This window comes from Geothrix limicola (assembly GCF_030268085.1).
Lineage (GTDB): Bacteria > Acidobacteriota > Holophagae > Holophagales > Holophagaceae > Geothrix > Geothrix limicola.
On sequence record NZ_BSDE01000005.1, the window covers coordinates 56,003 to 111,886 of the forward strand.

Consider the following 55,884-nt stretch of genomic DNA (forward strand, 5'->3'; position numbering starts at 1 on the left):
CCTGGACCCTCCGGATCCCCAAGGGGCAGACCGCCACGATCACCGAGGCCGTTCAGATCCGCGCCCCCCAAGATGGCGAGGTCGAGGGCCTGGAGGACCTGAACTGATCCATACTTGGCAGATATGCCCCTTCCCGCCCGCTTCCTCGCCCGCCTGCGACGCCTGCCCCTGCGGCTGCGCGGGCGATTGAGCGGGGGCACCGAGGGCCTGCACCCCTCCAAGGTCAAGGGCGCGGGCCTCACCTTCGTCGAGAACCGCCCCTACGTGCCGGGCGATGATCCCCGCTTCATCAACTGGCCTCTGACGGCGCGGACCGGCGAACCGATCATGAAGCGATTCGAAAGCAGCCGCGACCTGGTGCTCTGGCTGGTGGTGGATCCTTCGCCCTCCATGTTCCTCGGTGACCCCGTCTCGCCCCTGCGCTGGGCCCTCGAACTCTGCGGCGCCGCCGTCGCCACGCTGCAGGCCACGGGCGATCGCCTGGGCCTCATCGTCCCCGGTGACGGCCGCACACCGGCCCTGCGCATCGCCCCCAAGCGCGGCCGCATCCATGGCCTGCGAATCCTCGAGACGTTGGTGGAGCGGGGGCCTTCCATCCCCACCGAAGCGGCCTGGCGCGAGGCCCTCGGCCACTGGGGCGAGCACGGCAAGGGACACCGCCTCTGGCTCTTCAGCAATGGCTCGGGGCTGCGAGGCCTGGCGCCTCTCCTGAAGCCGTTGGCGACGCGGCACCGCCTCATCTGGTTCAAGCCCGAGGATTCCGCCGATCAACGCGGAGTGAACTGGCCCGATCCCGGCTTCACGCCCGCCATCGAACAACAGTGTTGGGACCTGGCCGAGGATCCCGTGGTGAAACTGAACGCGTGGTTCCGGGCGGGGGGCGCGTGAAGGGTCTCGCGTCCATTCGGCCATTGGCCCTGATCCTGGCCTCGGCAGGCGCCTTCGCAGCTCCTACCTGGAAAGCCCCGGCTCAGCTGAAGCTCGGGGAACTGCAGGTTCTGGAACTCCGCGAGGAGGATCCCTCCAAGCCCGCGCCGCCGCGGCCCACGGTGGAGGACCGCCTGGGGCCCCTGCGCCTGCGCGCCATGGAGCTGCTGCCGGACGGACGTGGGTGGCGCTTCCAGGTGCAGGCCCTGGAACCGGGTCTGGCCGTGGTTCCGCCCCTGGACCTCGGCAACGAACAGCGCAGTCCGGAGCTGAGAATCGAAGTGCCCCGCGACATCCCCTACGGCGGCCCATGGATGGGCTTCGGTGGCGGCAACGACGACCGGCTGCCCGCCCTCCCCTTCCCCTGGACCTGGGCCAGCCTGCTGCTGTTGCCGCCCCTGGCGCTGATCGCCGCCCTGATCCGCCAATGGCGGAAAGGCTCGACCAAGCGCCGGCTGCGCCATGCGACCCACGCTTTCAGGCACCGGTGGCCCCCCACGAACCGCGAACGCGGCACGCTGGATGCGGCCCACGACCTGGGACGCGATCTGCTTGCGGCGCGCTTCGGCGATGCGGCGCGCGCCTGGGGTCCCGCCGATTTCCAGGCCCGCCACCTCGTGCCCTGGGATCAGTGGGCGAAGAGCCTCGACGCCGCCCGGTTTGGACACACGGAGCCACCCTTCCCCGCGCCCGAACCCCTCGTCGCGGCGCTCGAGGCCAAGGGCAAACAGGGAGGCGCGCGATGATCGCCCTGCGCTATCCCCTGCTGCTGCTCCTGACCGTGCCCCTCGTCGTCTGGGCCTGGCGCGTCATCTACCGCTGGGGCATCCCTTCTTCGCGGCCCTCCAGCGCCCTGGCCCGCCTCAGCTCGCACTGGATTCCGGTGCTGCTGGCCCTGGCCCTGGGCTTCGCGGCAGCCGGCCCCGAATGGCGCAGGCCCCTGCGCGGCACGGCCCCCGTGGTGGATTTCGCCGTGGTGCTGGACGGCAGCAGCAGCATGCGCATCCTCGATCGCCCGGACGAGGACCGCTGGCACGCCGCGCGCCGCACCCTCGCGCAGTTCGTCCTGCGGCGCCCCGACGACCGCTTCGCGCTCATCCTCTTCAGCGCCCATCCCGTGACCCTGAGCCCGCTCACGGCCGATCACACGCGCCTGCTGCGCATGCTGGCGCGGCTGGACATCGACAGCCGCGATGATGGCACGGCCATCGGATCGGCCCTCATGACCGCCGTGCGGCGCCTGGAGGACAGCCCGGCCCGCAGCCGCGTCATCCTGCTCATCACCGACGGCGTCCAGAACCGGGGCCGGGTGACGCCGATGGAGGCCGCCGAAGAGGCCCATCAGAACGGCATTCGCATTCACGCCGTGGCCATCGGCACCAACGGCGAAAGCCTCGTGCCCCTGGAGGGGGGCGGGTTCGCGAAGCTGCGCGTGGAGGTGGATCACGCCACCCTGCAGCAGGTGGCTCACCTCACGGGCGGCGAATCCTTCAGTGCCGAGGATCCCGCGGGCCTGGAGCGCAGCCTGAGCTCCGTGGATCAGCTCGAAAAAACCCTGCTGCCCGTGGATCCCCCCAGCGAGGGGCGCCCCCTGGCGCGCTGGTTCCTGCTGGCGGCGGCCCTCCTGGCCCTGCCCCTGGCGGTGGACCTGGCCTTCAAGCGCGGGAAAGCCCGGCCCGCCTGGTTGGCGGCCTCATGAACCTGCCCTTCTCCCATCCCTGGGCCCTGATCCCAGCCGCGATCCTGGTCCTGTTCATCCTGGTGGCGGCGCTCATCGCCCATCTGCGTCCCGGCCTCGGCGTGCAGGTGGTCGGTCAGAAACCCCTTTGGCAGGGGCTGGGGCTGGCCCTGATGGCCGCGGGCCTGGGCCTGGGCCTGGCGGAGCCGCGCTGGGGCTTTCCGGAGTTTCCCCGCCTCACGGTGCACGTGGTGCTTGACGCCAGCCGCTCCATGACCGTGCCAGACGTCCAGGGCCGCAGCCGCTGGGAAGCCGCCGTGACGAGCCTGGACCGCATCTGGTCGCGCCCCCAGCCCGGCCTTCGCTGGAGCCTGGATCTGATCACCGGCGACGCCATTCCCGTGCAACCGCCGGGCGAGGATCGCACCCTGCTGCGCGAGGCCCTGCACGCCGTCAGCCCCGGCGAAGTGGGGTCGCCCGGAACGAGCCTGGGGCGCGGCCTTCCGCAGGTGGCGGCCCAGGTGGACGCGGACCTTCCCGCCGTGATCCTCCTCCTCAGCGACGGCGAGGAAACCTGGGAGGCCCCCGAAGAGGCCCTGAACCACGCCGTGGCACCGCTCAAGAAGGCCCGGCTCCCCGTGTGCGTGATGGCCTTCGGCGACGGTCAGTCCCACGGCGTTCCGCGCCGATCCGGATCCGCCGACTCCGGCGCCAATTCCGGCAATAGTCCTAGCGCCGAGCCCGCCATGAGCACCGCGCATCCCGAGTTCCTGGCCCGTCTGGCCGAGGCCACCGGCGGCCAGGTCTTCAAGGACGGCGAATCCGCCGCCGAGGGCCTCCAGGCCCTGGCCGCGGGCCGGTTGCCCCTGCCCGCCCGCCGCTCCCTCCAACCCGCCCATCCCGAAGTGGGTGCCTGGCTTGGTCTCGCGGGCCTCGTCCTGTGGCTGCTATGTGCCGGAAAGCCCCTCGCCAAATGGCGGCCGGTCCTGCTGTTGGTGGCGGCTTTGACGTCCTCCTCCCTCTCCGCCCAGCCCGAAACCCATACCGACGTCGCGCGCTGGGCTCCCCCCAGCGTGAAGGCCTGGCTGGCCCAGCGCGCCATAGAAGAGGGCGATCTGCCCGGCGCCCGTCGCTGGCGCCCCGGCGACGCCAAGCCCAGCCACGTGCTGCTGGCCGCCCTCATCGACCTGCGCACGGGCTTTCCTGAGGATACCCTGAAGGCGCTCTCCCCCTTGGTCGGTCAGGGTTCGCCTCGGCCTGTTCCCGCCTGGCGTGCCCCGGCCCTGCTGCTGGCGGCCCGCGCCCACCTGGAAGCCCGCCGCCCCGCGGAGGCTCGGGCCCTGCTGGAGCGCCTGCTGCTGGAACAGCCGGGCCAGCGGGAAGCCATCCACGATCTGCAGACCCTGGTCCAGAACGCCACGCCCCCGCCGCCACCCAATCCGAAGAAGCCCCCCCCGCCGCCTCCGCCGCGCCCGAGCATGGGGGCGCAGCAGGACGAACTGGAGGGCCTCAAGCAGCGACTCCCCAAGCCGCCGAAATCCGCGGGCGGGGTGAAGGATTTGTGAGCCGCTAGGCCCCTAGCGGGTCGCGGTTTCCAGCCAGGCGGCGAATTCGGCGCCACTGCGGAAGGCCCCCACGTTGCGGCGCACTTCCTTCCCGTTCTGATCAAGGATCACCAGGGTGGGGAAGGCGTTCAGCTGGAAGGTCTCAGAAAGCTTGGTGCCTTCGGGCAGGGGCGTGCCATCCCGCTTCTGCACCAGGGACGAGAAGGGCACCACCTTGGCGAGGGCCGCCTGGCCTTCGGGGCTCGGGAACACGTTCTTCTGCAGGAGCTGGCAGGGGCCGCACCATTCGGCCCAGAGGTCCATGAAGATGAGCTTCTTCTCCGCCTTCGCTCGCTTGAGGGCGGACTGGTAGTCGTGTTCCCAGCGGGTGGGTCCCTGGGCGGCCAGGGAGAGAGCCAGGGGCGCGGCGAAAAGAAGGGCTGCGAGACGCTTCATGAGGGAACTCCGAGGGGCGGGCAGGCCGCAACAGGTTGGATGGAACTCGTCCTGCTTCCGTTCCAAGGTCCAGGATACCCGAGGCTAATCCGTAGGATCGGCCCCCCGTAATCCCATGTGATCCGGCGAGTGCCGAACCCCCACCCTTCCAAGGAGGCCGCCCATGCGCGCCATCATGATCCCGCTGGCCTTAGCGGCCAGCCTCAGCCTTCCTCTGGCCGCGCAGACCGCGCGCTTCATCAAGGTCGACGTCGTGTCCAAGACCGTGATGCAGCACCACGCCAAGCATCACGACGTGGATGGCCCCACCGAAGTCCACATCCGCATGCCCATCAGCCTCGCCAAGGGCATCCTGGACATGGCCGGCGACGGCGAGATCAAGGTCAATGGCGAGACCAAGAAGGGCATGAAACCCGAACAGCTCCAGAAGCTGCTGTCCGACGCCAAGCCGGGCGACCTTCTCCTGGAAATCACCACGGACAAGGGCGATCACGTCCGCGTCACCATCGAGTAACCGGGAGCCCGGATCTGTGGTGAGTTCTTCAAGCCCCGCTCCGGCGGGGCTTCTTCGTGTACGCTCGAACCATGGAATCGCTGACCGAACTCCGAGTGCGCTACGCCGAAACCGACGCCATGGGCATCGTCCACCACGCGACGTATCCCGTGTGGATGGAGCTGGGCCGCAGCGACTTCCTGCGGGAACTGGGGCAAAGCTACGCGGAATGGGAGGCCCGGGGCGTGCGGTTGGTGGTCAACGAGATCCGCGTACGCTTCCGCGCCCCGGCGCGCTACGACGAGCTGGTGCAGGTGCGCACCAGCCTCCAGGAAACCGGCCGCCGTCGCGTCATCTTCGGCTACCGGATCGAACGCGACGGCACCCTCCTCGCCGAAGGGGAAAGCGTCCACCTCGTGGCGGGCTCTGACAACCGCGCCCGGGTCCTGCCCGAGGATCTGCTGGCCCTGATCCAGCGCCCTTGAATTCCTAGATCGGAACGCGCGCTTCCAGGCAGGTGGACATCAGCCCGACCAGGGCATCCATCACCCGCCGCCGGCTTTCGCTGAACGCATCGGTCTGGAAACTCTGGAAGCTCACCAGTCCGATGGGCCGCTTGCCGTGGCCGAGGGGCACCCCGTACCAGGAATGGGGGATCAGCCCCGTCGCCTGCTCCGCGGCCGTCAGCAGGCTGCCCGCCGCGTGGCCTTCCTCCATGGTCCGCATGTAGACGGACCGGTGGCCCGAGAGCACCCGCTCCGAAAGCCCCGCGCGATCCGACAGGCGCCGGGAGGGATGGTTCCGGGCCCTTCCCCCCTCGTGGTAGAGCACGAAGCGAAGGAGATCCTCCTCCCAATCCGCCGCGGCCACGAAGAAGCAGGCGAGCCCCAGGGGTTTGAAGCTGATGTCCAACAGGATCTGGGCCAGGTCCTGGATCGCTCCCCCGGGCCGCATGAGCTCCAGGGCGCCCAGCAGCAGGTCCCGATCCTCATCCAGGTGCCGGACCAGCTCCTGGGTGCCTTCCAGCCGGGACTGGACGGCCCTGCATTCGGCCTCGAGCTTCCTTAGGTGTTCATCGCGCGCTTCCAGCGCTTGGTCCTGCTTTCTGGCACGGAACAAACTCATCTGGACACCGGGGCTTTGGATGGAAGGCAAAAAGATGGTTTCCTAGAACCATGAAGATGCGGCGGACCCTATCCCTGTTCAACACCCTGACGCGGCGAGTGGACCCGGTGGTCCCCGTACAGGATGGGCAGATCTCCTTGTACACCTGTGGACCCACTGTCTACAACTACGCGCATATCGGAAACCTGCGGACCTTCCTGTTCCAGGACCTCCTCAAGCGCACCTTCCGCGCCGCCGGCTACGACGTCAAGCACTGCATGAACATCACGGACGTCGAAGACAAGATCATCCGCGATTCCCAGGGCGGCCTGCCCGCCGATGCCTCCAACGAGGCCCGCCATGCGGCCATGAAGGCGCTCACCGACAAATTCACCGCCATCTTCCTCGAGGACCTGGACACGCTGGCCATCCAGCGGGCGGACCACCTGCCCAAGGCCACGGCCTACGTCCCCCAGATGATCCGCCTCGTGCAGGATCTCGAGGCCAAGGGCCTGGCCTACGTGCGCGACGGCAGCGTCTACTACCGCATCGCCGGCCTCCCCCAGTACGGCTGCCTGGCCCACCTGGACCGCGAGGGCATGCAGGCCGGTGCCTCCGTGGACGCGGACGAATACGAGCGCGACTCAGTCACCGATTTCGTGCTGTGGAAGGCCACCAAGCCCGGCGAACCTTCCTGGGACAGTCCCTGGGGCCCCGGCCGGCCCGGCTGGCACATCGAGTGCTCGGCCATGGGCATGGAGCTGCTGGGCGAGCGCGTGGACATCCACAGCGGCGGCGTGGATCTCATCTTCCCCCACCACGAAAATGAGATCGCCCAGAGCGAAGGCTGCCTCGGCCACCGCTGGGTGAACCACTGGGTCCACGGTGAATTCCTCATGGTCGAAGGTCAGAAGATGGCCAAGAGCCTGGGGAACTTCTTCACGCTGCGCGACCTCGTCGACAAGGGCGTGGACCCCACGGCGCTGCGCTACGCCATCCAGAGCAACCACTACCGCAAGGTGCTGAACTTCAGCTTCGAGGGGCTGAGGGCCGCCGAGAATTCGCTCAAGCGCATCCGCGCCTTCCGCACGCGCATGGAAGGTGATGGCCAGGCCGGCGGCGGTCCCTGGGCCGAGGCCATCGATCCCATGGCCCGCCTGGAGGTGGCCCGCGAAACCTTCTGGGCGGCCATGGCCGACGACCTCAACACGCCCGAAGCGCTGGCGGCGATCTTCACCCTCATCAGCGACCTGAACGCGCAGGACGACCACGTGGCGCTCACGCGGGAGGAACGCGACGCTGTGCTGGCCTTCCTCGACGAGACGGATGCCATCTTCGCCGCCTGGCCCCACCTGTCGACGAGCCTGGATGCGGAGGTCGAAGCCCTCATCGAGGCCCGGAAGGCCGCCAAGGCCGCCAGGAACTGGGCCGAGGCCGATCGGGTGCGCGATCAACTGAAGGCCATGGGCATCGTGCTGGAGGACCGCAAGGACGGCAGCGTGGGCTGGCGCAAGGGATGATGCTCTCCGGGGGTTCCGCGCTGCGCGCACACCCCCGGACCCCCGCGTCCGCCTTCGGCAAAGCCGCAGTCGGATTCTCCTCCTGACCTCCAGGAGTTCTCCCTACAGCGCATGCGCTGCGAGGAGCTATGGCCGCGCTGCACGCACACCCCCGGACCCCCAAGCAGAAACCCCGGCCGAGCCGGGGTTTCTGTTCCTATCCTCCGGGGGTCCCGCGCTGCGCGCACACCCCCGGGGCCCCCAAGCAGAAACCCCGGCCGAGCCGGGGTTTCTGCTTTCATTGACATCTTTGATCGCCTTAGCGGCTCAGGCGCTTCAAGGCGATGGTGAGGAATTCCGGGGGGCCGGGCAGCAGGCCCGAATCTGCCACGGCGTTCTGGCCTTCCTTGGTCAGGAGGAAGTGGATCACTTCGTTGATGGGCACCGGCAGGGGCTGTCCGGGGGTCCGGTTGAGGTAGGCGTAGAACAGGCGCGGCATGGGGTACTTGCTGGTGGTGATGTTCTCCTGGTTCGGCATGCGCGCGTCTTCACCGTGGATGGGCACCACGGGAATCACCTTGTTGGCGAAGTACCAGGAGGACATGGATCCGAAGGCTATGCCCGCTTGGTCGGTCATGACGGCTTCGGCCAGGGAGGAGGAATCGTCACGGTCCTGGATGCCGGGGCGGAATTCCCCCTTGAGCATCGCTTTCTCCGCGAAGGTCGCCCGGGTGGTCGTCCCCTCGGCGCGGGCGTAAGCGTTGATGGGCATCTTGGCCCACTCGCCCTTGAGGCCCAGGTCGCCCCAGACGACCAGGGGGGCCTTGGCGCCCGCCAGCCGCGACTTGGAATAGATGGCATCCAGCTGCTCCATGGTGATGGAAGTCAGGGGATTGTTCTTGTTCACGAAGACGATGTTGGCGTCGAGGCAGACCGGGATGCGCATCGGCATGTAGCCGAACTTCGTCTGGAAGGCTTTGTTCTCGTCCGGAGTCAGTTCCCGGGCCGCGAGGATCAGCAGGCTCGAGCCGTCCAGCAGTTCCTTCACCGCATCCTTCGTGAGCTTGGATCGGTAGATCAGGTTGGCTTCCGGATGGCTTTTCCGGAACGCCGCGGACCATTCATCGCCGAGATCGGAAAGCTCGTCGGACCCCGAAAGGTTGATGGCCCCCTTCACCTGGTTCTGGGGCTGGTAGCCCGGGATCACCGAAGGGACCTTCGCGCGGGGCTGAGCCGACTGGGCCTGAAGAACCCCGAGACAGGACACCCCAGCCGCCAGGACCAGGCCAGAGACCAGATGTGCGCGGTTCAAGTTCATGAGGTGCCCTTTCAAAAAATGGATCCCAACCGGGTGCTGGACGGCCCAACATAATTGCCCAGCGGGTCATGATCGGACATTCCCTCCTCGGATGTCCCATCAGCGACCTGGAAAAGTGATCCCTGTCACGGTCGCGACATCGAGTCTCCCGGATCGGCCCTGGCGGGCGAAAGCCCATGGGATCCTGGCCCCAGCCTTCGGTAGACTGCTGCATCACCCGGTGCCTTCCACGCAGAAATTTCAGGATCCCGCCCATGACTCGCGTCCAGCGCCTCGCCGTCCTCGCCTTCAGCCTTGCCTGGGTGTTCCCCTCTCCCGCCCAGGAAGCCAAGGCCCGCACCCTCCCGCCCCACCACGCCAAGGCCGGTGTCCATTGCTACGACTGCCATCAGGAGGAGAAGCCCACCAAGAAGGCTGTCGCGGCGGATTCCTGCATGACCTGCCACGGCGACTACCCCGCCATGAAGGCCCTGACCAAGGATGCGAAACCCAATCCCCACGATTCCCACCTGGGCGAGATCGTGTGCACCGAGTGCCACCGCCAGCATCAGCCGCCCGTCGTGAAGTGCCTGGAATGCCACGAAGGCAAATTCAAATTCAATATCCGCTGAAGCCCGATTAGCCGAAAACCGTCCTAGACACGATCGCCTCGGACACGCGCTCCGGCAGCAGCTCTTCCATGCACTGCCGCCGCTGGCAATCCCGTTCCCGGCAGGGCGAGCAGGAGATCCCCGTGCGCAGGACCCGGCCCGCCTCCGGGGGCAATCCCGCGATCACGGGATCGCTGGCGCCGTAGAGCCCCAGGGCCGGAACCCCCAGCACCACAGCCAGGTGGAGAAGCCCGGTATCCGGAGAGACCACCCGGTCGGCCTGGCGGACGGCCGAGGCCAGCTGCCAGAAGCCCAGCCGCGGGAGGGCCGCGACACCGGTGGCCTCCGGCAACCAACTCCGCAGATCTTCTTCCTCGGGGCCGAGGGACCACCGCAGGTCGCAGCGCTGTTTCAAAAGGCCCGCCAGGGTGATCCAGTGCCGCAGGGGCCAGCGCTTGATGGCACCTCGCCTCGAAGCGCCGGGGACCAGCACCACCCGGGGTTTCGCATCCTGCTGCCAGATCTCGCCGGGATCGGGAAGCGCCACGTCCTTCAGCACGGGCCGGAAGCGCCCGAGCCCCGGGATGCCCCGGCTGCGGCCGAAGGCCTCCGCCAGGCCCAGAGCCTGGTCGTACCGCGTCTGATGGCGGAAGGCCATGGGATGGGTCTGGAGCGATCCTGCGAACTCCTTGGTCACTCCGTCGCCCCAGCGTTCGGGGAGGGCCGCCAGCTTCGGGATGAGGGCCGCCTTGAGGATGCCGTGGAAGTCCAGGCTGGCCTCGGCGCCGCGCACCAGGGCGGCCACCCGCTTGAGTTCGCTGAAGGCCGAAAAGGGCGAGGACAGGCGCTTGCGCCGCACCACCACGGGCTCCAGCCAGGGCAGTGGCTCCAGCAGGAAGGCGTGGCGATCCTCGACCACGGCCCGGAAGCGCGCCTGCGGGAAGGCCTGGCGAAGGTTGGCCCAGGCCGGCATGACCCGGAGGATGTCACCGAGGGCGGAGAGACGGAGCAGAACCAGATCCATCCCTCCATCCTATTCGTTACGCTGGTGGCATGAGCATGAAGCAGAAGCGAATGGCCACTTTGGCGAAGCCGAAGCCCGAAGGGCGCGACACAGAAGGTGCCGCGTGAATTCTTTCGCCAAAGACCAGTCCAAGAACCCGCCGCCGACGAACTGGCTGGACCGCTTGCTCCGCCGGTTTTCGAGGGTGGCCTACGGACTGGCGGTGCTCCTGATGTACACCCTCGCCTCCACGGCCCTCGGGCTGGCCCTGGCCCCGGCCCTTTGGATCTGGTCGGGCCTCCACGGCCTGGCCGCCAGCCTCCACGGACCCTGGCCCTGGATCCTGTCGGGCTTCGCGCTGGCCCTCTCCTTTTTCATCTTCGGGCTGGTGCTGCTGCTGGTGGTGCCCATCTACAACTGGGTGCTGCCCACGCGCGTGAAACCATTCAAGGGCGGCTACTACACCCTGCACGCCCTGCCCTGGTTCCTGCACAACGGCCTCTTCTACCTTGTGCGCTTCACCTTCCTGCCCTTCGTGACCCTCACGCCCTTCGGGGTCTGGTTCCTGAAGGCCATGGGCATGAAGATCGGCCGCCACGCCTTCATCAACACGGAATACATCAGCGATCCACAGCTCATCAGCATCGGGGATGACGCGGCCCTGGGTGGCAGCGTGCGCATCTTCGCCCACTACGGGGGCGGCGGCAACCTGGTCATCGCCCCGGTCACGGTGGGCAACCGGGCCACCCTGGGCCTCGCCTGCTGCGTCATGGGGGACGTCATCATCGGCGATGACGCCACCATTCTCCCGGAAAGCGTGCTGCTGCCGGGGAGCCGGGTGGGGGCGGGGGAGACCTGGGGCGGGGTCCCCGCGCGCCGGATCGAGCGTGAGGAGATGGAACGCATCAAAAACGAAATCCGGGGCATGAGCGAAACTCTGGGGTGACCCCGCCTACGGTCTCGATGCTCACCCTCGCCGGGACCCGACTCCGCTGGCTCCCTCGGAGCCCGCTGCGTCACCCGGCGGGGTTCGCGGGGCGGGGTCCCCGCGCGCCGGATCGAGCGTGAGGAGCTGGAACGCATCAAAAACGAAATCCGGGGCATGAGCGAAACCCTGGGGTGACCCCCAAGGTGGATCGCTCTGGCCGACTTGTGATGCCCAGCCCAGGGGGTAGGGCTAGCCAAGCCCAAAGGATCCCGGGACAATGGGGGTTCTTCTCTGGGGACCTCTCCCTTCTCACCATTGGTTGAAACGATGCGCACACCGGCCTTCCTTTCATGCATCCTCCTGCCCGCGGCCCTGATGGCCCAGGCCCCCTCCCTGGGCGACCGGGTGAAAGCCGAACGGCCCGTGGTCGAGAAGCTGATGGCGGACCTGAACTACCCCGAGGCCCGCAAGCATGCCGAGGCCCTGCTTCCCGCCACCCGCCCCGTCTTCGACAAGAAGGACAACACCACCCTCGTTCAGAGCGTGGCCGCCAACCTGGACATGGCCGAGGCCCTTCGCCTCGCCGCCGAGGCCGCCGATTCCGCGGGCGCCTGGGAAAAGGCCCTGGAATACGCCAAGACCGCCAAGTCTCTCGCGGGAGAGTGCTACGAGGGTGTGAAGGTGCCCTTCGAGCAGACGGTCGCCTGGTACAAGCAGTCCGGTACGCGGGCCAAGCAGGTGCTGGATGAGAATGCGGACCGTATCAAGGAATTGAAGGGCAAGAGCGTCCTCGATCCCGGTGAGCGTCAGGAACTGGATCTGGCCCTTGGCGTCGAAAAGGAAATCGTCGATAGCGCCAAGTGGGTGAAGTTCTTCCAGACCTACCTGGATGTCACCAAGCGCGAGAGTGAAGCCTACGATCCCCTCGTCAAGGTGATGGAGGACAAGATCAAGGGCGAGGCCGACCAGGTGGCGGAATACAAGGCCGGCAAGGGCGAAGTCAGCAAGTGGGTCGAAGCGGTCGTTTCCAGCCCCGCCTATCTGGAAGCCCAGGGCGACAAGGCCGGCCGGGCCCGCTGGCTCTACCGCCTCGCAACCCTGGACCCCGAGAACAAGAAGGTTCAGCACCAGTTGGATATCTTGAATGGCAAGGCGGTCGCCGCTCCCCCAGCCAAACCCGGCAAGAAGGGAAAGCAAGCCTAATCCTTTCCGGGCCTGTACCCTGAAGGTATGGCCCGTCGCTCAGCCCCCCGCATCCCCGTCCGCGCACCCTCGCGCACCCCAGACCGGCGGGCCGCATCCCCAGCCCCGAGACCCCCCTCCACGAGAAACGGGGCCCCGGGGCTGCGACTGTACGAAACCTTCGAAGCCACCTTCATCGGCCATCCCGAGGGCACGGGCGGTTTCCTGAGGCTGCTGGGTGCCCCCAAGGGGCCTCGCATGGACCTCCTCGTCGACTGGCGGGACACCCACGGCGCCATCCACGGCGACCGCGTGATGGCCGAGGTCAATGGCGAAGGCTGGGATGGGCGCCTCAAGGCCCGTGTGGTGGAGGTGAAGGGGCGCGGCGACCTGCCCCTGCCCGGCACCCTCCAGAAGCAGCCCTGGGGCTGGCGCGTGGTGCCCCTCGAGCCGCGGTTGTCCCAGATCATTTCCGTGCCTCCTACCGACCTGGCGGAGGATGGTGAGCTCGTCAGCGTGAAGCTGGACGCCGATCCCGAGGCCAAGCAGCTGCGCGGCACCGTCCTGGCGCGGCTCGGGAAGAGGACCGACCTCAAGATCGAGAACAAGCTCACGGCAGCCCTCTTCAACCTGCGCACGGAATTCCCGGATGCGGTCATGAAGGAGCTGGCCCCCTTCCCCACCCGCATTCCGGCCGAATGGATCCAGGGACGGGAGGATCTCCGCGAGACCCTCACCTGCACGGTGGACCCGCCCACCGCCAAGGATTTCGACGATGCCATCAGCCTCGAAGTGCTGCCCAAATCCGAAGGCGGCGGCTGGCTGCTGGGCGTCCATATCGCCGACGTGAGCCACTACGTCGCAGAAGGCGGCCCCCTGGACGAAGAGGCCCGCCTGCGCGGCACCTCGGTCTACTTCCCGGACGAAGCCATCCCCATGATCCCCGAGCGGCTCAGCGGCGACCTGTGCAGCCTTCGCGAGGGCGTGGACCGGCTCACCATGACCGCCTGGATGACGATCTCCCCCGAGCTGGAGGTGGTTCAGACGCGCCTTTCGGAAAGCGTGATCCGCAGCGCCAAGCGCCTCACCTACGACGAGGTGAAGGAGGCCTGCATCGACCTGTCGACGCGCAAGCGCGCCGAACTCGGCGAGGCGCTCTGCGCCCTCCTGGATGAATCGCTGGTGCTGTCCCGCCGCCTCACGCAGGTGCGCCTGGGCCGCGGCGCCATGAACCTGGATACCGAAGAGGCGGAATTCGTTTTCGACGAGGAAGGCTGCCCCGTGGACGCCCGGCGCTATCCCCGCCACGACGCCCACCGCATGATCGAGGAGTTCATGCTGCTGGCGAATGAAACCGTGGCGCGCTTCTTCACGCGAAAGAAGATCCCCACCATCTACCGCATCCATGACGAGCCCGACGCATTGAAGCTGGAGATCTTCGCCGAAGTCGCCCGCACCTTCGGACTGCTCAAGCCCAAGGAGACCCCGACTCCCGAGCACCTCAACGCCATGCTCGACAAGATCCGCGGCGGGCCGCTGGAGGCGATGATCAACACCCTGTTGCTGCGCAGCCTGAAGAAGGCCGAATACAACGTCGACAACATCGGCCATTCGGGCCTGGCGCTGCAGGATTACCTGCATTTCACGAGCCCCATCCGGCGCTATCCGGATCTCATCGTCCACCGCCTCCTGCGCCAGGTGCTTCGCGGCAGGGCCCTGCCCGAAGGCCTACACAGCCACCTCGCCGTGCTCGCCAAGGGTGCCAGCGACAGCGAACAGAAGGCCACGGAAGCCGAACGCGAGAACGACAAGTGGAAGGCCTGCCTCCTGATGAAGAGCCGCATCGGCCAGCGATTCAAGGGGCGCATCCAGGGCTATTCGGCCAAGGTCGCCTTCGTCACATTGGATTCGCCCTTCGTGGAGGTGGGTGTGCCACTCGCCGCCCTGGGCGGCAGCTTCTGGGTGGATGAGCACCGCACCAAGGCCACGGGACTGCGGGGCTCCGTCGTGCTCACCATCGGCGACGCGGTGGAAGTCGAGGTCACCGCCGTGGATGAGGATCTGCGCCGCATCAGCGCCTGGATCACCGAGGCGAAGGCGCAGGATGCCCACGGCAAGGCCTTCCAGTTCGTGCCCACCCTCGCAGCGCCGGCCACCCTTCGGGAAAGCGATCTGGAGCCGCCCCGCCGCGGCCGGGGTGAAGCGCGGACGACGCGCGCGCGAAGCGATGCCCCCCCCAAGGGCCGCCCACCCAAGAAGGCCCGCGAGGCGAGTGGAAAGGCCCGGCCGGAAAAGACCACTCGCGAAGCCCATCCCAAGCCGCCGAAGGGCAGCGTCCGCGGATCGGGCCGCAAGAAACGCTAGCCGAGCTCCCGCAGCAGGCTCTTCAGCTTCGCGAGGGCATAGGGCTTGGCCAGCAGGGTCACGCAGGGGATCCGCCGGACCAGGTCCAGGGCCTCCTCGTCGGCCCGGCCCGTCGCCAAGAACACGGGCAGGCTGGGGCGGAGCTCGCGGATGCGCACCAACGCGGCGGCACCTCCCATGCCGGGCATGTTGAGATCCAGGATGACGGCATCGAGAGCCAGGCCTTCCTCCACGACCTTGACGGCCTCCTCCCCGCTGGTGGCGAGGGTCGGCCGGTGGCCCAGCAGTTCCAGGAGCTGGCAGGTGCTCTGCTGCAGCAGTTCGTCGTCATCCACCACCAGGATGTTCCGGGCCGAAGCGGCGGCGGGGGCGGCGCTCAGCGGGGCCACCGCCTGGCCTTCCTGCAGGCTCGCCGGCAGGCAGATCCGCACGACCGTCCCCGCGCCGGGGTGGCTGTCCAGGACGAGGGTGCCCCGGTGGGCCTTCACCGCCCCATGGACGATGGAAAGGCCCAGCCCCGTGCCCTTCCCCTGGGGCTTGGTCGTGAAGAAGGGATCGAGGGCCTTCTCCAGCACTTCGGGCGACATCCCGACGCCCGTGTCGCCCACCTCCAGGCACACGGAACCCACGCCCTCGTTATGGGTACGCAAGGTGAGGGTGCCTCCTTCCGGCATGGCATCCACCGCATTGACGCACAGATTCATCAGCGCGTGACTCAGGGAGGAAGGATCCCCCTGGATGGACCGGATGTCATTCGCAAGGTCCATTTCCAGGCTCACCTTCTGCAAGGTGGTGCGCTCCAGGAGGGCGACCTGGTCCCTCACCAGGTCATTCAGGTTCACCAGGCTCTCCTCGGCCAGCCCCTTCCGGGCGAATCCCAGCAGCCCCTGCACCAGCGCCCGCCCCCGCAGGCAGGCCTTCTCGATGGTATCCAGGCTCTTGCGCAGCGGCGTCCCTTCCGGCGCCTCCATCTGCTGGATGGAAGCCAGCGACAGGATGGCCGCGAGCACATTGTTCATATCGTGGGCCACACCCCCCGCAAGACTGCCAAGGCTTTCCAGCTTCTGTGACTGGGCCATCTGCGCTTCCATCTGGCGGCGTTCCGCCTCCCGCTTCAGGGTCTCGGTGATGTCCTCCTTCACCGCCACGAAGTGCGTGATCTCACCGCCATCGTTGCGCAGCGGCGAGATCTTGGCCTGCTCCCAGTAGAGCGATCCGTCCTTGCGCCGGTTGTGGAACCGTCCTTCCCACACCCGGCCCGCCAACAGGGTCTCCCACAAGGTCCGATAGTCGCTGGCCGAGGTTTCTCCGGATTTGAAGATCCTCGGCGTCTGGCCGCCGAGCTCCTCCATCGTGTACCCCGAAGCGTGCAGGCAGGCCGAGTTCACGTATTCGATGTGTCCCGCCGTGTCCGTAATGATGACGGTGACCGGGCTCTGCTCCAGGGCTGCATAGGCCTTCCGCAGCATCTCTTCGGCGCGCTTGCGCTTGGTAATGTCCCGCGCCGCGGCGAACACCCCCAGGACCTCGCCCGCCTTGTTCCGGTAGACCGAGGCGTTGTAGAGCACCTCCGTGATCTGCCCCGAGACGTGGCGCACGGCCAACGGATAATCCAGCACATGGCCTGCGGAAAACACCTGCCGGTAGCCGGCCCGGGCCATCTCGGGATCCGTGAAGAAGCCTGCGAAATCCTGACCGATCAGGTGGTCCCGGGTGAGACCGGTGATCTTCTCCGTGGCCGTGTTCACGTCCGTGATGGTCCCTTCCGGGCTGATGGTGACCAGCGGATCGAGGCTGGTTTCGATGAGGGTCCGGGCGTAGGCCGAGGCCTCCCGCAGCGCCTCGTCGGCCCGCTTGCGCTCGGTGATGTCGCGCGTGACGGCCAGGTACGACGTGATCTGCCCGTTCTCATCCCGGAGGGGCGCGGCATGGGTATCCATCCAGCGGCGCGCACCCTTCAAGCCCACCATTTCGAATTCGCCCGTGGCGGGTTCCCCCCGGAGGGCCTTGTTCGAAATCGCCAGGAAGGCTTCCCGGTGTTCCGGCACCACCAGATCGAGCAGGGGCTGCCCCTGGACCTGATCGAGCCTTTCCGCCTCCACCATGGCCAGCCCGGCGGCATTCATATCGAGCAGGCGTCCCTCCCTGGAGACCACCTTCACGCATTCCGGTTCGCTCTCCAGGATGCTTCGAAGCCGGCTTTCGCTGGCGCGCACTCGCCGTTCGGCCTGCACCCGTTCCGTCAGATCGTTGAAAATCACGAGGACCCGGTCCCCCACCGGGGTTCCCTGGATCTCGATGGTGCGCCGCGTCCCGTTTTTGCAGGTGATGTCGTACATCTGGTCCAGGTTCAGGTCGCCATCCTCCGCCTGGGCCCGGTCGACGCCCTCGGTCCAGGATTTCAGCACCTGGGCGCGGTAGTCCGGATCCGGATAGGCCAGCTTCCACCAATGATCCAGATCGGGAATGTCCGCCTGCGTGTAGCCGAAGAGGGCCTCGAATCGAGGATTGATGAATTCGATCTTGCCAGCCGCGGTGCAGACGCCCACCGGAATGGGCGCGGCCATCACCATGCGCTGGAAGCCCAGCTCACGGTTCTGCAGCTCTGCCTGGTTTTCGACGATCTGATCCAAGAGGCGGTCGAAGGCCTTGCCGAGGCGGGAGAGTTCATCCTCCCCCTTGAAGCCCGTCCTCGCACGGAGGGCCCCCTTCTCCACCTGGGCCATGGTGTGGAGCAGGTGGTCCACCTTCCGCGTGACCAGCGCGTCCATCAGCACGAACAGGAGGAGCGCGACGAGAAACCAGGCCGCCAGGATCCACAGGGCCTCCACCATCAGCTGATGTCGCTCCTGCGCAAAGCTGCTGGAGAGATCGAACGAAATGAAGAGCAGGCCTTCCCGCTGATCCCGCAGGGTGCCCGGCACCAGGTCGAGTTCCATCGGGAAATAGCCCGCGAGCGAAGCCTCCCCGGAGGCGCCCAGGCGATCCCGGTGCTCGGCCAAGAGGCGGGAGGCCTCAGCCCCGTCGAAGCCCTCCACGGCCGAAGAGGGGCCTCCGATCCACTGCCGCTGGGTCGAGAAACGCACCCGCCCTTCGCCGTCCACCAGGGCCATGGCCCGGATCCGCGGATCCAGGGCCGCGTCGGTGAAACGCCGTTCCGCCAGTTCCCGTTCGCCGCGCGCGAGCAGGTCCGCGAGGGAATTCCGCATGGCGAAGGACTGGACTTCCAGCACCGCGGCCGTGTCCTTCATCACGCGGTCGAGTTCGCGCGCGTAGTGCAAGGAGACGAAGGCCGCGCACCCCAGAATCGCCATCGCGGACAGGAGCAGGGGAATCGCCAGGCGAAGGCGGATGCGGGAGGCCAAGGGCTACCTCGCGGGGGAAAGGAGGTGTGCGGGATCTACGGGACGTGCGAGGAGGTGCCTCTGGAACATAAGATCGGCCAGGCGCCGGGCCGGGGCCAGCAGACTGCCCTCGCGCATCCGCCGGTCCGCCGCCGCATCGGGGAAGACGAGCCCCTCCAGGGACCGGCGGAAGGCCGCAGGGTCGAGGCCTTCGCGGGGCGCCATCCTACGGATGGCTTCATCCGGGTGGGCCTGCAGGAAATCCAGAGCCTTGAACCAGGCCTCGCGGATCTGGGCGACCCATTCGGGGTGGGCCCGGGCGGCCTCTCCACGGATCACCAGCACGTCGAAGATCTCCTCCGGGATGCTGCGGCTGTCGAAGAGCACCTTCGCGCCCTCGGCCAGAAGGCGGGTCCGCGTAGGCTCGAAGGTCACCACCGCATCCACCGCGCGGCTGCGGTAGGCCCTTTCGTGGGCGCCTTCGGTGATCGGAACCAGGTTCACCTCGTCCGGACGGAGCCCCGCCTGATCCAGGGCACGGCTGAACAGGTAGGCTCCCACGCCCGTGTTCTCCACGCCGACGCGGCGGCCCTTCAGGCCTGACAAAGTACCAATCTCCGGGCGCCCCAGCAGGGCGTCGCCGCCGTGGGACACATCCATCACCAGCACCACCTGGAGGTCCACGCCGTCCTGGAGCAGGAGGAAGGTTTCATCCAACGTCAGGGCGGCGGCCGACACCCGCCCGGCCCGCAGGGCCCGAATGCAATCGCTGGAGGTGGACATTTCCTCCAGATGGAAGGTCTTGGGATCCAGCGCCCCGATCTGCCTGGCGAGGTAGAGCGGCTCGTAGCCGGGCCAGACGTTGGTCGCCACCTGGACGGGCCCGGGTCGCGGCCGCTCGCAACCCAGAGGCAGGAGCAGCGTCAGAAGAAAGAGCAGACCGCGGAACATGGTTCCTGGACTCCGGCGCGAGGCGTGCCAACTCATCGGCCGCGCAGGCATCCCAGAGAAATTCCAGCCGATATGGATTTCGACGGGACGGACCCCGGACCATGGTGGGATACCCCTCGGCATGGTGAACTGGAGCATGGCCCTCGCCCCTGCCCCCACCATCTGCCTCGGCGTCGACCCTGGGTCCCTGGCCTGCGGGTGGGCCGTGGTATCCCGGTTGGGATCACGCCTGGAGCTTCTTGCGGCAGGGGTGATCCGCAGCCCCCGCGGCGCCGATTTCGACCAGCGCATCCTGGGCATCCACGAAAAGCTGGCCGAGGCGATCGCCGCACACCGGCCCCAGTTCATGGCCGTGGAATCCCCCTTCGTGGAAAAGAATGCCGCCACCGCCCTGAAGCTCGGCCAGATCCGCGGAGGCATCCTGCTCACGGCCGGTCTGCATGGCCTGCCGGTGGGCGACTACAACCCCATGCAGGTCAAGAAAGCCGTCAGCGGCTACGGCTGGGCGGACAAAGGCCAGGTGGGGAAGATGGTGATGACCCTCCTGAACCTGAAGGAGCCCCTGGCCGCCGACGCGGCCGACGCGGCAGCCGTGGCCATCGGTCATCTTCTGGCGACCCGGCGGGTTGGACCCCAAGCATAAACGTCCTCGATGTCATGTTTTTCAAGGACTTCGCGAATTGTCATGACGATCGTGACAAAAATCCTCGTAACTCATGACATTTCTTGTGATGCCTGTCACTAGCCTAAGTCATCGGCAATGACGATGATGATGTCCAGGAAGCACACGGAGCCGCCATGCACATGGACACCGCAGCGCGACAGCACAACCCAGCCTTTTGGACCACCGCCGAGCGGCTGCATGAAGTCTTCAACCAGCTCGAGCGCCAGATGAGCTGCTCGCCCCGCGGCCTTGCCGTGCTCCGCCAGGTGCAGGCCCTGGAAGCCGAGCTCGAAGCCGAAGTCATGCACAGCAGCCGCCGCATCGCCGCCGCCTGACCGATCCCTTCCCGTGCAAGAGGCCCGGCGCTGCCGGGCCTCTTGCTGTACCGATGGCTGCACTTTCTAGGGCTTGGGCTTCGCCATCTGAAGGCTGAAGGAAGCCCAGCTTCCGTCCACATTCACCTGGGTTTCACCCTTCAGGCCCGAGCCCTCGTCTTCCACGCGAACCACCAGCGGGCCCGTCTTCGGGGCCTTCATCCGCACATTGGGTTGGGATTCTTCCCAGGACCCAGCCTTCGAGGAGGCATCGCCCCCCTGCTCACCGATCCGAATAGAGGCACCGGGTCCAGGCTGCCCGCCGGGCTGGAGGTCCACTTTCAGAGGTCCGCGGCGACTGACGCGAAGATGAACCATCAGATCCTCACCCACGCGGCGGATAACGCCCTGGACTTCGCCTTCCGCCAAGGGCACCTCGGGCTGCACGGCCTTCGCCTTCAGCACGTCCATCACGAGGGCACGGTAGTGGATCGCCTCTTCGGTGATGCGCCCCTCGTCCAGGGCCTTCTCGCCGCAATTGTAGGCGGCCACGGCCTTGGTGAGGTCACCCTGGTAGTGGTCGAGGAGGAAGCGCAGGTACTTCGCGCCCGCGGCCATGACCTGGGCGGGATCACCCAGATCCTTGGCGCCGTAGGCCCGGGCGGTCTCGGGCATGACCTGGAGCAGGCCCATGGCGCCGAGCGGGCTCTTGGCCTTGGCGTAGAAGCCGCTCTCCACCCAGGCCATGCTGCGAAGCAGCTGGGGATCGAGCCCTTCCTTCACTGCGAGGGCATCCACCTGGGCCACGAGGGCCGCGGGCGCGGGAATGGACGTCTGGGCAGGCAGGGCCGCCTGCAGGGCCAGGGCCGCGCCTGGAACCAGCAGCAGGGAAAAGAGGCTCCAGGGCGCGCCGACTCTGGGCCGGGGCGATAACAGTCGTTCGATACGGTGCAGCAAGTGTCCTCCTCGGGCCGCGTGGGCCGGGAACAGGCTTCGTTGGAAAGACGGCTGGAGATCGTCCAGCGCGTTGAGGGCCAGGGCCAGGCGCCGCGGATCGCCCAGGCTCTGAGCCGCCAGATCATCCGCCAGCTCTTCGCGTTCGGCGCGGATCCTCGCCGAGAGCCACCAGATGGCCGGATGGAAAAACAACAGGGTTTCAAGAAGTCCCTGGAGCAGGTTGAAGAGGAAGTCCTGGCGGCGCACGTGGGCCAGCTCGTGGGCCAGCAGAGCTTCCAGGTAGGCCGGAGGGAGGCTGGTGAGCAAGGTCGCCGGCAGGATCACCACGGGCTTCCAGAAGCCCATCGCCAGGGGCGTGTCGCCCCATTCGCCGAGCAGGAGCCGCACCTTCCGCCCCAGGCCCATGGCGCAGGCCAACTGCTCCAGCCTCTGCTGCCAGGCCTCCGGTGCGGTCCTCCCCTGCCGCCTCCAGCGAAGGCTGAGGGCGAAACCACCACCCAGGCGCAGGGCCATGCAGGAAGCCCCGACCGCCCAGATCATCACCAGCTGCGCCAGGTGGGGCTGCAGGGCGGCTTCCAGCCTTGGCAGCCAGGGCGCGGACGAGGCTGGCCCCGCGGGCCCACGGGGCACGGTTCCTGAAACCGGATCCGCCAGGGCCACCAACCGGGCTTCCAGCGGGACGGGACGGTGGAACTGCCAGCCCGTGAGGCCGGGCAGGACGAGGCAGAGACCCAGGACGAGGCCATGCATCCGGTGGCGGAGGCCGAGGGGCAGGAATGGACCACATCCGGCGGCCAGAAGCACCAGCAGGGCGGCCTGCCAGGCAGCGTGGACCAGGGTCCAGCCCAGGACCTGAACCAGGGCGCTCATCCCTTCTCCTTGCCAAGGGCTGCGAGAATGCGGGCCTTCTCCTTGGGGCTCACCCGGCCCGAGCGGAGCGCGGCCAGCACGAGGGCGGCCGCCGATCCGCCGAAGAGGCGCTCGGTGAGGTCGGCGACCAGGCCGCCCTCCATGGCCGCACGGCTGGGAACGGCCGCGTAGACATGGCTGCGCTGGCTTTCATCACGGGTCACGAGGCCCTTCTCCAGCATCACCTGCAGCATGCGGAGGACGCCCGTGTAGGCGTACGCCTCCCGCAAGTTCAGCTGGGCGTGCACCTCCTTCACCGAGGCGGGGCCCAGTTCCCAGAGGATCTGGAGGAATTTCAGTTCCACTTCGGTGGGCTTGACGGGACGCGGCATGGGAATCCTACACAAGATGGTGTAGACAATTTTGTGTAATAAGCCGCGAATGTCAACCGCGAAAAGGGCACCCCTAGAGGTGCCCAAGGTCTCGGCCTCACCGATACGGGCCGGAAGGGGCTGGCGAAAACGGTCGCCCCGTGGGAGGAAAGAGAAACTCTTCCCACCCCCAGGCTAGGCGTCGGACCTGCGCCTTCAAGTGAAAAAAGGACGAATCAATCTGCGTGACGAATGGTTCCCGGCCGATAAGAAGCGTACTTCGGTTCCCACTGGGCCTTGCTGATGATGGCCTCGATCTGGCTGTCGTCGAGAAGGCGCCCCAGCCCCTCGTTGCGGGCCTCGATGCCCACGGCCGCCGCCACTGCGGCTGACACCTGGCGGATGTCCTTCATCTCGGGCAGCAGCAGGCCCATGGCCTCCTGCGCGGGCGTCACGAACTCGCTGATGGCCCGGCTCGCGGCGAAGAACATGCGGTCCGTCACGCGCGAGGCCTTGCACACGAGGGCGCCAAGCCCCACCCCCGGGAAGATGTACATGTTGTTGCACTGCGAGGCCAGGAGGGTCTGCCCCTTCCAGTCCATGGGCGCGAAGGGGCTGCCCGTGGCCACCAGGCCCTTGCCGTCCGTGGCCTTCCACACGGCCTCAGGCGTGCACTCGCACTTGTGCGTGGGGTTCGATAGCGCGAGCACGATGGGGCGCTCCGAATGCTTGGCGGTCTCGGCGAGGATGGCCTCGCTGAAGAGCCCAGGCTGCGCCGTGACGCCGATGAGCACCGAAGGATGCGCGTTGCGGATCACATCCGCAAGACCGATGCGGGACGGATCATCCAGCTGCCAGCCCTGCACGGCCTCGTGGCGCTGGGCCAGCGGTTCCTGTGGGCCTTCGAGCAGCGGGTCGCCTTCGATGAGCAGACCCTGCATGTCCACGGCGAAGATGTGCTTGCGCGCCTCCTCCGCCGAGAGACCTTCCTCTTTCAGCATGGCGAGAATGTTCAGGGCGATTCCCGTGCCCGCCTGGCCCATGCCCACGATGACGTAGCGCTCATCCTGGAAGCGGCTCTTCTTGATGCGCATGGCGGTCATCAGGGCGGCGAGGGCCGTGGAACCCGTGCCTTGGATATCGTCGTTGAACGATAGGATGCGCTCGCGGTAACGATCCAGGTTCTTGAAGGCCGTCTGCTTGGCGAAATCCTCCCACTGCAGCAGCGCACCGGGGAAGTTGCGCTTCACGCCGAGGATGAACTTTTCCACCAGCTCCTCGTACTCCGCACCCCGCAGGCGGGGCCTGCGGATGCCCAGGTAGAGCGGATCTTCGAGCAGGCGCGGATTGTTGGTGCCCACGTCCAGGCACATGGGCAGGCAGACGGCGGGATGCACGCCGCCGACCGCCACGTAGAGGCTCACCTTGCCCACGGAAATGCCCATGCCGTCCGATCCGAGATCGCCCAGGCCGAGGATGCGCTCGCCGTCCGTCACCACGATGAGGTTCACCTGCGGCTGGGAAAGGCCCTGGAAGATCTGATCGATGTTGGCGATGTTGTCGGGCGTGATGTAGATGCCCCGGTACCGGCGCTGGATGTGGCTCATCTGCATGCAGGCCTGGCCCACGGTCGGCGTGTAGACGATGGGCACCATTTCTTCGAGGTGATCGAGGAGCAGGCGGTAGAACAGGGTTTCGCTGCGGTCCTGGAGGCCCGCCAGATAGATGTAGCGTTCGAGATCGTCGGGCTTGCGGAGGAAGGCCTCGTAGGCGCGGTTGGCCTGGGTGTCCAGGCTCGATACGCCCGAGCGCAGCATGCCGTCCAGGCCCAGGCTGAGCCGCTCCTCCTTCGTGAAGGCCGAGGCCTTGTTGAGGTGGGAATCGTTCAGGAGCTGCCTGCCCCGGAGGTAGACCTCGTAGTAGTCCTCGCCGGTCAATGGGTCGATCTTGAACCCGAAGGTCTTCATGGCTGCCCCCTTCTCCACGCGCCCCGCATGGATCTGGCCCCATCCAGGTTCCTGAACCATCGGCTTCCGCACGGGTCCAGTTTACTTCCACCACCCGGGCGACTGGGTCACATCGGAGCCGGGGCGCTCACCAGAAGGCCCGCCAGTTCGCGGGCCGACTTCACGGGCGGTGCACAACTATGGCCCCGGCAGACGAAGGCCAGCACGTGTCCCCCGGCCGATCCACGCCCTTCGTGCAGGGGCAGCAGCTGATCCGCCGAGACCGACAGCACGCGTCCGGGCAAGTAGCGGCGGTGGACCTCGCGAAGCATCTCCTGCACGGTGGCATGGGCGGGATCGCCAGATAGCGCCACATCCAGATGATCCCGAAGGGTCAGGTCGACCACACCCAGAAGGCCGAGGAAGGCGCGCGGCGCCCGCTGCATCCAAGGGCCGAAGCAGCGCAGCGTGCGCTCCGCCGCCAGACGGAAATCCTCCCGCTGAAGGTGGCGCGAGAGCCGCAGCAGCGCCCGTGCAGCGAGGGTATTGCCGCTGGGGATGGCGTTGTCGAAGCCCGGCTTCTGCCTAAAGATCAGATCCGTCTGATGGGCCTCCGTACTGAAGAATCCACCCTCGACGGGATCCATGAACCGCGCCAGCAGATCCTCTCCGAGTGTCTCGGCCCAGTTCAGCCAGGCCCAGTCGAAGTCGGATTCGAAGAGGTCGATGAGCCCTTCCATCACCGCCGCGTGATCCTCCAGGAAGCCTTCCGTATGGGCGCGGCCTTGGCGCCACACTCGAAGCAACCGCCCACCGTGCCAGAGGTCCCGGTGCAGGAAGGTCGCGCAGGCCTGGGCCGCCTCCAGGTAGCGTGGATCGCCCAGCACCTGATGGCCGCGGGCCAGGGCCGAGAGCGCGAGCCCGTTCCAGGCCGCGAGCACCTTGTCGTCCTTGCCGGGCCGCACGCGACGGTCGCGCCAGAGCCGCAGCTTCTCGCGGAGGGCGCGGTCCTCGGCATCGGGCAGGCGCGCGCCGGCCTCGCAGGAGAAGCGGTGGACGACGCTCTTGCCGTGCTCGAAAGTTCCGCCGGCCGTGATGCCGAAGGCCTCGCAGAAGCGCGGGCCGTCGACGTCTCCCAGAGCCTCGCGCACATCCTTCGGAGTGAACGCGTAGAACTTCCCCTCCTCGCCTTCGCTGTCGGCATCCTCGCTGGAATGGAAGCCGCCGCTGGGATCGCGGAGGTCGCGCAGCAGGTAGTCCAGCGTGTCGCGGGCCACCTGGGCGTAGCGCACCTCGCCCGTGGCCTGGAAGGCCGCCAGGTAGCAGCAGGCCAACTGCGCGTTGTCGTAGAGCATCTTCTCGAAGTGGGGCACCAGCCAGTGGGCGTCCACGCTGTAGCGCGCGAAGCCGCCGCCCAGGTGGTCGTACATGCCGCCTTCCCACATGGCGTCCAGGGTGCGCCGCGCCATGGCCTGATCCTCGGCGGATCCGCGGGCCAGGATGAGATCGATGGCCATCTGCTGGGGGAATTTCGGCGCGGGGCCGAAGCCGCCCCAGCGGGCATCAAAGCCGCGCCGCAGCTGGACCATGGCCGCTTCGAGAACGGCCGGGCCGGGCCGTTCGGTGCCGGCCTCCACCTCCGCCTGGCGCTTCAATTCCGCCGTGAGTTTTTCCGCCTGCTGCAGCAGGCCCTGGCGATCCTCCCGCCACAGTTCGGCGATGCGGGTGAGCAGGGGAACGAAGCCGGGCATGCCTCCGCGGGATTCGGGGGGGAAATAGGTGCCGCCGTAGAAGGGCTCGAGATCGGGCGTGAGCCACACGCTCATGGGCCAGCCACCCCGCCCCGTCAGCGTTTGCACGGCATCCATGTAGAGGTCGTCCAGGTCGGGCCGCTCCTCGCGGTCCACCTTGATGCTCACGAAGTGGGCGTTCAGCACCTCGGCCACGGCCGGATTCTCGAAGCTTTCCCGCTCCATGACATGGCACCAGTGGCAGGCGCTGTATCCGATGCTGAGGAAGATGGGCTTCTGCTCGGCCTTGGCCTTGGCCAGGGCCTCCTCACCCCAGGGGTGCCAGTCCACGGGGTTGTGGGCGTGCTGGAGCAGGTAGGGGCTCAGGCTTTCCGAAAGACGATTGGGCATTATCCCGACTCCATCGGTCAGGATTATGCCTGAAGTTCGGATAGGCGCGGGAGAAAGCCCCTTCTGGCCGATACAATGATCGTTTGGTCCACACCGGGGTCCCATGTTCGACAGCCTTACCCAGAAACTCAGCCAGGCGATGAAGTCCCTCCGGGGCCAGTCCAAGCTGACGGAAGCCAACCTCGAAACCGTGCTGCGCGAAGTCCGCATGGCGTTGCTGGAGGCCGATGTCCACGTCAGCGTGGCCCGCACCTTCCTCCAGCGCGTCAAGGAGAAGGCCCTGGGTGCCGAGGTCATGCAGGGGCTGAATCCCGCCCAGGCCTTCATCGACATCGTCCACCGCGAACTGGTGGAGATCATGGGCGGCCAGGCCCCCGAACACCCCATCGCCTTCGCCGCGAAACCCCCGACCGTCGTGATGATGGTGGGCCTCCAGGGCGCGGGCAAGACGACGAGCTGCGGCAAGCTGGCGGTGTTCCTGAAGAAGCTGGGACGGTCGCCCCTGCTCGTGCCCGCGGACGTCTACCGCCCCGCCGCCATCGAGCAGCTGCACGCGGTGGCGAAGGATGCCGGCGTGCCCTCCTTCCGCACCGAGGAGAAGAATCCCGTCGCCATCTGCGCCGCCGCCCTGGCCGAAGCGAAGCTGAAGGGCTGGGACGTGGTGGTGCTCGATACCGCCGGCCGCCTGCACCTGGACGAAGCGCTCATGGAAGAGCTCGCCCAGATCAAGGCCGCCACCTCGCCCGACGAGATCCTCTTCGTCGCCGACGCCATGACGGGGCAGGACGCGGTCCGCAGCGCCACGGCCTTCCACGAGAAGCTTGGCATCACCGGCGTCGTGCTCACCAAGACCGATGGCGACACCCGCGGCGGCGCGGCCTTCAGCATCAAGCAGGCCACGGGCCAGCCCCTCAAGTTCGTGGGCGAGGGCGAAAAGCTGGAGGATTTCCAGCGCTTCCACCCGGACCGCATGGCCCAGCGCATCCTCGGCATGGGCGACGTGCTCAGCCTCATCGAGCACGCCAAGGACAAGATCGACGAGAAGGAAGCCGAGGTCATGGCCAAGCGCCTGGCCAAGAACCAGTTCACACTGGAAGATATGCGAAAGCAGTTCCAGCAGGTGCAGAAGATGGGCTCCATGAGCAAGATCCTGGGCATGCTGCCGGGCATGGGTCAGATCAAGGAACAGCTGGCCACCGTGGCCACGGACAAGCGCATCAAGCACCTCGAAGCCATCATCAATTCCATGACGCCCGCCGAGCGGAACAACCACAACCTGCTGGATGGCAAGCGCAAACGCCGCATCGCCGCGGGCTGCGGACGTCCCGTGAGCGAGATCAACCAACTGATCAAGCAGTACGTCGAAACGAAGAAGATGATGGGGCAGATGAACGATCCCAAGTTCATGGCCCGGATGCAGCGCATGGCCAAGATGGGCCCCGGCCCCAACCTTCCCTTCTGATGCCATGAGCCGCCCCCGGTCCGCCTCGATCCGAACCAGACTCTGGATCCTCGCGGCCCTGGCGGTGATCGCCTTCGGAACCCTCAGCGTCTTCCTCGCCCGGCCCGCCCCCGTGGACCGCGTGCTGATGCTGGCCTCCTCCTTCGACAGCCAGGGGAAAGAAGTGGGTGCGGGTTTGGAGACCCTGCTTTCGGACTGCCTGGAGGTGCTCAGCGGGGCGACGGTCGCCCACGCGCCCGCCCTGCCCGCCCCGGCGGACCTGCGCCGCCTCCCGCTGCAGACACGCCTGCTCCGGTTCCACGGGCGCCGTGACGGCGACCGGCTGGGCCTGACTCTGGAATGGAACACGGTGGCACGCCTCCTGTCCAACGAGCCCTGGACCCCGCAGACCAGCCCATCTCAGGATCCTGTGAAGGCCATGAGCGATCTCTTCGAGCACTGGCCCCTCAGCCTCCGCTTCCATCAGACGGGTGCACTCATCCCGGCCTCGGCCCCGCGCTTCTGGCTCCTGTTGGAGGGCCTGTCGATCCGGGATGACCAGTCCGCCGTCGACCACCTCGCCGCCGCCCAGGCGCTGGTCGAGGCGGAACCGCGCTGCGCCTCGGCCTGGGCCGCCCTGGGCGACCACCTCTACCGCAGTTTCTGGGTGAACCCCGATCAGGCCGGCATCGGATTGAACTCGCGTACCCACCATGCCTTCGACATGACGGCGATGCTGGTCCCCGGCCACCCCAGGGCCACCTTCCTCTGGTCCCTGATGCTGACGGACACCGGCAACCAGCGGATGGCCCTGCGCATCCTCCGGGACGCGGTCCGCCTGCGTCCGGGCATGCCGGATCTGTACCTGGGCATGGCCTACGCCGGGCGGACCTCGGGCCTGTTGGCGGGGGCTTGTCGGGCCCTGGCCCGGCGGGAGGACCTGCTGGGCCACCTAGCCACCCCGTCGTCCTGGTTCACCGAAACCACCTACCTCTACCTGGGCGATCAGGCGGCCTTCGCCCAAGAGCTGGCGCGGGCGAGCACCACGCGGCGGGATGCCAACATCCTCTTCTACCAGGGCTATTTCGCCCTCCTTCAGGGCCGGCCCAAGCAGGCCCTCGAATGCATGCGCGCCGGGAGCGACCCCGCCATGGCGCCCATCCCCTTCCGCGACCTCTGCCGCGTGTACCGCGCCTACCTCGAAGGCCGCCCGAAGGAAGGTCTAGCCGAACTCCGCGAGATCGACGATGTGCGAGGGAAGCTCCGCATCCCCGACGGCGAATGGACCTTCAAGGAAGCCGAGGCCTATTCCCTGCTCGGCGATGCGGACCGTGGTATCGACTGCGCCACCCGCGCCTTCGTGCAGGGGTTCAGCTGCGCCGCCTGGTACGAAACCTCCCCCTTCCTCGTCCGGGTTCGCGAACACCCGCGCTGGCCCACGCTGCGCCGGAACATCCGGGAGCGGCAGGCGGTGCTGGAGGGCAGTTTCCCGCCCTCGGCCTTCGGCGGTTAGGGGCTGGTACGCAATTAACGCTTGGGACTTGGGGCCATCCGAGATACACTTTCCTGCTCAGGGAGTGCCCATGCTTTCGATTCGTCTTGCTCGCAATGGTGCCAAGAAGCGCCCGTTCTACCACATCGTCGTCTCTGAAAACGACCGCATTCCCACCGGCCGCGCCGTGGAAGTGCTCGGTTTCGTGAACCCCATCGCCGGTGCCGGCGAGGCGGTTCGCATCGATGTGGAGAAGGCCAAGTCCTGGCTGCAGAAGGGCGCTCAGCCCTCCAAGACCGTGCTCGACCTGTTCAAGAAGAACCAGGTCATCTAGCCCGTCTCAGAGTCACGAAAGCCGGGCCGAGGTCCGGCTTTCTTTGTTCCATGCGGAGCGACCATGAACTTCGAAGCCTTCCTGAGCGATGTGCTGACCCCGCTGCTGGACCATCCCGAAGCCTTGCGGGTGGAGATCAGCGGTGAAGGCCGGCGGCGCGACGTGCTGGTCTTCGCCGATCCCAAGGACCGCGGACGCATCATCGGCAAGCACGGGCGCATGATCTCGGCGCTGCGCACCCTCTGCAAGACCGCCGGCGAAAAGGCCGGGCTGTCCGTCGACCTCGAGCTGTACGACGGGGACGAGGCTTAGCGCCATGCTCCTTGCTGGCCATCTCGCGAAGGTGCAGGGGCTCAAGGGCGAGTTCCTTTTCCACGCTGTCATGGACGATCCCGAGCGGCTGGAGGGCATGGAGGGCCTGGTGCTGGCCCCGCCCCAGCTCGATCTTGAGCATGCCCAGCCCGCGCCACCGGCCCGCGACACGAGCCTGCGCAGCTTCCGCTGGCACCAGGACCGGCCCTGCCTCGCCTTCGCGAACGTGCCCGACCGCACCGCCGCCGAACCCCTCAAGGGATGGGCACTCTGGATGCCTGAATCCGCCGCCACGCTGGATGAAGGCGAAAGTTTCCGCCACCAGTGGATCGGCTGCGAGGTCTTCATCGCCGGGAAGAAGGTGGGCGAGGTGCTGCGCCTCGATCCCGGCCCGGCGGGCTATGACATGGTGGTGATGCGCGACCTGCGTCCCGGACGGACCGGCCAGCGCGACATCCCCTACATCAAGGCCTGGTGGACCCTCGACCTGCCCAACCGCCATTTGGACCTCGACCCGCCCGAAGGGTTGCTGGACGTGAACCTCGTCTGAAGCCGAGAATCGAAGGCATGTCCCCCTCCTTCGAGCGCTTCAAACAGACCTTCGGCATGCGGCTCTTCGGCTGGCTGAAGATTCCTCTGCTCGCCTCCGTGCGCCCCAGCGTCGTCGAGCTCAGCGAAAGCCGCTGCGTGGTGCGCGTGCCCCTGCGGCGCTGGACGAAGAATCACCTGGGCTCCATGTACTTCGGCGCGCTGGCCATCGGCGCCGATTGCGCCGGGGGCCTGCTGGCCATGGATCAGATCAAGCGCTCGGACCAGCCGGTCTCGCTGGTCTTCAAGACCTTCCAGGCCACCTTCCTGAAGCGGCCCGAGTCCGATGTCTACTTCATCTGCGAGGACGGCGCGGCCATCCGCGATCAGGTGGGTCGCGCCCTGGCCTCGGAGGAACGCATCACCGAGCCCATGCGCATCCAGGCCGCCGTGAAGCTGCCAGACGGGGCCTTCGAACCCGTCGCCGAGTTCGTGCTGGAGCTGAGCCTCAAGCGCCGCGGGTGATCCACCCCCAGCGGTTCAGGATTCCGCGACCAGCGCCTCGATCCCGCGGATGCACCGGATCGTGCTGGCCTCGAAGGATCCGACGACCTGCAGGGTCTCCGCCAGGATGGCGAGCACCTCCTCCCGGTTCACCCGCTCCCTTCGCGGGCGCTGCTCCAGCTGTTCCCGGGTGGCCCCGGCCAGCTTGGTCCGCCGGGTTTCCAGTTCCTGCCGCACGAAGCCCCACCACTGATGGAATTTCCGCACCCGCCGGAGGGCCTTGCGAAGGAACTCCGCGTCCTTGGGTTCCTTTTCCAGCTGCGTTTCCAGGTCCTTCATCAATGCCGCGAGGTTGCCCTGGAAATCTGGCCCCAGCGGCGTGCCGGCATCAAACAGCTCCGCTCCGAAGGCCTTGCGCAGGTCCTCGAAATCCGCGCGCTGCGTGAATCGGCTTGAAGCCTGCGCCGAGGCCCGCCGCAGCTCCTCCACCATGACATGGACCAGCTGCAAGGCCTGTCTGGCTTTCCGCACCTCGGCCCGCTCGCAACCGGAGAAGACCATCAGGGGCAGCGTCAGGCCCAGGCAGAACCGCGCAAGACCCATGATCCAGCCGCTCCTGAATTCCTATCGTCTGATCGCGCAGAGCCCTTGAACTTCCTTCAGGCGCTGACCTTGCCGAGGTGCAGCACGAACTTCTGGATGCCCGCCAGCAGCATCTCGATGGCGATGGCCGTGAGCACGAGCCCCATGAGGCGTTCGAAGGCCATGGTGACCTGCTCGCCCAGGAAGTCCGCGATCTTCTCAGCGGAGCCCAGCACCACGGCGGAGACGGCCATGGCCACCGAAATGGCCCCCATCCACTCCCACATGCGATGGGGTTCGCGGCTCACCAGCAGCAGCACGGTGGCGATGGCCGAGGGCCCGGCGATGAAGGGGATCGCCAGGGGCACCAGGAAGGGCTCGCCGTGGATGGGATGCCCCGCCCGGCCTTCGGGATGCGGGAAGACCATCTTCAGGGCGATGAGGAAGAGGATCACGCCGCCCGCGATGCCCAGCGAGGTGTCCGTCAGGTGCATGAGCTTCAGCACCCGCTGGCCGAAGAGCGCGAAGAACACCAGGATCGCGAAGGCGAAGACCACCTCGCGCACGATGATGCGCTGGCGCCGGGCCGGATCCACCTGGCGCAGCAGGCCCACGAAGAGCGGGATGTTCCCCAGCGGGTCCGTGACCAGGACCAGGAGCACGATGGCAGAGATGAACGAGGATGAGTCCATGGCCTCAAGCATAACTCTGGGGTCACGCCTCCCTCGTCAGCCCTGTGCCCCCGTCAGGACCGGGCGAAGACCTTGGCGGCCCACCAGCGCAGCCCCACCAGCAGGAAGCGCCAGTCCTTGAAGAACTCCGGCGGCTTCCCCTCCACCGCGTGGCCCAGGAACTGGAAGGCCCATCCCACCGCGAAGCACAGCAGGCCTGCCTTCCAGAGCCCGTGAACCAGGGGCGCCGCCAGCAGGAGCAGGACCGACAGCGCCACCAGGGGGATGCCCACCGTGTGGCAGGCCCGGTTCACCGGGTGCTGGTGGCTCCGCCCATAGGCCTGGATCCAGTCGGACATGGGTCTGGATCCAAGCATTCAGGCCTCCTGGAGGTCGGGGCTTACTTCAGATCGAGGTCGAAGGGCATCCGGGCATAGACACCCTTCGGATCGTTGAGGGCCGCCATGTGCTCGAACTGGACCTTGAAGGCGTCCGCCAGCGCTTCGACCGGGCCGGCCTTGGTCAGGCGCCGCGACTTGCCCTGCCCCAGGTTCTTGAGCAGATCGCGGAGGGCGTCGGGCTCATGTTCGGGGCCCGTGACGTAGAAATCGTTCTCGGCCTTGGCCGCCTTGGCGGCGTATTTCACCGCCTCGCCCAGGCCGCCCAGCTCGTCCACCAGGCCCAATTTCCGCGCTTCCAGTCCCGACCAGACGCGCCCCTGAGCGATCTCGTGGACCGCCTCTTTCTTCATCCTGCGGCTGTCGGCGACCTTGCTGATGAACTGCTCGTAGATGTGGTCCACCACGCCCTGGATGCGATTGAGTTCGACGTCGCTCTTGGGCCGGGTCAGGGTCATGGGGTTGGCCAGCTTGGCGGTCTGCACGCTGTCCCAGGTGATGCCGTGCTCGTTGGCCAGCTTCTTCACGTTGGGCAGCAGTCCGAAGACGCCGATGGAACCGGTGAGGGTGGTGGGCTCGGCGAAGATGCGGTCGCCGTAGGTGCTGATCCAGTAGCCGCCGGAGGCCGCCACGGGACCCATGGAGATGACGACGGGCTTGACCTTCTTCGTCAGCACGACTTCGCGCTGGATGAGCTCAGAGGCCGAGGCGCTGCCACCGCCGCTGTTCACACGCATGACGACGGCTTTGACACGGTCGTCCATCCGCAGTTTGCGCAGTTCCCGGCTGACCCGCTCGCCGCCGATCTGATTCGGCCGGCCTTCGCCATCCACGATGTCGCCTTCGGCCACCAGCACGGCGATGCGGGTCTTGCCCGAGGCGGCCTCGCCCGGGATGCCCGCGTAGGTGGCCAGGGTGATCTGGGGGAAGTCCTTGTCCTTCGCCTGCTTCCCGGCCAGCTTCTTCAGTTCGTCGAGCACCTCGTCGTAAGGGGCGATGCGATCCACCAGGCCCAGGGCCTTGGCATCCGCTGCCTCCACCACACCCTTTTCGTCGGCAATGGCCTGGATGTCCGCTGGCGATTTCCGGCGGTCCTTGGCGACCGTGTCCTTCCACTCGCCCCAGATATCGTCCAGCAGCTTCTGGATCTGCTCCCGGTTGGCATCGCTCATGCGGTCCGTGATGAAGGGCTCCACGGCGCTCTTGTACTTGCCCACGCGGGTGACCTGGACTTCCACGCCGTATTTCTTGAAGGCCTCGCCGAAGAACATGGGCTCGCTGGCCAGGCCGTTCACTTCCATCTGCCCGAAGGGATTGAGGAACACGGTGGTGGCACCCGCGGCCAGGTAGTAGTCCCGTTTGGTCCAGCCCAGGTTGTAGGCCAGAACGGGCTTCTTGGCCTTGAAGCGCTGGAGGGCCTCGCGGAGTTCGCGCAGCTGGGCGGGGCCCGCGCCCTGCAGGTTGCCCGTGAGGAAGAGGCCCGAGATCTTCGGATCCGAGGCCGCGCGGTCGAGGGCTTCGATGGCCGCCGGAAGGGCCTGGCTGCGAGCACCGCCGCCGCCGAGCATGTCGCCGATCGCCTCGCCAGGATCGGATTCGCGCTCGCCGTCGGTGAGGTTCGTATCCAGGTCGAAGACCAGCACGGCCCTGCTCGGCACCGTGGGCTTGCCCGAGGCACCGATGATGGCCACCAGCCCGAAGAAGAGCAGGAAAGCCATGCCTCCGGCCACCATCAGGGCCAGCAGCGTGGCGAAGAAACTCTTGAAAAAGCCCTTCATGACAGCTCCGGGAAAACCATTAAGGATGGCACGAACAATACGATGCCTCGCGGACTACCCGCGCAGGCGGGAAGCCAGGCCCAGGAATCCGTCGAGAACCTTCGGAACGGAGGTCGCCGTGCGGGCGTCCGTGGGGGCACCATCAGCATCCAGCTGCTGATCCGCGTGGGGCACCGTGATCGCCTCGGGCAGCACGAGGGCGCCCATGTTGGCGAGCGTCACGCGCCAGGCCATGAGACCGCGCGCGCCGCCGAAGGCCCCGGGGCTGGCGGCGCACAGCAGCACCGGCAGGCCCATCCAGGGGCTCGGCCGCATCGTGCTGAGCCAATCCACGGCGTTCTTCAGGTGGCCGGGAATGCCGGCGTTGTATTCGGGTGAGACGATGACGAGGCCCTGGGCCTCGCGCAGCGCGGCGTACAGCGCCTGGGCCGCCTCGGCGGGCGCGACGCCATCCTCGTAGAGGGGCAGGCGGAGCGCCTCCGAAGCGAAGGTCGAAACCTCGTGGCCGCGGGCCTCCAGCGCTCCGGCGAGGTGGCGCAGCAGGCGCGTATTCAGGGATTCGGATCGAAGGCTTCCACCCATCACGATCAATCGCATGGCATCTCCATATGTGATCTGGATCAATCTTGACTCAATTGGTAAACTTTTTCATCCCTGGAGGATGTCTTGTCCAACTATCCCGAATACATGGTCGCCCCGATGCGTGAAGAACTCGTTCAGGCCGGCTTTCAGCAGCTGATGACGCCTGCCCAGGTGGATGAGGCCCTGCAGCGGCCCGGCACGACGCTGCTGGTGGTGAACAGCGTCTGCGGCTGCGCCGCCGCCGGTGCGCGCCCCGGCGTGACCGAGGCCCTGCGCTCGCAGGGGTTGAAGTTCGACCACCTGGTCACGGTCTTCGCCGGCATGGAGAAGGAAGCCACGGCCCAGGCCCGCGAGTATTTCGAAGGCGCCATGCCCACCAGCCCCCAAGCCGCGATCCTCAAGGACGGCCAGCTGGTCCACCTCATGCAGCGCGCGGATTTCCTCGGCCACGAACCCAGGGAAATCGCCGCCACCCTGAGCGCCGCCTACCGCCAGACCGTCGCCGCCAGCTGACATAAACGAGGGGGGACCGCCACGTGGCGTCCTGACCAAGTCCGGCCCACCACGTCTAGTCTGCTACGTTTGGGGATCCACGGATTCCCATGCGTCTAAGCCCATGCCTTCTCACGTTCGCTCTGCCCCTGGTGGGTCAGGTGCCCTCGGCCTTCGTCGAGGAACTGGAGCCTTCCACGCTGTCTCTGCCCATCCGGGTGGACCTTGCGCCCCTGCTGAAACAGGTGGAGGCGCAGGTGCCCCTGTCGCCGCCCAACATCGAGACTTGGGGTGAGATCAAGGGCAAGCCCAGGTCCTATTTCCGCTTCAACCTCATCCGGGAGCCCCTGAGCGTGCACGTGAAAGGCGCCCAGGTCTCCGTGCGCGTGGTGGCGAATTTCGGCATGGACGTGGGGCTTCGGACCCTCGGCAACCACTACACCGTGATGGGCTCCTGCGGCCGCAATCCCGAGCCTCCGCGGCGGGTCATGCTCGACCTGAATACCAGCATCGGCCTGCTGCCGAGCTGGGGCGTCGAGCTGCGGCAGACGGCCTTCGAAGTGACCCCCCTCAACACCTGCGAAGTCACCTTCCTCGGCTTCGACATCACCGACCAGGTGACGGCAGGCATGAAGGAGAACCTGAAGGCCGGGGCGGACACGTTGGCCCGGCTGGTGCGTGAGAACGCCTTGGCCCGGCAGAAGGCCCAGGAAGCCTGGGTCCAGTTCAGCCAGCCCATCGAACTGGGGAAGGATCTCTACCTCGTGTTCCAGCCCCGGCACGTGCGCCTGGCACCGCTGAGCACCCAGGGACGGACCCTCGTCATCACGCCGGAAATCGAAGCCCAGCCCCGCCTGGTGCTCGGCGCCAGGCCCCAGGCGGAGACGACGCCCCTGCCCGACCTGGAGTTGAATGCGAGCCCCAGGCCCGGTTTCAGGCTGCGCGTGGAAGCCGATCTCGCCTACACCCACGCCAGCCAACAGCTCGCCGCCCAGGTGGTGGGCAAGACCTTCGAAACCGCCAAGGGGCGCTTCGAGATCACCTCGGCGCGGGTCTGGGGCGATCAGGGCAAGGCCCTGCTCGAGATCGGGCTGAAGGGCCGCATCACGGGCAAGGTCACGCTCTCGGGCAAACCCCTCTCGGACCCCGCCACCAGCTCGCTCCGCCTCGCCGACCTCGACTTCACCCTGGACAGCCAGAGCTGGCTGGCCCGCATGGGTGACTGGATCTACCACTCGGACCTGCAGAAGCTCATCACCGACAAGGCCCACTTCCTCATGGACCAACAGTTCCAGGGGCTGCGCGACATGGTGCAGACCGGCCTCAACCGCCAGCTGGCCCCGAACCTGAGGCTCAGCGGCAGCCTCAAGGCCTTCCGCGTGGCGGCCGTCACCACGGGCCCCGACGGCTTCAAGTCCCAGGCCTACCTGGAGGGAGAGGTCCAGGTGGACATGAAGTAGGCTGGAGGGTGGAGCGTTCGAATGCCCAAGCCTCTTTCCCACTTCAAGATCGTGGACCTGTCCTGCGTGCTCGCCGGCCCCTTCTCCACCCAGCTGCTGGCGGATTTCGGCGCCGAGGTGCAGAAGCTGGAGCCCCCCGAAGGCGATCCCACGCGCGGCTGGGGCCCGCCCTTCGAAGAGGCTGAAACCGGTGAAAGCGCCTACTTCCGCGCCGCCAACCGCGGCAAGCGCTGCCGCACCATCGACCTGCACACGGAAGAGGGCAAGGCCACCCTCTTCGAGCTGCTGAAGGACGCCGACGTCCTCGTCGAAAACTTCCGCGCCGATTCCGCCGACCGGCTGGGACTGGGCTGGAAGCGGCTTCACGCCAAATTCCCGAAGCTGATCCTCGCCTCGGTGCGCGGCTTCGCGTCCGATGTCACCGCCTCCCGCCGCGCGGGCTACGACTTCATCATCCAGGCCGAAAGCGGCTGGATGGCCATCACTGGTGAGCCAGAAGGCCGTCCCATGAAGGTCGGTGTGGCCCTCGTCGACGTGCTCGCGGGCCTCTACTGCGCCAACGGCATCCAGGCCGCCCTACTCCATCGCGAACGCACGGGCGAGGCCCTCCATATCGAAGTACCTCTTATGGAAGCGGCCCTGGCAGGGTTGGTGAACGTCGCCGCCGGCGCCCTCATGACTGGGGAAGCCCCCAAGCGCTGGGGCAATGCCCATCCCCAGATCGTCCCCTACCAGTCTTTCCGCTGCAGTGACGGCGACGTGGCCATCGGCGTCGGCAGCGACCGCCAGTTCGAAGTCCTGGCCATGTGGCTGGGCCTGGACCTGGATGCGCGGCCGGAGTGGCGGAAGAACCGCGGCCGCGTGAAGGACCGCGAGGAACTCGTCGCCCTCATCGAGGCCCGGACCCGCACCTGCACCGTCGATGACGTCCTCGCCATGTGCGAATCCAACGCCATTCCCGCCAGCCGCGTGCGCAGCGTGGACGAGGTGCTGTTCCGCCAGGGCGGCACCCTCCACAACCTGCTGCAACCGCTCTTCGAAGTGGAAACCAACACCATGGTGCCCACCCTCGCCTCGCCCATCCTTCTGAACGGCGAGCGGGCCTGCGCGCCCCTGCCCCCGCCCCGCTGGAAGCCATGAAGCGCACCCCGCGCCTGGTCCCCCTGGGAGCCCGCCAGCCCAACCAGAAGGCCGAGGCGCGCCTGCGCCAGGCCTGGCCTTTCGTCGTGGGCCCCGCGCTCGCGGAGCGCACCCGCCCCCTGCGCGTGGAGCGGGACATCCTCGTCATGGGCTGCTGGGAGCTCTCTCGCATCGCGCCCCTGCGCGAAGCCGCCACCGCCGTCTGGCCCCAGATGCGCGACCGCATCGAACGCGCCCTGGGCCTGAGCCTTCGTGGCCTCCAGATCGTGCCCTGCGACCCACCGCCCAAGGCGCCCGACACCCCCAAGGAGGCCGATCCCCTTCGCCGCGCCCTTCGCCTTCTGGAGGCGCGGCGACAGGAAAGGATCCGCCTCGGACTCGAATCCGAATAGGCAGGCTGGACGCACCGCCCGGTTTCAAGTACAGTCAAACCTTCGTCGGGGCGTGGCTCAGCCTGGTAGAGCGCTCGGTTCGGGACCGAGAGGTCGGAGGTTCGAATCCTCTCGCCCCGACCAGATTAGGCAAGGGGGCATCTTTGGATGCCCCCTTGCCTAATCTGGATGAACCGAACGAGAGGATTCGAACCTCCGAGTGGGATCGCGGAGACAGCGCGGTGCGCTGTCAGGAGCGAGACCGGCGACTGGCGCAGCCAGGCGCAGTTCGAATCCCGCCCGGGTGGGTCGGTGCCCCAGAAGGGTAAGCGGCCGACCTCCGAGTGGGATTTCGGAGGCGCCACTTGATGTGGCGCCGGAGAAAGACCGGCGGCTGGCGCAGCCAGACGCAGTTCGAATCCCGCACGAGTGGGTCGCCGCCCCAGAAGGGTGAGCGGCCAACCTCCGAGTGGGATCGCGGAGACAGCGCAGGGGAGGCTCCGCCTCCCTGAGCCGGCAGGCGAAGGGGAGCACCGTGCAGGCCACGGTGCGTCAGGCGGAGTGTCGGGAGCGAGACCGGCGGCGGGCGCAGCCAGACGCGGTTCGAATCCCGCCCGAGTGGGTCGCCGCCCCAGAAGGGTGAGCGGCCAACCTCCGAGTGGGAGCGCTCGAAGCGAGCCAGATGCGTTCAAATCTCGATTCCAATACCTCGACACCAAAAACGGAGCACGCCCCAATGGCGCAGAATCTCCTTAGAAATCCGCGGTCAGACCACGTGCCACACCGGCTCCTTCTTTCGTGATCCGTGACCCGCCCGCTCCCAAGCTACAATGACCGGTTCCGCCCGCCGGGCGGGGAGTCCATCCGATGACCGATGCATGCACGATCATGACCACCTGCGGCAGCGAGGAAACCGCCCTCACCATTGCCGCCGCGCTGGTGGACCAGGCCTACGCCGCGTGCGTGAACATCCTTCCCAGCATCAAAAGTTATTACTATTTCAAAGGTGAGACCCACCTGGATGAAGAGGTCATGCTGATCATCAAGACCACCCGGGAGCTCTTCCCCCAGGTCTCAGACGTGATCACCGACCTACACACCTATGAGGTCCCGGAAATCCTGATGTTCTCCGTGGAGGAGGGCTCCGAGCCCTTCCTCGACTGGATCCGTCAGAGCGTGAACCGGCTGGCCTGACCCCACCGACTCAACGACCCCCTGGAGCGATCTCATGGAACATACCCTGTCTCTCGAATTCCTGCGGGTGGTTGAACAAGCCGCCATCGCCTGTTCCACGTCCATCGGACATGGCCGCCGCAAGCACAGCGACAAGCTCGCCGTCGAAGCCATGCGCAAGGCCATGGAATCCGTGCGCATGGATGCCACCATCGTCATCGGCGAGGGCGAGCGGGACGAAGCGCCCATGCTCTACATCGGCGAGAAGGTCGGCATGGGTCCGGATCTGGACGGCCACCATCCCCAGGTCGATATCGCCGTGGATCCCCTGGAAGGCACCAACCTCTGCGCCATGGGCGCGCCCAACGCCATCGCCGTGCTGGCGGCGACCGAAAAGGGCGGCCTGCTCCACGCCCCCGACCTCTACATGGAGAAGCTGGTGGTCGGCCCTTCCGCCAAGGGCAAGGTGAGCCTCGACGCCCCGGTCCAAGACACCCTCAAGATCATCGCCCAGTCCCTCAACCGCCAGGTCTCTGAAATCACCGTCAGCGTGCTGGACCGTCCCCGCCACGAGCAGCTCATCGCCGACATCCGCAGCGCGGGCGCCCGCATCCAGCTCATCGGCGACGGTGACCTGAGCGCCGCCATCAGCGCCGCCGTCAGCGGCACGGGCATCCACGCGGTCATGGGCACGGGCGGCGCGCCCGAAGGCGTGCTTTCCGCCGCGGCCCTGAAGTGCCTCAACGGCGAAATCCAGGGCCGCCTCAAAGTCGATACCAACACCGCCAGCCGCGAGAAGGCCGAGGCCATGGGCGTCGATTTCGGCCGCATCTACTTCACCGACGACCTCTGCCCCGGCAAGGAGATCGTCTTCGCGGCCTGCGGCGTCACCCACGGCAACCTGCTCAAGGGCGTCATGCACTTCGGCCACGGCGTGCGCACGTCGAGCCTGATCCTCACCTACGGCAGCCGCCAGGTCCGCTTCATCGACACCGTCCACATGAAGGAAGGCGAGTTCACGACCGTCCGTTTCTAGTACCTCGCTACCACAAAGCCTATGAGCGACGAATCCGTCCGCACCCGTCTCATCCGCTGGGGGTTCAATCTCTGGCCCTGCTACCGGGGCACGGGCGGACGGGTGACCTTCATCGCCCGCGACTGGCGGGAGGTGCGGGTGCGGCTGCCCCTCTCCTGGCGCACCCGCAACGTCGTCGGCACCATCTTCGGCGGCAGCCTCTACGGGGCCGTGGATCCCTTCTACATGATCATGCTCATGAGGAACCTCGGCCCCGACTACGTCGTGTGGGACAAGGCGGCCTCCATCCGCTTCCGGAAACCCGGCCGAAGCCCCCTCTTCGCCTCCTTCCATCTGGATGAAGCCGAACTGGCGGAGATCCGACGCCTGCTCCAGGACCAGCCCAAGGTCGATCGCAACTACCTCGTCCTGCTCCGGGACGAGCAGGGCGCCGTCCATGCGGAAGTGGAGAAGGTCATCCACATATCCCTTCGTCAGCCTTCCTGATAGGCTTTTAGCCTCATCTTACGAGGTTATCAATGGCTTTCCCTCTGCGCGCATCCCTCGGCCTCTGCCTCGGCCTGGCGGCCCTGTCGCTCGTGGCCCAGTCCAAACCCGGCGTCGATCCCGCGAACCTCGACACGACGGTGAGGCCCTGCGACGACTTCTATGCCTATGCCAATGGCGGCTGGCTCAAGACCCACAGCATCCCCGCGGACAAGGCCCGCTACGGCGGCTTCGAGGAGCTGATCGACCACAACCGCGCCATCCTCCGGCAGATCCTGGAAGAGACCAGCGCCAAGAGCTCCTGGACCAAGGGCAGCATCCAGCAGAAGGTGGGCGATTTCTATGCCTCCGGCATGGACGAGGCCACCATCGAGAAGCGCGGCCTGGCCCCGCTCAAGCCCATCCTCGCCCGCATCGAAGGGCTGAAGGATGCCAAGCACCTCCCTGCCCTGCTGGCCAGCCTGCACAACCAGGGCTTCCCCGGCGCCTTCGGTTTCTTCGTGCGGCAGGACGCCAAGGCCTCCACCCACTACCTGGGCTACCTGAGCCAGGGCGGCCTCGGCCTGCCGGACCGGGACTACTACCTGAAGGACGACGCCCGCAGCCGGGAGTTCCGGGCCAAATACGAAGCCCATGTCGCCCGGATGTTCGTGCTGGCAGGAGATCCGCCCGCCCTCGCCGCCGCCCGCGCGAAGGTGGTGCTGGACCTGGAAACCCGCATGGCCCAGGCCCAGTGGACCCGCGTGGAGCTGCGCAATCCCCAAAAGACCTACAACAAGCGCACCCTCGACAAGCTGGCGGAAGAAGCCCCCGGTTTCGACTGGAAGGGCTACTTCCAGGCTCGCGGCGTCAAGCTGGCTGACCTGAACCTCAGCCAGCCCTCGTATTTCCAGGCCTTCGCCAAGCTGGCCTCCGAGGTGCCCGCCCCCCAGTGGCGCACCTACCTCCGCTGGCATGCACTCAGCGCCGCGGCCAACCAGCTGCCCAAGGCCTTCGGCGATGAAGCCTTCGCCTTCCACGGCAAGGTGCTGAACGGCACGCCGGAGCAGGAGCCGCGCGCCAAGCGCATCGAAGCGGCCACGGATGGCCTGCTGGGCGACGCCCTGGGCCAGCTCTACGTCAAGACCGCCTTCCCGCCCGAATCGAAGCAGCGGGTGCTCGCGATGATCGAGAACATCCGGGTGGCCCTCAGCGAGCGCATCACCAACCTCGACTGGATGGGCGCAGACACCAAGCAGCAGGCGCTCAAGAAGCTCGCGGCCATCACCGTGAAGATCGGCTATCCGGACAAGTGGAAAACCTACGCCTTTGACATCAAGCGCGACGACTACTACGGCAATGCCCGCAGGGCCGTGGCCTTCCGCATCCAGGAAAACCTCGCGAAGCTCGGCAAGCCCATCGACCGCACCGAGTGGAACTGGTCGGCGCCCACGGTGAACGCCTCGTACAACCCCACCATGAACGACATCACCTTCCCCGCCGGCATCCTCCAGCCGCCCTTCTTCGATCCCAAGGCCGACGACGCCGTGAACTACGGGGCCATCGGCTTCGTCATCGGCCACGAGATCACCCACGGCTTCGACGACAGCGGCAGCCAGTACGACGCCCAGGGCAACCTCGAGAACTGGTGGACCGACGCGGACAAGAAGGCCTATGAATCCCGCACAGACCTCGTCGTGAAGCAGTACGACGCCTACGAGCCCCTCAAGGGCGAACACGTGAACGGCAAGCTCACCCTGGGCGAGAACATCGCCGACATCGGCGGTCTCAAGATCGCCTTCGCGGCCTATCAGAACAGCCTGAAGGGCAAGCCCACGCCGGCCCCCATCGACGGCTTCACCGGGCCCCAGCGCTTCTTCCTCGGCGCCGCCACGGTGTGGCGCAACCACATCCGCGAAGCCGCGCTGTCCGTGCGGCTGAAGACCGATCCCCACAGCCCGGGCCGCGAGCGCGTGAACGGCCCCCTGTCCAACCTGCCCGAGTTCTACGAGGCCTTCGGCTGCAGCGATGGCCAGGCCATGAAGCGCGACGCCAAGGTGCGTCCGGCCATCTGGTAGCCCAGTCCAAAGCCCGCCCGAAAAAAGGAAACCGCATGAAGAACCGATCCTCCCTGCTCGTCCTGGCGCTCGTCCCGGCGCTGGTGGCGCCCCTCTCCGCCCAGACGGCCTACAAGGGGTTCAATCCCGCGAACCTCGACGCCACCGTGAAGCCCACCCAGGACTTCTTCCAGTTCGCCGTGGGCGGCTGGGCCAAGCGCACCGCCATCCCCGCCGAATACGACCGCTACGGCGTGGATCAGGAAATCGACACCCGCACCCACCAGATCCTGAAGGAGATCCTGGAATCCGCCGCCGCGGCCAAGGCGGCTGCCGGTTCCGAGGCCCAGAAGGTCGGCGATTTCTACGCCAGCGGCATGGACGAAGCAGGTCTCGAGGCCCAGGGCATCGCCCCGCTGAAGCCCTTCTTCGCCCGCATCGACGCGGTGAAGGATCCCGCGAGCCTCGTGGCCGTCATGGCCGACCTGCACCGCATGGGCGCCTCCGCGGGCTTCTACTTCGGCGTCGAACAGGACGACAAGGAGAGCAGCCGCTACGCCATGATGCTGGGCCAGGGCGGTCTCGGCCTGCCGGACCGGGACTACTACCTGAAGGATGATGCCAAGTCGAAGGAACTCCTCGCCGCCTACCGCGCCCACGTGGCGAAGATGCTCAGCCTGGCGGGCCTCGATCCCAAGGAGGCCGATCGCATCCTCGCCCTGGAAACCCGACTGGCCAAGGCCAGCATGACCCGCGTGGAACAGCGCGATCCCAACGCCATCTACCACGCCATGAGCCCCGCCCAGTTGAAGACGGTCGCGCCCGGCTTCCCGGCGGACCTCTACCTGAAGACCCTGGGGCTGCCCGTGCCCGATCATTTCGTCGTCCGCCAGCCCGCCTTCATGGCCGAACTGGGCCGCATGATCCAGGAGCTGCCCGCCGACCAGTGGCGCGTCTACCTGCGCTGGCACCTGCTGCGCAGCAGCGCCTCCGCCCTGCCCAAGGCCTTCGAGCAGGAAGCCTTCGCCTTCTACGGCACCAAGCTGCAGGGCACCACCGCCCAGCACCCCCGCTGGAAGCGCGTGATGTTCGCCGCGGACCGCGGACTGGGCGAGGCCCTGGGCAAGCTCTACGTACAGAAGGCCTTCCCCGCCAGCAGCAAGGCCAAGGTGCTGGAGATGGTCGAGAACCTGCGCACGGCCCTGAAGGCGCGCATCGAAGGCCTCGAGTGGATGAGCGCCCCCACCAAGCTCAAGGCCAAGGAGAAGCTGGCCGCCATCCGCGTGAAGATCGGCTACCCCGATGTCTGGCGCGACTACAGCAAGCTCGACATCCGCCACCAGCCCTACGTCCTCAATGTCATGGAGACCCGCCGCTTCGAGTTCCAGCGCCGCCTCGCCAAGCTCGGCACGCCCATCGACCGCAACGAATGGGACATGACGCCCCAGACCAACAACGCCTACTACAACCCCACCATGAACGAGATCGTCTTCCCGGCGGGCATCCTGCAGCCGCCCTACTTCGACGCCACGGCCGATGACGCGGTGAACTACGGCAACATCGGCGCCACCATCGGCCACGAGATGACCCACGGCTTCGACGACGAGGGCCGCCAATACGACGCCCAGGGCAACCTCAAGAGCTGGTGGACCGCCGAAGACGAGAAGGCCTACAACGTCCGCGCCGAGCTGGTGGCCAAGCAGTTCGACGCCTACGAGCCGCTGCCGGGCCTGCACCTGAACGGGCACCTCACCCTCGGTGAAAACATCGCCGATCTGGGTGGCCTCAAGATCGCGTGGGACGCCTGGAAGCTCAGCCAGAAGGGCAAACCCGCCCAATCCGGAGTTGACGGCAAGATCGAAGGTTTCACCCCCGAGCAGCGCTTCTTCCTGGGCTACGCCGAGACCTGGCGCACCCTCGTGCGCGAAGAGGCCACCCGCCTCTACGCCAACACCGATCCCCACAGCCCCGCCAAGTTCCGCGTCAACGGCCCCCTGTCCAACCTTCCCGAGTTCTATGAAGCCTTCGGATGCAAGGACGGCGACGCCATGAAGCGGCCCGAAAAAGAACGCCCGGCCATCTGGTAGCCGCGACCTTCACACCGTTTCCAAAGGATCCACATGCGCCTACGCCCCATTGCCCTTCTGGCCACCCTCCTCGCCGCCGGCGCGGGGCTGGAGGCCTGCACCAACCTGCTCGTGACCAAGGGCGCGAGCAAGGACGGCTCCACCATGATCACCTACGCCGCCGACAGCCACACGCTCTACGGCGAGCTGTACTACAAGCGCGGCGGCCGCCACCTGGCCGGTGAGCGGCGCGATATCCGCGAGTGGGACAGCGGCTTCACCTTCGACACGGGCAAGCTGCTCGGCAGCATCCCCGAAGCGCCCGTGACGTACACCCGCGTGGGCAACATGAACGAGCACCAGCTCGTGATCGCCGAGACCACCTTCGGCGGCCGCAAGGAGCTGCAGGTGCCCAGCGGCATCATCGACTACGGCAGCCTCATCTACATCGGCCTGGAGCGCGCCAAGACGGCCCGCGAAGCCATCCAGGTCATGACGAGCCTGGCGGAGGAATTCGGCTACGCCTCCGAAGGCGAAAGCTTTTCCATCGCCGATCCCAACGAAGTCTGGATCCTCGAAATGATCGGCAAGGGCAAGGGCCAGAAGGGCGCCCTCTGGGTGGCCTACAAGCTGCCGGACGGCACCATCAGCGCCCACGCCAACCAGGCCCGCATCCGCCAGTTCCCCCAGAACGATCCCAACAACGCCCTCTTCAGCAAGGAAGTGATTCCCTTCGCCAAGTCCCACGGCTACTTCAAGGGGGAGGACAAGGACTTCAGCTTCGCCGACGCCTACGCACCCCTCACGTTCGGCGCCCTGCGCGCCTGCGAGGCCCGCGTGTGGAGCCTCTTCCGCCGCGCCGCGCCCAGCCAGAACCTCTCCATCGACTACGTGAAGGCCGTGAAGGGCGCCAAGCCTCTGCCCCTCTTCGTCAAGCCCGACCAGAAGCTGGATGTACGCGACGCCATGGAGCTCATGCGCGATCACTTCGAGGGCACCGAATTCGACATGACCAAGGATGTCGGCGCCGGTCCCTACAAGCTGCCCTACCGCTGGCGCCCCATGAACTTCAAGGTGGACGGCCAGGAGTACCTGCACGAGCGCGCCATCAGCACCCAGCAGACCGGCTTCTCCTTCGTGACCCAGAGCCGCTCCTGGCTGCCGGATCCCGTGGGCGGCGTGATCTGGTTCGGCGTCGATGACACCTACACCACCTGCTACGTGCCCATCAGCTGCGCCATCAAGGAGCCGCCCAAAGCCTACGCCATCGGCACGGGGAACTTCAGCGAGTTCAACTGGGATAGCGCCTTCTGGACCTTCAACTTCGTGGCGAACTACACCTACACCCGCTGGAGCGACATGATCGTCGACGTCCAGAAGGTGCAGCGCGAATTCGAGGGCCGCTTCGTCGCCGACCAGGCCGAGGTGGACCGCACGGCCCTGAACCTCTACAAGCAGGATCCCGGGCTCGCCCGGGAGTACCTCACCCAGTACGCCGCGAAGAACACCGAGCAGCTCATGGCCCGCTGGAAGAAGCTGGGCGAGTTCCTCATCTGGAAGTACCTCGACGGCAACGTGCGCAACGAAAAGGGCGAGGTCACCCACCCCAATGCCCCCGAGGACTGGCTGCGCTGCATCGTCAAGGACCACGGCGACGTCATCAAGGTGAAGAAGGTCGAGGGGCTCGCTCCGGACGAGGAGTAGGCCCTGGGCTGAAAACCTGCGGTTTTCAGGTGGAACGGCCCCGCACGCGGGGCCGTTTTTTCAAGGTCTTTTCCATGCGCAGGGCCCGCCTTGCGGGAGCTGCGCTACCTCGTGCGCTTGTGACTGCCACCTACGCCCAGCCATGCCATCATGGCCGGTTCCCCGAGGTCCCCATGCACCGCCCCGATCCGCATTCCTACTACGATGCCGCCCAGCCCAAGGCCCGCCGTCTGCGCCTGAAGCTCGGGGTGGATTTCCAGGCCAAGCGCATCGACGGCGAGGTGGTGCTGGAGTTCGGCGGCGCCGCGTCCGGGCCGCTCGATCTCGATACCAAGGGCCTGGAGATCCACACCGTGCGGGTGGCCGGCCACGGCCCGGTGGCCTGGGAACTGAGCGAGGCCGATCCCATTCTCGGCCAGCGTCTGCACATCAGCCTGCCCCAGGGCGCGCAGGAAGTCGCCATCACCTATCGCACGGGCGCCGACGCCATGGCCCTGCAGTGGCTGGATCCCGAGCAGACCGAAGGCAAGGTCGCGCCCTACCTCTTCAGCCAGTGCCAGCAGATCCACGCGCGCACCATGGTGCCCTGCCAGGACACGCCCATCGCCCGCATCGCCTACCAGGCCGAGGTCATCGTGCCCGAAGGTCTCACGGCCGTGATGTCCGCGGGCCCCGCCGGTGACGAGGCGCTGGAGGACGGCCGCCATCTCTTCCGCTTCTCCATGCCCCAGCCCATCCCCTCGTACCTGATGGCGCTGGCCGTGGGCCGCCTGGAATCCCGCGATTTGAGCCCCCGCGCCCGCGTGTGGGCCGAACCCGAGACCGTCGCCTCCGCCGCCTGGGAGTTCGCGGGCGTCGAGGAGATGATCGTGAAGGCCGAGGGGCTCTTCGGAGCCTACCCCTGGGACCGCTACGACATGCTCGTACTGCCGCCCTCCTTCCCCTACGGCGGCATGGAGAACCCGCGCATGACCTTCCTCACGCCCACCCTGCTGGCGGGGGATCGCAGCCTGGTGGACGTGGTGGCTCACGAACTGGCCCACAGCTGGACGGGCAACCTCGTCACCAACGCGAGCATGGAGCACTTCTGGCTGAACGAGGGCTTCACCGTCTGGGCCGAGCGCCGCATCCTGCGCCAGCTTCACGGCGATGACGCCGCGGCCCTGGGCTGGGCCATGGGGCAGAAGGCCCTGGAGGACAGCTTGGCGCGCTTCAAGGACGAGCCCCACCTCACGGTGCTGCGCCTGCACCTGGAGGGTATCGATCCCGACGACGCCTTCTCCAGCATTCCCTACGAAAAGGGCGCGCGGCTCGTGGCGGCCCTGGAAAAGGAAGTGGGCGAGGACCGTTTCCTCCGCTTCATCCGCGAATACATGGACGCCTTCCGCTTCACCTCCATCACCACCGAGCAGTTCTGCACCTTCGTGGACGAGAAGCTGCCGGGCGCCCTGGCGGCCGTGAATGCCGACGCCTACCTGAACCAGCCCGGGCTCCCCGCGACGGCGCCTGAATTCCACAGCGCACAGCTGGACGGACTCACGGCCCTGGCCGAAAGCTGGTCCCAGGGCGGGCGGCCCAGCGCCCAGCAGATCGCCTCCTGGAAACCCGCCGAACTGCAGGTCTACCTCCAGAAGCTGCCCCGCCAGCTTTCGCAGGCCGACTGCGCGTGGCTGGACGAGCACTTCAAGCTCATGGGCCGCGGCAATCACGAGATCCTCGTGGAATGGCTGACCCTGGCCGCCACCGCGGACTACGAGCCGGCCTTCCCCCGCATCCGCGAGGTGCTGGCGCGGGTGGGCCGCATGAAGTACCTGCGTCCGCTCTACGGCGCCCTGGGCCAGCACGCCCGCACCCGCGCCCTGGCCCGCGAGATCTTCGCCGCCGCCAGCCCCGGCTACCACGGCCTGTCGCGCCGCGTGGTGGCGTCCGTCCTCGAAGCCTATCCCGCGTAAAGATCCACCACGGAGGCACCGAGGACACGGAGGTTTCACGGAGAAAATGATCGTTTCCTCCGTGTTCTTTGCTCCGTGATCTCCGTGTCTCCGTGGTGAATCCTTTCTCTCCCTCCGACAGGAGCACCCATGTCCCACGGATCTGAACCTCAGGAAATCAAGGGTCTGCCCAGCAATGCGCGGCGCCCCTTGGCGCCCGGCGAGTCCTACATCCCCCTGGTGCCCCAGGATGGCGTGCCTGAAACCACCTCCCGGGCCATCATCATGGGCCTGATCTTCTGCGCGATCTTCAGCATGGCCGCGGCCTACCTGGCGCTGAAGGTGGGCCAGGGCATCGAGGCCGCCATCCCCATCGCCATCCTGGCCGTGGGCCTGAGCCGCTTCTACTCCCGACGGAGCACGATCCTGGAAAACGTCATCATCCAGAGCATCGGCGCCAACAGCAGCCACGTGGTGAGCGGCGCCGCCTTCACCATTCCGGCCCTCTACGTCCTGGCCAACACGCCGGGCAGCGGCGTGCCCAATCCCACGCTGTGGCAGGTCTGCCTCGTGAGCTTCCTGGGCGGCTGCGTGGGCATCCTCTTCATCCTGCCCCTGCGCCACCACTTCATGGTCGAGAACCACGGCATCTTCCCCTGGCCCGAAGCCACCGCCACCGCCGAGATCCTCGTGACGGGCGAGAAGGCCGGCAACCAGGCCAAGGAACTGGCCGTCGCGGCGGGCATCGGCGCCCTCTACGACGCCCTCACCAGCATCTTCCGCGTCATGGGCGAGAACATCACGCTCAAGACGGTCTGGGTGGGCACGGCCCTCCGCGAGCGCTTCTTCGCCTTCAACTTCCTCAACAACGCCGCGACCATGGGCATCGGCTACATCATCGGCCTGCGCTACAGCGCGGTCATGGCCGCCGGCTCCATCTTCAGCATGTTCGTGCTGGTGCCCCTCTTCCACGCCATCGGCCAGCACGTGCCCGTCATCATCGCGCCGGGCACCAAGCTCATCGCCGACATGAGCCCCGAACAGGTCTTCTTCTCCTACGTCCGCATCATCGGCGTGGGCGCCATCGCGGGCGCGGGCGTCATGGGCGTGCTCGCCTCCATGCCCAACATGATCCGCTCCATCATCAGCAACATGAAGGCCCTGCTGGCCGGCGAAGCGCCGGAGGCCGAAGCCGTCGTCGTCAAGCGCACGGACCGCTCCCTGTCGGGCGGCATGATCGCCGTGGGCCTGGTGGCCTGCGCCCTCGGCACCCTGCTCTTCCTCAGCTTCGGCGTGGGCATCCAGCACGCCTTCATCCCGGCCCTGGTGGCCACCCTCGTCATCATGGTCATCGCCTTCTTCTTCGCCCCCGTGGCGGCCCGCGCCATCGCGACCATCGGCACCAACCCCATCAGCGGCATGACCATGCTGACCCTGGTGATCACGGGCGGGCTCATGCTGAAGCTCCACTTCACCGGCGGCTACGGCATGTTCCTCACCATGATGGTGGGCGGCATCGTGTGCACGGCCCTCGCGGCCTCGGGCGCCTTCAGCACCGACCTCAAGATCGGCCACTGGATCGGCGCCACGCCCGCCCGGCAGATCGGCTGGAAGTTCGTGGGCACCTTCGTGGCGGCGCTCTTCACGGGCCTGGCCATGTGGCTGCTGGCCAACCAGAAGCTGCCGGACGGCGCCTACGCCATCGGCACCAACGCCCTGCCCGCCCCCCAGGCCAGCGCCATGAAGGCCATCCTCGAAGGCATCTTCGGGACCGTATCGATGCCCCTCCGCTGGTACGCCTTCGGCCTCGGCATCATGCTTTCCATCGTGCTGCGCATGGTGGAGCTGCCCGCGCTCGGCTTCGCGCTGGGCATGTACCTGCCCATCGAACTGAACACCCCCCTCTTCCTGGGCGGCCTCATGGCCCACTGGGTGAACCGGCCCAAGAAGGGCACCTCCGAGGCTGACGCCAAGGCCCGCGAAAGCCGCGGCGTACTCATCGCCAGCGGCCTCATGGCCGGCGGTGCCATCATGGGCGTCATCGCGGCGGCCGTGAAAGCCAAGGACACCTGGCGCGAGGGTTTCCCCGTCCTCAGCGAGGCCCAGGCCACCGGCGCCCTGGGCGAGTGGATCGGCCTGGCCGCCCTCGTCTGCCTCTGCCTCTACGTGGTTGTCTACAGCCGCCGCGCCAAGGGCGAAGCGTAGGTCCCCGACGAAAGGAATTTTGAAAGCTGAGGAGAACGGAGGAGCTGAGGAAAGCGGAGAAAAACCGAGTGGCTACGCGCCATACCTCCGCTCTCCTCCGCTCCTCGGCTTTCCTCCGCTTCTTCTATTCCGTTCTCTTTTTCCAGGTTCGGATCAACACTTTCCTCGCCCCCCCGGTATGGATAGGTGAGGGAGGAATCGTGACGTGTTTCCGGGATCCGAGGCCGCGCTGATGGACGAGGGGATCGCCTCCCTTCCGGAAGCGTCGGCGCAGGATCCGCTGGCGCAGTTGGTGCGCCGCATCCGTGGTGGAGAGGCCGAGGCCTTCGAGCCCCTGATGGCGCGCACGGAGGCACGAATTCTCGCCTTGGCCTGGCGCATCCTGGGGGACCGGCACCTGGCCGAAGACGCCGCGCAGGAGACTTTTCTCCGCGTGTTCCGCTCCCTCCACACCTACCGTCTGGGCGAACCCTTCGAGGCCTGGATGATCCGCATCGCCGTGAACGTCTGCCGTGACCTGGCTCGTAAACGCGGCCCACTGCCCGTGCCCCTGGACTTGCTGGATGTCCTTGAAGGCGATGCGGCTTCCCTGGGCGCCGAAGAAGCCGTCCTCCTCCAGCAGCGCCGCGCCCTGGTCCGCCAGGCCCTCGCCGGCCTGCCCCAGGCCGAACGCACGGCCCTCGTGCTGCGCGACCTCGAAGGCCTCAGCACCGAGGAGGTGGCCCGCATCCTCGGCGTGCGCCCCGTCACCATCCGATCCCAGGTTGCCTCGGCGCGCACCAAGCTCCAGGCCCACTGCGCGCGCCTGACAACCCCGCCCCAAGGAGGACGCCCATGACGCCGCATGTCCTCAAACACCTGCCCCTCTGGATCGAAGGCGACCTCGCCGGGACCGAGTCGGCGGCCGTCGAAAGCCACCTCGCCGAATGCCCCGCCTGCCTCGAAGCCGCTGAAGCGTTGCGCGCCAGCCAGGCCCGGCTGCGGGAGGCCATGGCCTCGCCCTTCGATGCCTCCGATGCGGTGCGCCTGCGCTGCTCGGTGATGGACCAGATCCGCGCCGAGCCAGCCCCCAGGCCCATTCTGCACCTCGCAAGCCGGCCCGCCCTGCTCACGGCCAGCGCGGCGGCCCTGCTCCTCGCATCGCTGGTCTGGCGCTTCGAACGCGGACGCTCCGTCCATTCCGCACCGCCCCCTGCTCCTCCTCCAACGAGCGCAGCCTTGTCCGCCGAACCCGATCCGAAGCCAGCCCCCACTGAATCCCGATCGGCCCTCCGATACGAGACCCAGGCTCGCATCCGACCTGCATCCAGGCACGGCACCGAGTCCCTACCCTCGGGCATGCCCGCCCGCATCGAATTCCAGACCGCAGATCCGACCATCCGCATCATCTGGCTGGCCCAGGCCACGCCGCCTTCCGAACCCAGTTCCACCCCAGAGGAGAAGTCATGATGATTCTTCGTTCCCTCGCCCTGAGCGCCTTGCTGGTCCCGACCCTCGGCGCCCAGACATCTCCCGCCGCACCGGCTCCTCAGGCCAGACCTGCTGAACCAGATCTGACAACCCTGCGCGCCATGAAAAGCAAAGTATTCATGGTGCAGCATCGCGATCCCAACGTGCTCGTTCGGGCTCTTCGTGCCCTCGGCAGCGGTGTGAACGGATCCACCCTGAACTACACGAACGATGGCGGCATCAACACCCTCAGTGCACGTGATTTCCCAGAGAATTTGGCCGCCATCGAAGAGGCCCTAAAGCGCCTGGACGTGCCGGCAACCACTCAGAGGACCGCGGCCGTAGAGTTGACACTTCACGTCCTTTTTGCAACCAAGGGCCCCATCACAGATGCCGGGTTGCCCGCGGATCTCCAAGACGTCGTGAAACAGCTTAAAAGCACTCTCGCCTACCGCGGCTACACGCTGGCTGCCAGTTTCGTCCAGCGTGTGCAGATCCAGGATAACGAGCGAAGTGAAACCGGCGGCCTGGGCCATGTTCCGCCAAGCGTGCTGGGCTCAGTAGGCGACAAGGACATGTCGAGCCTGAAAGTGGAATGGTCCGCACGAGGACTGAGGCTGGAAACCCCTTCAGAAGGACCAACCACCCTCTTCATGGGTTCCTTTCGCCTCGACCTGGTGGAGGAAATGGTCAACGTCGCGGGCACATTGGCCAAGTTCAATACACCCCTCTCCCTTCGTGAAGGTGAAAAAGTAGTCGTCGGAACGTCGGTCGTGAAGGACCATGGCGTCGTTGTCGTACTCACATCCAAGCGCGTGAACTAGCAGAGCGCTTCAGCCCGCGAAAGGAATGGTGGAAGCGGAGAAGAGGAGCCATCCAACCTCTCCGCTTTCCTCCGCACCTCAGTTCTCCTCCGCTTCATGAATTCCGTTTCTTTTCCGAACGACTCAAACCTTCACACCGTCGAGCCGATGGAGCCGCAGACCTGAGAATGGCGCGCTAACGCTTGGCCGTCGTGCGACGCGCCGGCCGCACCCAGAGCCTCGGGTCAGCTCGCCCCATGCTCCTTCGTGCATCCCAGTAGGTCCTGAACGACGCCCCGGGTGCCCGTCACCACGCTGCCGGTGTTGAACCAGGTCTGTCCGCCTTCCCAATCCGTGATGCAGCCGCCGGCCTCCTGCAGGAGCAGTACGCCCGCGGCCATGTCCCAGGGCTGGAGGCCCAGCTCGAAGTAACCATCGAAGATGCCGCAGGCCGTGTGGGCCAGGTCCAGCGCGGCGCTGCCGGCACGGCGGATGCCCATGGCGCGGGGGAAGACCCGGCCCAGGGCTTCGTTGAACTTCGGCCAGCGGTCCCCCAGCTGATAGGCGAAGCCCGTGGCGAGATAGGCGCCGTCCAGGCCTCCCTGCTGCGACACGCGCATGGGCTTGCCGTTCCAGGTGGCGCCCATGCCCCGCACGGCCACGAAACAATCTCCGCGCAGGGGATCGAGCACGCAGCCCGCCACGGGGCCTTCCGCGTCCCACAGGGCCACGGAGACGCACCAGTGGGGAAAGCCCTGGACGAAGTTCAGCGTGCCGTCGAGGGGATCGACGATCCAGCGGATCTCGGCGCTGCCCGAACTCCCGGACTCCTCGCCGAGGAAGCCGTACTGGGGAAAGCGGAATTCCAGCTCGGCGCGGATGGCGGCTTCGGAGGCGCGGTCCGCATCGCTCACGAAGTCGTTCTTGGTCTTTTCGTTGATCATGCCGGGCTCGAGTTTCCGGAAATACCCCAGCAGCACCTTGCCGCCGGCCTCGGCCGCAGCCACACATGCATCCCGTTGCGCGTCGAACATGATCACCGTCCTCGCCTCGATTCTGTCACGGAGGCCTCGGCGCGTCGTTTGAGCGCGCGGATCAGGCCCGGGAAGACGAACCAGTGGAAGGGCAGGACGGCGTACCAGTAGAGCAATCCCAGCAGGCCGTGCGGTTCGAAGAAAGCCGTCTGCTCGAGCCGCGAGCCGGTGCCTTCGGGCCGGACGGTGAACTGCAGCCAGGCGTGGCCATCCAGTTTCATTTCGGAACGCAGGCGCAGCAGCCGGTCGGGTTCCAGGGCTTCGACCCGCCAAAAATCCACCGGATCCCCCACGCGGAGTTCGCGCGGATGCCGCCTGCCCCGGCGCATGCCCTTCCCGCCCAGCGCCCGGTCGAGGGTCCCCCGGAGCTGCCAGAGCCAGTTGCCTGCGGGCCATCCGCTTTCGCCGCCCAGGGCGCAGAAGGCCTGGAAGATGGTCCCGGGACGGGCCCGCACGTGCAGGGCGTGGCGCTCCAGCAGCATGCCTTCGTAGGCCCCCAGGGCCCGCCCCTCGGGCTCGCCGGCGAGGCTGGAAGCCCAGGTGGTCTCCACCGCATCCTCGTCCAGGCGCCGCAGGGCCAGTTCGAGGGCCTCCCGGTAGACCATGGGCCGCACACGGAAGGCCTCCAGCGCGCGGGGATCGCGCACCACCACTTCGGTCGTCATCCCCTCCACCAGGGGCTTCGCCAGGGCCATGGGAAGCGGCGTCACCAGCTCCACCCAGATGGCCGACAGGATCGGAAAGGGCACCCGCATGGGCAGGATGACCCGGCGCAGCCCCCGGGCCTGGGCGTAGGCCAGCATCATGTCCCGGTAGTCGAGCACATCACCGCCGCCCACCTCATAGATGCCACTCAGATCGGGATGTTCGAGGGCCTCGGTGAGGTAGGCCAGCACGTCGCGCACGCCGATGGGCTGGCAGCGGGTCTTCACCCAGCGGGGCGTGATCATGAAGGGCAGGCGTTCCGTGAGGTGGCGCAGCATCTCGAAGCTGGCGCTGCCGCTACCCACGATCACGGCGGCCCGGAATTCCAGCACCGGCACACCCGAAGATCCCAGCGCGGCCCCCACTTCCTGGCGGCTGGCCAGGTGGTCGCTGCGGTGCCGCGTGGGATCCCCCAGGCCACCCAGGTAGATGATCCGGCGCACGCCGGCCCTGGCGCAGGCCTCGGCGAAGGTCGTGGCCTGGCGCAGATCCCGGCCCCGGAAGTCGGGACGGTCCTCGCCCATGGCGTGCACCAGGTAGTAGGCCTG

Annotated in this window: 52 protein-coding genes and 1 tRNA gene (2 of these 53 only partly in view); 36 read left to right on the forward strand and 17 right to left on the reverse strand. The window is 67.0% G+C overall.

What is annotated here, in order from left to right; genetic code table 11:
- The 5 genes in view from QSJ34_RS12890 to QSJ34_RS12910 are tightly spaced (at most 16 nt apart) and all read left to right on the forward strand, a layout consistent with a single transcriptional unit that may run on beyond the window.
- Positions 1-107 carry the 3' portion of a mucoidy inhibitor MuiA family protein gene (locus QSJ34_RS12890; RefSeq protein ID WP_285575859.1) on the forward strand. It extends 1,630 nt beyond the left edge of the window, so the window shows 107 of its 1,737 coding nt (coding positions 1,631-1,737); its start codon lies beyond the left edge, outside the window; it ends in the stop codon at positions 105-107.
- Positions 108-123: 16 nt separating this feature from the next.
- Positions 124-888, forward strand: coding sequence for a DUF58 domain-containing protein (locus tag QSJ34_RS12895; RefSeq protein WP_285575861.1), 765 nt, complete (start codon positions 124-126; stop codon positions 886-888).
- A complete protein-coding gene (locus QSJ34_RS12900; RefSeq protein ID WP_285575863.1) occupies positions 885-1,673 on the forward strand; it encodes a hypothetical protein in 789 nt (262 codons plus the stop codon). The genes QSJ34_RS12895 and QSJ34_RS12900 overlap by 4 nt, the downstream gene beginning before the upstream one ends.
- Positions 1,670-2,626, forward strand: coding sequence for a VWA domain-containing protein (locus tag QSJ34_RS12905; RefSeq protein ID WP_285575865.1), 957 nt, complete (start codon positions 1,670-1,672; stop codon positions 2,624-2,626). Before QSJ34_RS12900 ends, QSJ34_RS12905 begins: the two co-directional genes overlap by 4 nt.
- On the forward strand, positions 2,623-4,170 hold the full coding sequence (locus QSJ34_RS12910) for a vWA domain-containing protein (RefSeq protein ID WP_285575868.1): 1,548 nt from the start codon (positions 2,623-2,625) through the stop codon (positions 4,168-4,170). The genes QSJ34_RS12905 and QSJ34_RS12910 overlap by 4 nt, the downstream gene beginning before the upstream one ends.
- A 12-nt stretch (positions 4,171-4,182) precedes the next feature.
- Here the strand turns inward: QSJ34_RS12910 and QSJ34_RS12915 are convergent, their stop codons facing one another.
- Entirely contained in the window at positions 4,183-4,605 is a 423-nt protein-coding gene (locus tag QSJ34_RS12915) for a thioredoxin family protein (protein WP_285575870.1), read from the reverse strand.
- 163 nt (positions 4,606-4,768) lie between these two features.
- Between QSJ34_RS12915 and QSJ34_RS12920 the strand changes: the two genes are divergently transcribed.
- Positions 4,769-5,119 (forward strand): hypothetical protein, encoded by a 351-nt coding sequence (locus tag QSJ34_RS12920; RefSeq protein WP_285575871.1) that lies wholly within the window; start codon positions 4,769-4,771, stop codon positions 5,117-5,119.
- 56 nt (positions 5,120-5,175) lie between these two features.
- Positions 5,176-5,583, forward strand: a complete 408-nt coding sequence (locus QSJ34_RS12925) for an acyl-CoA thioesterase (RefSeq protein ID WP_285575873.1) — start codon at positions 5,176-5,178, stop codon at positions 5,581-5,583.
- Between the two features lie 4 nt (positions 5,584-5,587).
- Here QSJ34_RS12925 and QSJ34_RS12930 read toward each other — a convergent pair whose 3' ends face one another.
- Positions 5,588-6,223, reverse strand: coding sequence for a GAF domain-containing protein (locus QSJ34_RS12930; protein ID WP_285575874.1), 636 nt, complete (start codon positions 6,221-6,223; stop codon positions 5,588-5,590).
- Positions 6,224-6,273: 50 nt separating this feature from the next.
- On the opposite strand from QSJ34_RS12930, the gene cysS reads away from it, so the two are divergent.
- Positions 6,274-7,722 (forward strand): cysteine--tRNA ligase, encoded by a 1,449-nt coding sequence (gene cysS / locus QSJ34_RS12935; RefSeq protein ID WP_285575876.1) that lies wholly within the window; start codon positions 6,274-6,276, stop codon positions 7,720-7,722.
- A 298-nt stretch (positions 7,723-8,020) separates the two neighbouring features.
- On the opposite strand, the gene QSJ34_RS12940 is transcribed toward cysS, so the two are convergent.
- Positions 8,021-9,019 (reverse strand): PstS family phosphate ABC transporter substrate-binding protein, encoded by a 999-nt coding sequence (locus QSJ34_RS12940; RefSeq protein ID WP_285575878.1) that lies wholly within the window; start codon positions 9,017-9,019, stop codon positions 8,021-8,023.
- A gap of 254 nt (positions 9,020-9,273) precedes the next feature.
- Between QSJ34_RS12940 and QSJ34_RS12945 the strand changes: the two genes are divergently transcribed.
- Positions 9,274-9,630 (forward strand): cytochrome c3 family protein, encoded by a 357-nt coding sequence (locus tag QSJ34_RS12945; RefSeq protein ID WP_285575880.1) that lies wholly within the window; start codon positions 9,274-9,276, stop codon positions 9,628-9,630.
- A 7-nt stretch (positions 9,631-9,637) separates the two neighbouring features.
- Here QSJ34_RS12945 and QSJ34_RS12950 read toward each other — a convergent pair whose 3' ends face one another.
- On the reverse strand, positions 9,638-10,633 hold the full coding sequence (locus QSJ34_RS12950; RefSeq protein WP_285575884.1) for a glycosyltransferase family 9 protein: 996 nt from the start codon (positions 10,631-10,633) through the stop codon (positions 9,638-9,640).
- 103 nt (positions 10,634-10,736) lie between these two features.
- Here QSJ34_RS12950 and QSJ34_RS12955 point away from each other — a divergent pair, with 103 nt between their 5' ends.
- The 3 genes from QSJ34_RS12955 (at position 10,737) to QSJ34_RS12965 (ending at position 15,086) form a co-directional block, all read left to right on the forward strand.
- Entirely contained in the window at positions 10,737-11,558 is an 822-nt protein-coding gene (locus QSJ34_RS12955) for a hypothetical protein (protein ID WP_285575886.1), read from the forward strand.
- 309 nt (positions 11,559-11,867) lie between these two features.
- Complete coding sequence (locus tag QSJ34_RS12960) at positions 11,868-12,743, forward strand: hypothetical protein (RefSeq protein WP_285575888.1); 876 nt, start codon at positions 11,868-11,870, stop codon at positions 12,741-12,743.
- Positions 12,744-12,770: 27 nt separating this feature from the next.
- The gene (locus QSJ34_RS12965) at positions 12,771-15,086 is read left to right on the forward strand and encodes a ribonuclease R family protein (RefSeq protein WP_285575890.1); all 2,316 of its coding nucleotides are present in this window, start codon (positions 12,771-12,773) and stop codon (positions 15,084-15,086) included.
- Here the strand turns inward: QSJ34_RS12965 and QSJ34_RS12970 are convergent.
- On the reverse strand, positions 15,083-18,451 hold the full coding sequence (locus QSJ34_RS12970) for a PAS domain S-box protein (protein ID WP_285575892.1): 3,369 nt from the start codon (positions 18,449-18,451) through the stop codon (positions 15,083-15,085). The genes QSJ34_RS12965 and QSJ34_RS12970 overlap by 4 nt on opposite strands.
- Positions 18,452-18,454: 3 nt before the next feature.
- Entirely contained in the window at positions 18,455-19,381 is a 927-nt protein-coding gene (locus tag QSJ34_RS12975; RefSeq protein ID WP_285575894.1) for an ABC transporter substrate-binding protein, read from the reverse strand.
- 136 nt (positions 19,382-19,517) lie between these two features.
- Here QSJ34_RS12975 and ruvC point away from each other — a divergent pair, with 136 nt between their 5' ends.
- Positions 19,518-20,024, forward strand: a complete 507-nt coding sequence (gene ruvC, locus QSJ34_RS12980; RefSeq protein ID WP_285575901.1) for a crossover junction endodeoxyribonuclease RuvC — start codon at positions 19,518-19,520, stop codon at positions 20,022-20,024.
- 155 nt (positions 20,025-20,179) lie between these two features.
- Positions 20,180-20,380 (forward strand): hypothetical protein, encoded by a 201-nt coding sequence (locus tag QSJ34_RS12985; RefSeq protein WP_285575902.1) that lies wholly within the window; start codon positions 20,180-20,182, stop codon positions 20,378-20,380.
- Between the two features lie 66 nt (positions 20,381-20,446).
- On the opposite strand, the gene QSJ34_RS12990 is transcribed toward QSJ34_RS12985, so the two are convergent.
- From QSJ34_RS12990 to QSJ34_RS13005, 4 genes are all read right to left on the reverse strand, one after another.
- Positions 20,447-22,186 (reverse strand): M56 family metallopeptidase, encoded by a 1,740-nt coding sequence (locus tag QSJ34_RS12990; RefSeq protein ID WP_285575905.1) that lies wholly within the window; start codon positions 22,184-22,186, stop codon positions 20,447-20,449.
- Positions 22,183-22,557: a BlaI/MecI/CopY family transcriptional regulator gene (locus QSJ34_RS12995; protein WP_285575907.1), complete on the reverse strand. Its 375-nt coding sequence runs from the start codon at positions 22,555-22,557 to the stop codon at positions 22,183-22,185. The genes QSJ34_RS12990 and QSJ34_RS12995 overlap by 4 nt, the downstream gene beginning before the upstream one ends.
- Positions 22,558-22,772: 215 nt before the next feature.
- On the reverse strand, positions 22,773-24,563 hold the full coding sequence (locus QSJ34_RS13000; RefSeq protein WP_285575909.1) for an NAD-dependent malic enzyme: 1,791 nt from the start codon (positions 24,561-24,563) through the stop codon (positions 22,773-22,775).
- A 47-nt stretch (positions 24,564-24,610) separates the two neighbouring features.
- Entirely contained in the window at positions 24,611-26,623 is a 2,013-nt protein-coding gene (locus QSJ34_RS13005; RefSeq protein ID WP_285575911.1) for a thioredoxin domain-containing protein, read from the reverse strand.
- Positions 26,624-26,726: 103 nt separating this feature from the next.
- Between QSJ34_RS13005 and ffh the strand changes: the two genes are divergently transcribed.
- The 6 genes from ffh (at position 26,727) to QSJ34_RS13035 (ending at position 31,255) form a co-directional block, all read left to right on the forward strand.
- A complete protein-coding gene (gene ffh, locus QSJ34_RS13010) occupies positions 26,727-28,085 on the forward strand; it encodes a signal recognition particle protein (RefSeq protein ID WP_285575913.1) in 1,359 nt (452 codons plus the stop codon).
- Between the two features lie 4 nt (positions 28,086-28,089).
- The gene (locus QSJ34_RS13015; RefSeq protein WP_285575916.1) at positions 28,090-29,577 is read left to right on the forward strand and encodes a tetratricopeptide repeat protein; all 1,488 of its coding nucleotides are present in this window, start codon (positions 28,090-28,092) and stop codon (positions 29,575-29,577) included.
- Between the two features lie 70 nt (positions 29,578-29,647).
- Positions 29,648-29,890, forward strand: a complete 243-nt coding sequence (rpsP, locus tag QSJ34_RS13020) for a 30S ribosomal protein S16 (protein ID WP_285575918.1) — start codon at positions 29,648-29,650, stop codon at positions 29,888-29,890.
- Between the two features lie 63 nt (positions 29,891-29,953).
- Positions 29,954-30,202 (forward strand): KH domain-containing protein, encoded by a 249-nt coding sequence (locus tag QSJ34_RS13025; RefSeq protein ID WP_285575920.1) that lies wholly within the window; start codon positions 29,954-29,956, stop codon positions 30,200-30,202.
- A 4-nt stretch (positions 30,203-30,206) separates the two neighbouring features.
- Positions 30,207-30,752, forward strand: coding sequence for a ribosome maturation factor RimM (locus QSJ34_RS13030; protein WP_285575922.1), 546 nt, complete (start codon positions 30,207-30,209; stop codon positions 30,750-30,752).
- A 17-nt stretch (positions 30,753-30,769) separates the two neighbouring features.
- Entirely contained in the window at positions 30,770-31,255 is a 486-nt protein-coding gene (locus QSJ34_RS13035) for a PaaI family thioesterase (protein ID WP_285575924.1), read from the forward strand.
- 15 nt (positions 31,256-31,270) lie between these two features.
- Here QSJ34_RS13035 and QSJ34_RS13040 read toward each other — a convergent pair whose 3' ends face one another.
- From QSJ34_RS13040 to QSJ34_RS13060, 5 genes are read right to left on the reverse strand one after another with little or no spacing between them, the layout of a single operon-like run.
- The gene (locus tag QSJ34_RS13040; protein ID WP_285575926.1) at positions 31,271-31,837 is read right to left on the reverse strand and encodes a hypothetical protein; all 567 of its coding nucleotides are present in this window, start codon (positions 31,835-31,837) and stop codon (positions 31,271-31,273) included.
- A 56-nt stretch (positions 31,838-31,893) separates the two neighbouring features.
- Complete coding sequence (locus QSJ34_RS13045) at positions 31,894-32,508, reverse strand: MarC family protein (protein ID WP_285575931.1); 615 nt, start codon at positions 32,506-32,508, stop codon at positions 31,894-31,896.
- Between the two features lie 53 nt (positions 32,509-32,561).
- Positions 32,562-32,864, reverse strand: a complete 303-nt coding sequence (locus QSJ34_RS13050; protein ID WP_285575933.1) for an Mpo1-like protein — start codon at positions 32,862-32,864, stop codon at positions 32,562-32,564.
- Positions 32,865-32,887: 23 nt separating this feature from the next.
- Positions 32,888-34,663: a signal peptide peptidase SppA gene (sppA, locus tag QSJ34_RS13055; RefSeq protein WP_285575935.1), complete on the reverse strand. Its 1,776-nt coding sequence runs from the start codon at positions 34,661-34,663 to the stop codon at positions 32,888-32,890.
- Positions 34,664-34,717: 54 nt separating this feature from the next.
- Positions 34,718-35,260 (reverse strand): NADPH-dependent FMN reductase, encoded by a 543-nt coding sequence (locus QSJ34_RS13060; protein ID WP_285575937.1) that lies wholly within the window; start codon positions 35,258-35,260, stop codon positions 34,718-34,720.
- Between the two features lie 90 nt (positions 35,261-35,350).
- Here QSJ34_RS13060 and QSJ34_RS13065 point away from each other — a divergent pair, with 90 nt between their 5' ends.
- The 16 genes from QSJ34_RS13065 to QSJ34_RS13140 all read left to right on the forward strand — a co-directional run bounded on the left by QSJ34_RS13065 (position 35,351) and on the right by QSJ34_RS13140 (position 53,618).
- Complete coding sequence (locus QSJ34_RS13065; protein ID WP_420798858.1) at positions 35,351-35,758, forward strand: BrxA/BrxB family bacilliredoxin; 408 nt, start codon at positions 35,351-35,353, stop codon at positions 35,756-35,758.
- Between the two features lie 89 nt (positions 35,759-35,847).
- A complete protein-coding gene (locus QSJ34_RS13070) occupies positions 35,848-37,197 on the forward strand; it encodes a DUF4403 family protein (protein WP_285575939.1) in 1,350 nt (449 codons plus the stop codon).
- Between the two features lie 21 nt (positions 37,198-37,218).
- Positions 37,219-38,337, forward strand: coding sequence for a CaiB/BaiF CoA transferase family protein (locus QSJ34_RS13075; RefSeq protein ID WP_285575940.1), 1,119 nt, complete (start codon positions 37,219-37,221; stop codon positions 38,335-38,337).
- Complete coding sequence (locus QSJ34_RS13080; protein ID WP_285575942.1) at positions 38,334-38,729, forward strand: DciA family protein; 396 nt, start codon at positions 38,334-38,336, stop codon at positions 38,727-38,729. The genes QSJ34_RS13075 and QSJ34_RS13080 overlap by 4 nt, the downstream gene beginning before the upstream one ends.
- Before the next feature lie 46 nt (positions 38,730-38,775).
- Positions 38,776-38,852: transfer RNA gene (locus QSJ34_RS13085), tRNA-Pro, on the forward strand.
- Between the two features lie 723 nt (positions 38,853-39,575).
- Positions 39,576-39,902, forward strand: coding sequence for a divalent-cation tolerance protein CutA (cutA, locus tag QSJ34_RS13090; protein WP_285575944.1), 327 nt, complete (start codon positions 39,576-39,578; stop codon positions 39,900-39,902).
- Between the two features lie 34 nt (positions 39,903-39,936).
- Positions 39,937-40,917, forward strand: coding sequence for a class II fructose-bisphosphatase (gene glpX / locus QSJ34_RS13095; protein ID WP_285575946.1), 981 nt, complete (start codon positions 39,937-39,939; stop codon positions 40,915-40,917).
- A 21-nt stretch (positions 40,918-40,938) separates the two neighbouring features.
- A complete protein-coding gene (locus tag QSJ34_RS13100) occupies positions 40,939-41,403 on the forward strand; it encodes a DUF4442 domain-containing protein (RefSeq protein ID WP_285575950.1) in 465 nt (154 codons plus the stop codon).
- A gap of 32 nt (positions 41,404-41,435) precedes the next feature.
- A complete protein-coding gene (locus QSJ34_RS13105) occupies positions 41,436-43,460 on the forward strand; it encodes a M13 family metallopeptidase (RefSeq protein ID WP_285575952.1) in 2,025 nt (674 codons plus the stop codon).
- Positions 43,461-43,495: 35 nt separating this feature from the next.
- Positions 43,496-45,526, forward strand: a complete 2,031-nt coding sequence (locus QSJ34_RS13110; RefSeq protein WP_285575954.1) for a M13 family metallopeptidase — start codon at positions 43,496-43,498, stop codon at positions 45,524-45,526.
- A gap of 33 nt (positions 45,527-45,559) precedes the next feature.
- A complete protein-coding gene (locus QSJ34_RS13115; protein WP_285575956.1) occupies positions 45,560-47,209 on the forward strand; it encodes a dipeptidase in 1,650 nt (549 codons plus the stop codon).
- A 173-nt stretch (positions 47,210-47,382) separates the two neighbouring features.
- The gene (locus QSJ34_RS13120; protein ID WP_285575958.1) at positions 47,383-49,161 is read left to right on the forward strand and encodes a M1 family metallopeptidase; all 1,779 of its coding nucleotides are present in this window, start codon (positions 47,383-47,385) and stop codon (positions 49,159-49,161) included.
- A 129-nt stretch (positions 49,162-49,290) separates the two neighbouring features.
- On the forward strand, positions 49,291-51,345 hold the full coding sequence (locus QSJ34_RS13125) for an OPT family oligopeptide transporter (RefSeq protein ID WP_285575960.1): 2,055 nt from the start codon (positions 49,291-49,293) through the stop codon (positions 51,343-51,345).
- Between the two features lie 205 nt (positions 51,346-51,550).
- A complete protein-coding gene (locus QSJ34_RS13130) occupies positions 51,551-52,183 on the forward strand; it encodes an RNA polymerase sigma factor (protein WP_285575961.1) in 633 nt (210 codons plus the stop codon).
- Positions 52,180-52,794 carry an anti-sigma factor family protein gene (locus tag QSJ34_RS13135; RefSeq protein ID WP_285575962.1) on the forward strand — a complete coding sequence of 205 codons (615 nt, stop codon included), beginning with the start codon at positions 52,180-52,182 and terminating at the stop codon, positions 52,792-52,794. The genes QSJ34_RS13130 and QSJ34_RS13135 overlap by 4 nt, the downstream gene beginning before the upstream one ends.
- A complete protein-coding gene (locus QSJ34_RS13140; RefSeq protein WP_285575964.1) occupies positions 52,791-53,618 on the forward strand; it encodes a secretin N-terminal domain-containing protein in 828 nt (275 codons plus the stop codon). Before QSJ34_RS13135 ends, QSJ34_RS13140 begins: the two co-directional genes overlap by 4 nt.
- A gap of 224 nt (positions 53,619-53,842) precedes the next feature.
- Here the strand turns inward: QSJ34_RS13140 and QSJ34_RS13145 are convergent, their stop codons facing one another.
- Positions 53,843-54,631: an inositol monophosphatase family protein gene (locus QSJ34_RS13145; RefSeq protein WP_285575966.1), complete on the reverse strand. Its 789-nt coding sequence runs from the start codon at positions 54,629-54,631 to the stop codon at positions 53,843-53,845.
- Positions 54,632-54,633: 2 nt separating this feature from the next.
- On the reverse strand, positions 54,634-55,884 hold the 3' portion of the coding sequence (locus QSJ34_RS13150) for an SDR family oxidoreductase (protein WP_285575969.1). The gene runs 246 nt beyond the window's last position; 1,251 of the gene's 1,497 nt are visible here — the last part of the coding sequence; its start codon lies beyond the right edge, outside the window; its stop codon occupies positions 54,634-54,636.

Excerpts from the sequence above, each read along its gene's own strand:
- cysS (WP_285575876.1), top strand. The coding sequence starts at position 6,274 with ATGAAGATGCGGCGGACCCTATCCCTGTTCAACACCCTGACGCGGCGA.
- QSJ34_RS13135 (WP_285575962.1), top strand. The coding sequence starts at position 52,180 with ATGACGCCGCATGTCCTCAAACACCTGCCCCTCTGGATCGAAGGCGAC.
- QSJ34_RS12895 (WP_285575861.1), top strand. The coding sequence starts at position 124 with ATGCCCCTTCCCGCCCGCTTCCTCGCCCGCCTGCGACGCCTGCCCCTG.
- sppA (WP_285575935.1), bottom strand. The coding sequence starts at position 34,663 with ATGAAGGGCTTTTTCAAGAGTTTCTTCGCCACGCTGCTGGCCCTGATG.
- QSJ34_RS12960 (WP_285575888.1), top strand. The coding sequence starts at position 11,868 with ATGCGCACACCGGCCTTCCTTTCATGCATCCTCCTGCCCGCGGCCCTG.
- QSJ34_RS13100 (WP_285575950.1), top strand. The coding sequence starts at position 40,939 with ATGAGCGACGAATCCGTCCGCACCCGTCTCATCCGCTGGGGGTTCAAT.
- QSJ34_RS13035 (WP_285575924.1), top strand. The coding sequence starts at position 30,770 with ATGTCCCCCTCCTTCGAGCGCTTCAAACAGACCTTCGGCATGCGGCTC.
- QSJ34_RS13025 (WP_285575920.1), top strand. The coding sequence starts at position 29,954 with ATGAACTTCGAAGCCTTCCTGAGCGATGTGCTGACCCCGCTGCTGGAC.
- QSJ34_RS13120 (WP_285575958.1), top strand. The coding sequence starts at position 47,383 with ATGCACCGCCCCGATCCGCATTCCTACTACGATGCCGCCCAGCCCAAG.
- QSJ34_RS13075 (WP_285575940.1), top strand. The coding sequence starts at position 37,219 with ATGCCCAAGCCTCTTTCCCACTTCAAGATCGTGGACCTGTCCTGCGTG.
- ffh (WP_285575913.1), top strand. The coding sequence starts at position 26,727 with ATGTTCGACAGCCTTACCCAGAAACTCAGCCAGGCGATGAAGTCCCTC.
- QSJ34_RS12965 (WP_285575890.1), top strand. The coding sequence starts at position 12,771 with ATGGCCCGTCGCTCAGCCCCCCGCATCCCCGTCCGCGCACCCTCGCGC.
- QSJ34_RS12905 (WP_285575865.1), top strand. The coding sequence starts at position 1,670 with ATGATCGCCCTGCGCTATCCCCTGCTGCTGCTCCTGACCGTGCCCCTC.
- glpX (WP_285575946.1), top strand. The coding sequence starts at position 39,937 with ATGGAACATACCCTGTCTCTCGAATTCCTGCGGGTGGTTGAACAAGCC.
- QSJ34_RS12915 (WP_285575870.1), bottom strand. The coding sequence starts at position 4,605 with ATGAAGCGTCTCGCAGCCCTTCTTTTCGCCGCGCCCCTGGCTCTCTCC.
- QSJ34_RS13080 (WP_285575942.1), top strand. The coding sequence starts at position 38,334 with ATGAAGCGCACCCCGCGCCTGGTCCCCCTGGGAGCCCGCCAGCCCAAC.
- QSJ34_RS13110 (WP_285575954.1), top strand. The coding sequence starts at position 43,496 with ATGAAGAACCGATCCTCCCTGCTCGTCCTGGCGCTCGTCCCGGCGCTG.
- QSJ34_RS12950 (WP_285575884.1), bottom strand. The coding sequence starts at position 10,633 with ATGGATCTGGTTCTGCTCCGTCTCTCCGCCCTCGGTGACATCCTCCGG.
- QSJ34_RS12940 (WP_285575878.1), bottom strand. The coding sequence starts at position 9,019 with ATGAACTTGAACCGCGCACATCTGGTCTCTGGCCTGGTCCTGGCGGCT.
- QSJ34_RS12920 (WP_285575871.1), top strand. The coding sequence starts at position 4,769 with ATGCGCGCCATCATGATCCCGCTGGCCTTAGCGGCCAGCCTCAGCCTT.
- ruvC (WP_285575901.1), top strand. The coding sequence starts at position 19,518 with ATGGCCCTCGCCCCTGCCCCCACCATCTGCCTCGGCGTCGACCCTGGG.
- QSJ34_RS13000 (WP_285575909.1), bottom strand. The coding sequence starts at position 24,563 with ATGGTTCAGGAACCTGGATGGGGCCAGATCCATGCGGGGCGCGTGGAG.
- QSJ34_RS13045 (WP_285575931.1), bottom strand. The coding sequence starts at position 32,508 with ATGGACTCATCCTCGTTCATCTCTGCCATCGTGCTCCTGGTCCTGGTC.
- QSJ34_RS13060 (WP_285575937.1), bottom strand. The coding sequence starts at position 35,260 with ATGCGATTGATCGTGATGGGTGGAAGCCTTCGATCCGAATCCCTGAAT.
- QSJ34_RS13105 (WP_285575952.1), top strand. The coding sequence starts at position 41,436 with ATGGCTTTCCCTCTGCGCGCATCCCTCGGCCTCTGCCTCGGCCTGGCG.
- QSJ34_RS13140 (WP_285575964.1), top strand. The coding sequence starts at position 52,791 with ATGATGATTCTTCGTTCCCTCGCCCTGAGCGCCTTGCTGGTCCCGACC.
- QSJ34_RS12985 (WP_285575902.1), top strand. The coding sequence starts at position 20,180 with ATGCACATGGACACCGCAGCGCGACAGCACAACCCAGCCTTTTGGACC.
- QSJ34_RS13030 (WP_285575922.1), top strand. The coding sequence starts at position 30,207 with ATGCTCCTTGCTGGCCATCTCGCGAAGGTGCAGGGGCTCAAGGGCGAG.
- QSJ34_RS13040 (WP_285575926.1), bottom strand. The coding sequence starts at position 31,837 with ATGGGTCTTGCGCGGTTCTGCCTGGGCCTGACGCTGCCCCTGATGGTC.
- QSJ34_RS12945 (WP_285575880.1), top strand. The coding sequence starts at position 9,274 with ATGACTCGCGTCCAGCGCCTCGCCGTCCTCGCCTTCAGCCTTGCCTGG.
- QSJ34_RS13050 (WP_285575933.1), bottom strand. The coding sequence starts at position 32,864 with ATGCTTGGATCCAGACCCATGTCCGACTGGATCCAGGCCTATGGGCGG.
- QSJ34_RS13145 (WP_285575966.1), bottom strand. The coding sequence starts at position 54,631 with ATGTTCGACGCGCAACGGGATGCATGTGTGGCTGCGGCCGAGGCCGGC.
- QSJ34_RS12930 (WP_285575874.1), bottom strand. The coding sequence starts at position 6,223 with ATGAGTTTGTTCCGTGCCAGAAAGCAGGACCAAGCGCTGGAAGCGCGC.
- QSJ34_RS13065 (WP_420798858.1), top strand. The coding sequence starts at position 35,351 with ATGGTCGCCCCGATGCGTGAAGAACTCGTTCAGGCCGGCTTTCAGCAG.
- QSJ34_RS13005 (WP_285575911.1), bottom strand. The coding sequence starts at position 26,623 with ATGCCCAATCGTCTTTCGGAAAGCCTGAGCCCCTACCTGCTCCAGCAC.
- QSJ34_RS13015 (WP_285575916.1), top strand. The coding sequence starts at position 28,090 with ATGAGCCGCCCCCGGTCCGCCTCGATCCGAACCAGACTCTGGATCCTC.
- QSJ34_RS12990 (WP_285575905.1), bottom strand. The coding sequence starts at position 22,186 with ATGAGCGCCCTGGTTCAGGTCCTGGGCTGGACCCTGGTCCACGCTGCC.
- QSJ34_RS13070 (WP_285575939.1), top strand. The coding sequence starts at position 35,848 with ATGCGTCTAAGCCCATGCCTTCTCACGTTCGCTCTGCCCCTGGTGGGT.
- QSJ34_RS12910 (WP_285575868.1), top strand. The coding sequence starts at position 2,623 with ATGAACCTGCCCTTCTCCCATCCCTGGGCCCTGATCCCAGCCGCGATC.
- QSJ34_RS12975 (WP_285575894.1), bottom strand. The coding sequence starts at position 19,381 with ATGTTCCGCGGTCTGCTCTTTCTTCTGACGCTGCTCCTGCCTCTGGGT.
- QSJ34_RS12995 (WP_285575907.1), bottom strand. The coding sequence starts at position 22,557 with ATGCCGCGTCCCGTCAAGCCCACCGAAGTGGAACTGAAATTCCTCCAG.
- cutA (WP_285575944.1), top strand. The coding sequence starts at position 39,576 with ATGACCGATGCATGCACGATCATGACCACCTGCGGCAGCGAGGAAACC.
- QSJ34_RS13115 (WP_285575956.1), top strand. The coding sequence starts at position 45,560 with ATGCGCCTACGCCCCATTGCCCTTCTGGCCACCCTCCTCGCCGCCGGC.
- QSJ34_RS13125 (WP_285575960.1), top strand. The coding sequence starts at position 49,291 with ATGTCCCACGGATCTGAACCTCAGGAAATCAAGGGTCTGCCCAGCAAT.
- rpsP (WP_285575918.1), top strand. The coding sequence starts at position 29,648 with ATGCTTTCGATTCGTCTTGCTCGCAATGGTGCCAAGAAGCGCCCGTTC.